Below are 43663 nucleotides of genomic sequence, written 5' to 3'. Positions count from 1 at the left end.
CGCGGACCTTGACGGCGAGGTCGCGGAAGTCGGAGTAGCAGCGGCGGACGGCGGTCTGGGTGCCGCCGAGGGCTCCGTCGCCGGCGCGCAGCTCGAACATGGGCTTGCGGGCGTCGTGGGCCAGCGGGATCAGGTTGGCGTAGTGGCGCAGGGTCGCGATCTCGAAGGAGCGATCGTGCGGGCCGGGGTTGCCGCTGGTGAGCACCGAGGTCGCGAAGACCTCGGGGATGCGGTCGAGCCAGCGGTCGTGGGCCTTCGCCGGGCGGTCTGCGCGGGCGGGCGGCTGCATGACGATGTAGCCGATCGGCATCATCAGGCCGCGGGGCGCGGGGATCCGGTCGGGCACCTTCGGCAGCACGGTGCCCTGCCAGGTCGAACGCCACTCCCGCAGTGTCGGGCCGAGGTTGCGCAGGCCGCGCAGCGAGAACAGGTCGGCGGCCAACGGCATGAGCACCGTGTCGGCGGACAGCAGCGGCGCCCGGTTGATCGCGCCGAGATTCGGGCCGACATCGATGAGGACGATCTCGGCGCCGACGGTGCGGGCACCGTGGTCGATGACCCGGTGCAGCGCCGTCGTCGTCCGCAGCGCGGCGATGTCCTTGCCGAGGAAGCTGTTCGGCCAGGCGGCGGACAGCCGATCCTCGAAGACGCTCAGCTCGACGTCCCCGGGCAGCAGCCACAGGCCGTCCTCGATCATCACCGGGTCGGGCAGCTCGACGTCCCCGACGCCCTCCATGATCGGCGCGATGGCGGTCGCCATCGTTCCCGTGCCGGGGAAGACCCGCGTGGGGCGCACGTCGAACTCGACGGGCTTCGGCGCCGACGACGCGGTGTCCTCCGGCTCCGCCCACAGCCGGGTCAACTCGTCCTCGTCGAGGAACTGCGCGGTCAGGTTCGCCTGCGGGTCGAGGTCGACGGCGAGCACCCGGTGGCCCATCCGCTGGAGCATGTGGGCGAGATGATAGGCCAGCGTCGTCTTACCGACGCCGCCCTTGTTGTTGAACAGCGCCATCGTGATCATTCGCGGATCCGATCGCGCCCGCGGTCGCGCTGCCCGCCGTGTGTGACCTCACCCCGGTTGTCCCTGTTGTCCGACACGCCAGGCATTCTCTCGCCTGCCCGATTCACCGGCGTGGGCGGGAGCGCCAGTCACCACCAGGGGCCGAGCGCGGGCCAGTCAGGACGGCCCGGGTCACGGCCGATCAGCCAGGCCAGCGCGGGGATGGTCGGCGCGTCGACGACGACCAGCTCCTTCCCCCGCCCCACCGCGGTCGACGGCCGGTCGCCCGGCGCGAGCAGGACGGTGACCTCCGCCGGCAGCCGCGACGGCAGGCCGCGCACGGTCCAGGCCCATTCGACCTCGACGTAGGCGGGGCTCAGGTCCGCCAGACCGGGACCGCCGAGGTCGGTGAGGGCGAGATCGACGAGGTGGATCTCGGTCTCCCGCCAGCGCAGGAACACCAGATCCGCGAGCGTCGTCACGCCGTACGTGCTGACCCGGCCGAAGCCAGTGCGCCAGACGTCGACGTGCACGGCGTCCCAGGCCCGCTCCAGCCGGGCGACGGCGGCGGCGACCTCGGCCCGCACGGTGGCGGCGGCCAGGTCACGGCCGGCGGCGATGTCGCGGTCGCGCTGGTCCTGGCCGCCCGGGTACTGGTCGCGGACGTCGCCGCCGCTTGCGGCCTCGACCATCCCGCTGTGGCCCTCGGCATTGCGGGCCAAGTGGGTGAACAGGTGGGCGACCGTCCACCCGGGCAGGCCGGACGGGCGGCGCAGCACGCCGTCGTCCACCCGCTCGACCAGCTCCAGCAGCCGCCGATGGGCGGCGGCGCAGCCGGCCATGCGGTCATGCGGCACCACCGAGGGCCGGTAGTCGGCGCCAGCGGACCAGGCCCCCGGCGACGCCGACGGCTCGAGGGCGGTTTCCTGCGCGGGACCAAGGTCCGGGCCGCCGAAAGCCGCGGCGGACTCACGGTCGGCGGATGCGTCGGCGTCGGCGTCGGGCACGCCGAGGACGGATGGTCGGGGAGAGGGCGGGGCAGCCATACTCCCACCGTGCCCCCTGCGGGCGGCGGTACGCCAGGCGAAACGCCATACCGGTGACGAAGTTCCGTACACCGCAGGAAAGGCCTGCCACACACCAAGATCACAATTGAATCAGTAGTGACACAGGATTTTTACCGACCTATCCCTTGCTGCCGCGCACCGCTGCTGGGAGGGTCGAACCCGACTGGACAACGCCGTCAGGTCGTTGCGGTGTCGGGGTTGAGCGACAGACGGAGGCCGAGGGCGGATGCGAGCTGAGCGGTGCCGGCTGTCGGCCGCGTCGGTCTCACCGGCATCGCCTACGACCCGGCGAATACGACCAGTCCTACATCGACGCCCTGGCGGGCGGGGACCTGTGCTGCTCGCGCTCGGCAATGCACTCCTGCTGCGCCGCCGCCGCCGTGCCTGATCCCCGGCTGGGTGCCCTCTCCTGCTTGTCCGCAGCGGCCTTAACATGACAGAAACTCGGTCGAGTAAAAATCCGCAGGACACCAGATGCGCCGACAGCCTGCGCGTGGATGCCCGACGGGCGGAGGAGCGGATGTTCACCACGCCTCGCTTCCTGCAGGGAATCGTCCCGTTCGAGGGCAAGGGCCTGGACGCGCCGTTCCCGCTCAGCCCGGCGTTCAGCTACGTGGTCCCGGCCGGCGTCACCGCCCAGCCGCTGTACTTTCGCGGCGGCAACTCGACCGACGAGTTGATCTGCCTGATCCTGCAGCGCGACGGGGCGCCGATGCGCTTCTTCCCGATCGGCGCCCGCGGCTCCGTGCACGTCCCGCTGCGCGTGGTCGAGGATCTGGCCCCCGCGACCCGCATCAAGCTGCACCTTGCCGCGCCCGCGGGCCTGCTCGGCATGCTCGTCGCCGACGTCGGCATCGTCGAACTCTAGTGGGACGTACCGGGTCGCTGACCGTGTGCCCGGCCTGGCAGCCCGCGACGGGCTCAGTCCTCGGGGGGCCGGCGGTGCCGTTTCGTCGCGGACCGCTGCTTCTTCGCCTGCAGGCGCCGCTCGACAGCGCCGCGCGAGGGCCGCGTCGGCCGCCGCGATCGCGGTGGCGGGGCAGTCGCGACCCGAAGAACTTCCACCAGCCGGTCGAGCGCGGCCTCCCGGTTGCGCAGCTGCGAGCACTGCTCTCTTGCGGCGATGGTAAGCACACCGTCGGTGAGCCGGTCGCCCAGACGTGCCAGCGCGCGCTGACGCATCAGCGGCGACAGCGCCGGTGAACCGGCGACATCGAATGAGAGCTCCACGCGCGAATCAGAGGTGTTCACCGACTGGCCGCCCGGCCCGGATGAACGCGAATACCGCCAGCGCAGGTCGGCCGATGGCAGCACGAGACCCGGGCGAACCGGGATCTCACGGGGCAGCATGGCTCCCATGGTGCCCGACCGCGGACCCGACGTCAGGCGAGTTCCACGCCGACGCGCCGCTGCGGGCGCAACACTTCAGCGCGCAGCCGCGCAGGTTGTCAGCGCCCGCCGGCCGGGGACCCGGTGGTGGACGTCGCCTCCCGCCAGAGGTCGATCTCCTCCTTGCCCCGGGACCGCCGCCGAGCGGCAGAGAAAGCGGCCCCCGCGCCAGCCATCAGCGCCAGCACGGTCATCTTGCGCGCCATGTCGACTCCTTCGTCGGCGTCCTCGGCCGGGGGTGGCTCAGTCGTTCCACGGTATCCCGACCATGGCCGGCCTGTCCGCGGCGGGACCCGCCGATGGATCTCGAGCCCGAGACCGGACGGCGCCGCCAGACCGGACAGCGCCGCCAGACCGGGTCAGCGACGCAGCAGGCCGCGCAGCCGGGAGCGGGCGGGCCAGGACGGCGGCGGCCCGGACACCTCGTAGGCGGGGAAGGCCCGCTCGGCCACGTCGACCAACATCGCGACGTCGATGGGCCGCAGCACCACCCCGGCGGACAGCACGTATTCGGCCACGCCGGCGGCGGGCAGCAGCAGCACTCCCTCGACGAGGGCGAGCCCGGCCGGAACCTCGGCACGCGCGAACGCCACGACCGGTTGAACCTCCAGCTGCCAGCCGTCCGGCAGCTCGCCGAGCAGCTGGGCGGTGGCCTCCTCGCCCATCCACGCCACCAGGCCGAGCATCGCCCGCAGCGGCACCTTGCCGGCCCAGACGCCGGCCGCGTTCTGCCGAATGGGCCCCTGATGAGCGTCGGTCTCGATGACCCAGGCCCCGGACGGCCCGATGACGAGGTGGTCGATGTTGCCGGCCGAGTCCGCCAGGGACCGGTCGTGCAGGACGGTGTAACCGGCCCGGACCAGCCGGTCGAGCGCGCGGGCGGTGCTGCGCTCGGCCTCCGCGTCCTCGCGCCACGCCTCGATCTCCGGCGGGGTGCGCAGAAAGCGCACCGCCCCGACGACGCCGACCGCGAACGCCGCGAGCACCGCGAGCTGGGCAGTCACGACGCCGGGCAGCCCGGCGAAGGCGCACAGCATGGCGATGGCCAGGGCCGTGCCCACCGCAAGGGCACCGCCGACGGCCAACGCCCGATTTTGGTAATCTCCACGTTCGGCGGAATACAATTGTTTGCGCCGCAGGTACTCGGCCATGGCCGAACGTCCTGCCGATTGTCGATCGGACACGGCCGCGGTCACCACCTCCCGGCGCCGTCATGACGCCGTCGCGCTCGGCGCTGTCTCCGGGTCCAGGAACGGATCGGGCGCCAGTCCGTCACGGCGCGCTACCGGCTTTCTGGTCCATCCCGGTCACCATTCCATCGAATACACAACAGCGACAGGGTCAAGGACGTGGAATATGCGAGAGAGAGCCACGTTGGACCCACATCTATACCACTCATCGGCGAACTGGCCGAGACGACACCACAGGCAGCGGTCGGGTAGGGAGCGGGCCGTCCAGGGGAGAACCCCGGGGAACGCCCCGACCGGGCGCCGCGCCCACCGGTGGCAGCACCGAGAAGGAGCCGCAGGATGCCACGTCACGTGACACTCCGGGGATCCGGGGACGATGCGCCGCCATCGCCCCACCGCTTGTCGGCCACGCCGTCGCCAGGCCGACAGTCGCCCATCGGACAACCCTCCGCTCCAAGTCCCCCGGAGTCGGCTCACCCGGACCAGCCGATCGGCCTCGACGCGGTGCGGGCCTTCGCCACCGCCTGCGTCACCCCGGCCGAGAACCCCGCGGATACGTCCGAGATGCCGGTGGGGATCGGGAGGTCGGTGGGGATCGGGACGTCGGTGGGGATCGAGACGGAGTGGTTCGTCGTGGACAGCCGGGCGGTGCACCGAGCGGTCTCGCCCGCACGGACCCGCCGGGCGCTCGACCAGATCGTCGGCCTGGGCACCGGCGCCGCCGTGCCGGTCCTGCCAGGGGGAAGCCGGCTCACCTTCGAGCCCGGTGGCCAGCTGGAGCTGTCGGGCCCGCCGGCCAGGCTGGCGGTCGCCGTCCAGTCCACCGCCGCGGACCTGCGCCTGGTGCGGGCGGCGCTGGCCGAGGACGGCCTCGCCGTCGTCGGTATGGGGGTGGATCCGCTGCGCGCCGGGGTGCGCCAGACCACCGCGTCCCGGTACGCCGCCATGGAGGAACACTTCCGGACCGGTGGGGGGACCTCCGGCGGGGTGATGATGTGCTCCACCGCGTCCGTCCAGGTCAATCTGGACCTCGGCGCAACGCCCGCGCAGGCGGTCGAGCGGTTCCGGCTGACCCACGAGATCGGGCCCGTGCTGACCGCGATGTTCGCCGCCTCGCCGGCGCTCGCCGGCCGGCGTACCGGCTGGCGCTCGACCCGCCAGGCGGTCTGGTCGGGTATCGATGCGAGCCGCACCCGCTCCGTGCTGGACCTGCCCGCGCCGCCGGCGGCAACCGGCGACGCGGGACCCGCAACGGCGGCGCGGCCCGGCGATCTCGTCGAGCGTTGGGTGAGGTACCTGCTGGACGCGAAGCTGATGATGATCGCCGACCCGGTGAGGGACCTCGGGCCCGGCGAGGACCGCCACTTCGTCCCGGTGACCGGCGGGCACACGTTCGGGGACTGGGTCGCCGGGCGGGGCCCGGTCGAGCGGGCCCCGACCCTCGACGATCTGTCGTATCACGCGACGACGGTGTTCCCGCCCGTCCGCCCGCGGGGCTGGTGGGAGCTGCGCTACCTCGACGCCCAGCCCGGGGACGGCTGGCGGGTGGCGGTGGCGGTGGCGGCCGCCCTGCTCGACGATCCGATCGCCGCCCGGGGGGCGGCCGAGGCGTGCGCACCGGTGGCGCGGCGCTGGCCGACGGCGGCGATGCTGGGCATGGCCGACGAGCCGCTGCGGCTGGCCGCGGTGCGCTGCCTGGAGCTCGCCGCCGCCGCGCTGCGCCGCGCCGGCTGCGTCGACCTCGCCGAGGCGGTCGACATGTTCGCCGAACGTTATCCGCAACGAGGCCGGTGCCCGGCCGACGAACTGTCCGAGCGGTTCGCCCTGATCGGCCCGACCGGCCTGCTGCGCGAGGAGGCACAACTGTGCGTTTCGGTCGCCTGACCCAGGACCCGGTCACCGCGCAGGCTGTGGCCAGCGCGCTCGACCGCGCGCGGACGCGCTCGTTGGCCTACACCGACATCGACGCCGACGAGCTCCTCCGCCAGCACTCGCCGCTGATGTCGCCGCTGGTCTGGGATCTCGCCCACATCGGCAACTACGAGGATCTCTGGCTGGTGCGCACGCTCGGCGACGCCGTCGAGACCCGGCCGGGCCTCGACGACATCTACGACGCCTTCCGGCACAGCCGGGCCAGCCGAATCCGCCTCACGCTGCTCGACCCGGCCGAGGCCCGCGCCTACCTGCGCGAGGTCCGCGGCCGAACTCTCGACACCCTCGACCGGCTCGCGCCGCTGTCCGCCGACGCCGAGGAACTGCTTGCCGGCGGCTTCGTCTACGGCATGGTCATCCAGCACGAGCACCAGCACGACGAGACGATGCTCGCCACCCATCAGCTGCGCGCCGGACCGCCGCTACTCGCCCCGGGGCAGGCGCCGCCGCCCGGACGGCCCGTGCCGCGCGCCGAGGTGCTGGTGCCGGCCGGGCCGTGCACGCTGGGCACGAGCACCGAGCCCTGGGCCTACGACAACGAGCGGCCCGCGCACCGGGTGGACCTGCCCGCGTTCTGGATCGACACCCTGCCGGTGTCCAACCGGGCGCACATCGCCTTCATCGACGCCGGCGGCTACGACGACGAGCGCCTGTGGTCGGCCGCGGGCTGGCAGTGGCGCCGGCAGGAGAACCTGACCGCGCCGGCGTTCTGGTCGCGCGACGGCGAGCAGTGGCTGCGTCGGCGCTTCGGCCGGCTCGAGCCGGTGCCGCTCGACGAGCCGGTCCAGCACGTCTGCTGGTACGAGGCCGAGGCACACGCCCGCTGGGCCGGCCGCCGGCTGCCCACCGAGGCGGAGTGGGAGAAGGCCGCCGCTCACGACCCGGCCACCGGACGTTCACGGCGCTATCCGTGGGGGGATACCGATCCGATGCCGGAGCATGCCAACCTGGGCCATCGCACGGATGGCCCGGCCCCGCTGGGGGCCTATCCCGCGGGCGCGAGTCCCTGTGGGGCCGAGCAGATGATCGGGGACGTATGGGAATGGACCGCGAGTGGTTTCACTCCGTACCCGGGTTTCCGGTCCCATCCATACCGCGAGTACAGCGAGGTCTTCTTCCCGAGGCCGGGGGCGGATCCGGCGTTCCGGGTCCTGCGCGGCGGCAGTTGGGCGACGGATCGGTCAGCCACGCGCACCACCTTCCGCAACTGGGACTACCCGATTCGCCGTCAGATCTTCGCGGGCTTCCGGCTGACCCGCGACGGCGGCTGAGCCGATGTGCCGCCATCTCGCCTGGCTCGGCGCGCCGCGCACCCTGGCCCGGCTGACCATGGACGCACCGTACAGCCTGCTGCGCCAGTCCTGGGCGCCGCGCCGGATGCGGCACGGCACGATCAACGCCGACGGCTTCGGGGTCGGCTGGTACGCCCCGGCGCTGCGCCCACAGCCCGCCCGGTTGCGTCGCGCGGTGCCGATGTGGACGGACGCCTCCTACGCGTCGATGGCCGGCGCACTCGCGTCCGGCTGCGTGCTGGCCGCGGTGCGCAGCGCCAGCATGGGCATGCCGGTGGAGGAATCCTCGACGGCTCCGTTCACCGACGGAAACCGGCTGCTCAGCCACAACGGGCGCGTCGACCCCGCGGCCGTGCGGGCGCTGCTGGGCGAGCGGCTCGACGCTCCCCCGCCCGACTCCGCCTGCGACTCGGCTCTGCTGGCCGTGCTGGTCTGGGAGCGGGCCGCCCAGCTGCCCCTGGCCGACGCCGTTGCCGAGGTCGTACTGTCGCTGAGTGGCGCGAGGATGGCGGACCGGCGGGCGGGTGGCATCGTGCCGTGGGCCGGTGACTGGGCGTCCGAGCCGCCACCAGAACCGCTGGAACCGGCGGCGATCGGCGACGACGCGGCCCGGCTGAACCTGCTGGTGACAGACGGTACCCAGCTCGTGGCGACCACCTGGCGCGACAGCTTGTCCTACCGAGTGGAACCGGACGGCGTACTCGTCGCGAGTGAGCCGGACGATGATGAATCCGACTGGATCGACGTTCCGGACCATCATCTCCTAGTGGTCGACACACACAAAGTCACTCTTCGTAGTTTGATCTCCTAGATCGATTACTGTGGGTTGCACCACATCGATGGAGGGCGCCACGATGACACCGAGGACTCCGGTCACCACCCCCGCGGGTGCCCCAGACACCGCCGACACGGACGACGCGGATAGCACCGACGGCACGGTCAGCACCGACGGGACCGGCACGGTCGCTGAGGCGACGACGTTTGTGGGACTGACCCTGGACCGGCACGTGCACGCGTCGGATCGCGCCGTCAATCTGGCCCGCGACGTGCTCAGCGGGCTCGCCGCGAACCCCCGGGAACTACCGCCGAAGTGGTTCTACGACGCCACCGGCGGCATGCTGTTCGACGAGATCACCAGACTGCCGGAGTACTACTCCACCCGACGTGAACGGGCAATCCTCGACGACCACGCGAGCGATATCGCGGCCGCTTGCCCGGCCGACACCCTCGTCGAACTGGGCTCGGGCACGTCCGAGAAGACCCGGTTGCTGCTCGACGCCCTGCGCGCCGCCGGCGGACTGCGCACGTTCGTCGCGTTCGACGTCGACGAGTCCACTCTGGCGCAGGCTGGTCGCAGCCTCATCGCCGCCTATCCGAACCTGGCCGTGCATGCTGTCGTCGGCGACTTCGAGCAGCACCTGTCGCACCTGCCCAGCGGTGGTCGGCGTCTGATCGCCTTTCTCGGCGGCACGATCGGCAACATGCGACCCGCGAAGCGCGGCGAGTTCCTGCGCGCGCTGCGCGAGCAGTGCGGTTCCACCGACGCCCTGCTGCTCGGCACGGATCTGGTCAAGGACCCGGACCGGCTGGTCGCCGCCTACGACGACGGGGCCGGGGTGACCGCCGCGTTCAACCGCAACATACTGACCGTGATCAACCGGGAGCTGGGCGCGGACTTCAACATCCGCGGCTTCGCGCACGTCGCCCAGTGGAACGCGGCGGACTCCTGGATCGAGATGCGGCTGCGCGCGGTCCGCGACCAGCGGGTGACCATCGATTCCCTGGCGCTGGCCGTCGATTTCCAGCGCGGGGATGACCTGCTGACCGAGATCAGCGCGAAGTTCACCCGGGGCGGGATCACCGCGGAGCTGGCGGACGCCGGCTGGGCGGTGGCCCAGCAGTGGACCGACCCCGAGAGCGACTTCGCCGTGACCCTCGCGACGCCCTCGACCGCGCCCACGGCGGCCCCGATCTGAGCCCTGGCCGACCGCCTACGGGCACGCCCACGGGCGGGCCGACGGCCGCCTCCGACGTCAGCCGCCGAGAAGGCCGACGTCTCGGGCAGCCCCGGTCGACGCCGAGGTCGCCATCGCCGCGTAGGCGCGCAGCGCCGCCGAGACGGGGCGTTCCCGGTCCGCCGGCCGGTAGCCGCCGGCCGCCTCCAGCTCGGTTCGCCGCCGCGCCAGCTCCTCCTCGGAGACGAGCAGTTCCAGCCGGCGCGTCGGAATGTCGATGTCGATAATGTCGCCGTCACGGACGAGGGCGATCGTGCCGCCGTGCGCGGCCTCCGGCGAGACATGGCCGATCGACAGGCCCGAGCTCCCACCGGAGAACCGGCCATCGGTGATCAGCGCGCACTTGGGCCCGAGACCACGCCCCTTGAGGAAGGCGGTCGGGTAGAGCATCTCCTGCATGCCGGGGCCGCCACGAGGACCCTCGTACCGGACGATGATCACATCTCCGGGCTGGACCCGCTTGTTCAGGATGGCGTCGACCGCGTCCTCCTGGCTTTCGACGACGAGCGCCGGGCCGCGGAAGGACCATTGGCTTTCGTCCACCCCGGCGGTCTTGACGACCGCGCCGTCGGTGGCGAGGTTACCGAACAGCACGGCGAGGCCGCCCTCGGCGGAGTAGGCGTGCTCGACGGAGCGGATGCAGCCGTTCTCCGCGTCGGTGTCGAGGGAATCCCAGCGGTTGGTGGTGCTGAACGGCTCGATCGTGCGCACCCCGCCAGGCGCCGCGTGGAACAGCTCGACCGCGTCCGGCGAGGGGTCCGCGCCGCGGATGTCCCAGCGGTCGAGGAACTCCCGCAGGCTAGCCGCGTACACCGAGTGGGTGTCCTGGTCGAGCAGGCCGGCCCGGTCGAGCTCGCCGAGGATCGCCGGGATCCCGCCGGCCCGGTGCACGTCCTCCATGTAGTAGTGGGCGGAGCTGGGCGCGACCTTGCACAGGCAGGGCACGGTGCGCGAGATCTGGTCGATGTCGGCGAGCGTCACGTCGACGCCGGCCTCGACGGCTGCGGCGAGCAGGTGCAGCACGGTGTTCGTCGAGCCGCCCATCGCCACGTCCACGGCGAAGGCGTTGCGGAACGCCGCGGCCGTCGCGATCGAGCGGGGCAGGACGGCGGCGTCGTCCTTCTCGTAGTAGCGCCGGGCCAGGTCGACGACGAGCCGGCCGGCCTCGACGAACAGCTCGCGGCGGGCGGCGGCGGTGGCCAGCGTCGAACCGTTGCCGGGCAGGGACAGCCCCATCGCCTCGGTCAGACAGTTCATCGAGTTCGCGGTGAACATGCCGGAACAGGAGCCACAGGTGGGGCAGGCCGACCGCTCGATCGTCGACAGGTCACCGTCGGAGACCTCGGGGTTCACCGCCGCGGACATCGCCGTGATGAGGTCGAGCTTGGACCGGGCCGTGCCGCCGGAGATCACCGCGTTTCCGGACTCCATCGCCCCGCCGGAGACGAACACGGTCGGGATGTTGAGCCGCAGCACCGCAAGCAGCATGCCGGGGGTGATCTTGTCACAGTTGGAGATGCAGACCAGTGCGTCGGCGCAGTGCGCGTTGACCATGTACTCGACGCTGTCGGCGATGATCTCCCGCGACGGCAACGAGTACAACATCCCGCCGTGCCCCATCGCGATGCCGTCGTCGACCGCGATCGTGTTGAACTCCCGGCCCACTCCTCCGGACTCCGCAACCGCCTCCGCGACCAGGGCGCCGAGGTTACGCAGATGCACGTGGCCCGGCACGAACTGGGTGAAGCTGTTCGCAATGGCGATGATCGGCTTGCCAAAGTCGTCATCGGTCATGCCGGTCGCGCGCCACAGGGCGCGGGCCCCGGCCATGTTTCGGCCATGCGTGGTGGTTCGGGAGCGGAGTGCGGGCATCTCGACCTCGGACGTCACGTCGGCTACGCCCCGACGGGGACCACCGGCAGCGGACTGGCGATGCCACGACGGTACGCCACATCACGGGCACTGCCCTGCGCGACGACCCTCACCGGTCGGTCGGACGCCCGGGTCGGTCGGACGCCCAGGTCGGTCAGGAGTCCGGGTCGGGCTCGCCGGGTGCGGTTCGCGGTGGCCGTGGGGAGTCACCCGGACGTCGCCCCGGCGGCGGGACCGCCCAGGGGTAGCCGGCGATCCGCCGCCCGCCGCTCCGGCCACCCGCCGGGTCGGGCGGTGCACCAGCGCCGGTTGCCGACCCACCGTTCGGTTCGCTCGGACCTGCCGGAGGGATCGGACCGGTCGGACCTGCCGGACCGGTCGTGCGATCGGTATCGGCGGGATCGTGCTCGCCGCCCCCACCGGGCGCGAGACCCGCCTGCTCGTCGAAGTCCGGCGGGTAGTCCGGGATAGGCGGGATCGGCGGAAAATCGGGGATCGGGGGAAAGTCCGGGATGGGGGGTAGGTCGGCGCCCGGCGCAGACCCGCCCAGCGGCGGGTAGTCCGGAATCGGCGGGAAGCCGAGGATGGGCGGACCGTCCTCGTCTCTCGGCGGGCGGGCCCCGGGCTTCGCGGGAGGAGTTCCGCCGCGGCCGCCTGCCGCCGGCACGCCCGGCCACCCGGGCGGCGCGCCTCCCGGCTGGGCAGCGGGCCGGGGACCCTGGTAACCGGGCTGACCTGGTTGAGGAGGTTGAGCTGGATGGCCAGGGTGCACCGGCTGTGCCGGATAGCCCGGGACGCCGGGGTAGCCAGGCTGACCCGAGTAGCCGGGCTGGCCGGGATAGCCGGCATAGCCGGGTTGGCCGATCGGCTGACCGGGGTATCCCACCTGCTGCGGACCGGCGGATCCCGGCTGTCCGGGCTGCGGTGGCCCGCCGCGGCGAGCTACCTTCCGGCTGGCCGGGGGCTTACGCCGCAGCCACTGGTCCCGGATCAGCCAGACGAGTCCCAGTGAGACGACGGTGCCGGCGATCGGCCCCACCCAGGATCGAGCGATGAGCAGGTAGAGGGTTAGCACGATCGTGAAGACGTAGCCGGTGACGAAGAACGCGAACGGTCGGACCTGGATCGTGCCGATCCGCTCGCGGAGCAGGATCGCCGGTATCAGCCAGATGAGGAAGCCGAAGAAGCCGGCCGTCAGCGGCGCGACGAACAGATAGCCGAAGAACGCTTCCATGGTCAGGGGTCCAAGCGATCGCGGGGTAGGTCAGACCTGATCGGGACCGGCCGGGACGTCCACGCCGTGGGCTACGGACGGTGGGCTGACGAAGTACGGTCCGAGCGCCGCACGCCAGCGGACGAAACGGTCGGACTCCCGGAAGTTCTTCAGGTGGCTGTCCAGCGTCGCCCACTCGACGAGCAGCACGAAGTTCGACGGCGACTCGATGCCCCGGGTCAGCCGCGCGGACCGGAAGCCGGGCGTGCCGACCAGCTCCTGGCGCACCTCCTGGTAGGCGGCCACGAACTTCTCCTCGGCGCCAGGCTGGACGTCGAACTGGGCGATCTCCAGGACACCCGGCCCCGCGAGCCCGCCGTTCCCGTCGTCACTCACCGGACGTCTCCTCGCCATGCTGTACGCAGCCCATGGTCCGCATCTTCCCCGCGGTCCGCATCATCCCGGTGGTCATAGTGCCCAGTGTGTCACCGCCCGGGAACAGTGGTCCGCCGACCGGTGCAGGTGGGCACCGGTCGGACCCAGTGCCCAGAACCGGGCCCGGACGGGTCAGTTCGCCATGTCGACGAATCGCGAGTAGTGCCCCTGGAAGGCGACGGTCACGGTGCCGGTCGGCCCGTTGCGGTGCTTGGCGATGATGAGATCCGCCTCCCCTGCGCGCGCCGACTCCTTCTCGACCGTGTCCTCCCGGTAGAGCAGGATGACCGCGTCGGCGTCCTGTTCGAGGCTGCCGGACTCACGCAGATCGGAGACCTGGGGGCGCTTGTCGGCCCGTTGCTCGGAGGCGCGGTTGAGCTGGGAGATCGCGACGACGGGCACGTCGAGCTCCTTGGCCAGCAGCTTCAGTGACCGCGAGATCTCGCTGACCTCCTGCTGGCGGCTCTCCACCTTCTTCGGCGACGACATCAGCTGCAGGTAGTCGAGGATGACCAGGCGCAGGTCGTTACGCTGCTTGAGTCGGCGGGCCTTGGCTCGGATCTCCATCATCGTCAGGTGCGGGCTGTCGTCGATGAACAGCGGCGCCTCGGCCACCTCGCCCATCCGACGAGCCAACCTGGCCCAGTCGTCGTCGGTGAGCCGGCCGGTGCGGATATTCTGCAGCGACACCCGCGCCTCGGCCGACAGCAGCCGCATGGTGATCTCCATGCGGCTCATTTCCAGTGAGAAGATGACCGATGCCAACCCGTTCTTGATGGACGCCGCCCGGGCAAAGTCCAGCCCCAGCGTCGAGTTGTGAGTCGGGATGCAGGTCTCGCCCGCGAGGTAGAGATGATCGGGGCTGTCGACCTCCACGCACCGCACCGGGACCGACGCGATCGATCGGACATCGGTGATGTACCGCACCGCCGCCGTGGGGGGCCCGGTCAGCCGTAGTCGGGCAGCCTTGCGCGCGAGCCGGAAAACCTGCTCCTGGGGAGTGAAGTCCACCGCGATGCAGGTCGACGTTTCGGCCGAACTCCCCTGCACCCGCATCGTCGTGACGGTCGCCTGGTAGCCCAGCGAAAGAATGAGCTCACGCACGTCTCGGACCAGCCTCGAGCCGGCGGCGGCGAACTGGACGGTTGACCCGTTGTTCGCCACGGTGCCGCCGGTGTCCAGCAGGCCTGCCAGGAGGTCACGGCGCTGCTGCTCACTTGCCCGCAGATAGCGTGCCGGGATGTGCTTGTCGCCTGGCCCGCCGAGGGTGCATGGCGAGGCGGACGGCTCCGCGAGCAAACGCGACTTGCCCCCGCAGGACCGGCCACAGGTGCGGACTCCGGGCATCGAGTTGGCGAACGGCCGCCCACATGCCATGCAGGCCTGCTCGGTCGCCACGGGCCGCGGCAGCCCTTGTCGAAAGCGATACCTCGCGCCGACGCGGCCCACCACGTCGTCGCCTCGACGCCGGATCTCCGCGGGAATCTCTGGACCGGCCGCGGCCGGGCTTGCGCATGCTGACGTTTCGGCACCGAGCCAGGCGCCGAGCGCGTAGGGGTCGACCGGCAGCTCGGCCGCCGGCAGCTGGAATGGACCCGCGTTGCGCACGGCATGGTTGCAGCCACGACCGGCAGAGCGATCGTGCAGGGTCCGGGCGATCTCCTCCGTGGTAACCGGCCTGGCGCACACGGCAGTGCGGGAACCCGAACGAACCGCGACACCTCGACCACGCTCCGCGAAGGTCTCCGTGATCCACTGATGCTGACCGTCTGCCATGATCACGGATCCGTCGGAAAACTCGATCTCGTAACACGGCCGGCCGTGCATGACATCGGTGACGGCGACGACTCGCGTCGGCCGCCCGTCGGCACCGATGAGCATGTCGCCGACGCGGACACGGCCCATCGTGGTCCAGCCGGCCGGCGTGGGCAGCGCCGTGTCGAGGGCCAGCGCCTTACCGACGGCGGGCCGAGCCGCGACGATCCACAGCTGGCCGCCGTGCAGGCCGTTGGTCAGCTCGTCGAGGTCGACAAAGCCGGTCGGCACGCCGGTCAGTGCGCCCTCCCCGCGCCCCTGGATCGACTCGATCTCCTCCAGGGCCGGGTTGAGCAGCTCTCCCAGTGGCAGATAGTCGTCGTTCGATCGCCGCTCGGTCACCTCGTACACGGCGGCCTGTGCGCGGTCCACTACATCGCTGACATCGGGGGCAGCACCGAAGGCGAGCTGGACGATGCGGGTGCCGGCCTCGGCGAGGCGACGCAGAACCGCCTTCTCGGCGACGATGCGTGCGTAGTACCCGGCGTTCGCCGCGGTGGGCACGCTCGAGATCAGGGTGTGCATGTAGCCCGGGCCACCGACCCGTTCCAGCATGTCGCGGCGGCTCAGCTCGGCCGCGACGCTGATGACGTCGGCGGGCTCGCCGCGGCCGTACAGGTCGCCGATGACCTCGTAGACGAGCCCGTGGGCCGGGCGGTAGAAGTCCGCCGTCCGCAGGACCTCGACGACGTCGGCGATGGCGTCCTTCGACAGCAGCATGCCGCCGAGCACGCTCTGCTCGGCGGGGAGGTCGTGCGGCGGGACCCGCTCGAACTCCGCGCCTCCGCCGGCGCCGCCGCGCGAGATCTCAGTGACGCTCACAACGCGCCCTCCCCGCTCTCCCGCAAATCCAGATTCGAACACATGTTCGTACATGCCAGAGCTGCGGTCAACAGACCCCGTCGCCGTGCCGGACAGATCTCGGCCACCCGTCGACCCCCGTCACGCCGCACCCGGTCCGCCGACCCTCCGACCATCGGCCGACCGAGCGCGGACTGCCTGCCCACCGGCGTCCCTGCCCGGCGATCCGGCCACGCCGCGGCGCCCACCCGCCGACCAGCCGCGGACGGAACACGGCCCGTGCACCTGATGAACGGCCCTCCAAGCTGGCCAGGCGAGTCCGGCGGACCCAGTCTGAAGGGTCCGACCCTACGGTTCGACGAGCACCCCCACCAAAAAGTTATCCACAGACCCTTGTGGAAAAGCTGTGGGTAACCTGCCGGAACCTGGGGAAGAGCTCGGGACAGCGACGCAGACTATGTGGAAAACCAGGACCACAAGGGCATGGGACCGCTGGTACTGCAGGTGCCTCCGGCCCACCTCCTGTGGATAAGGCAGGGTGGAAGAAAGTTCGTCACGGGCTTGGTCCCGCAACGACAAACTCCCCCGGACCGAGGACCACCACTGGGGTGGGTCGGCCGGGGGAGTTCGCATCAGTCCGGGGGAGCCGCGCCTCGCCGGTGAGACGGCATGCCGTCTCGCGAGGGGCGTGCCGCCGGTCCTATGCCTTCTTGACCTGGAGCTTCACCGATGCGGTCACCTCGGGGTGGAGGTGCACGGCAACCGTGTACGCCCCGAGAGACTTGATCGGCGTAGTCAGCTCGACGCGCCGTCGGTCCAGCTCCGGACCGCCCGCCGCGGTGACGGCTTCGACCACGTCTGCCGCCGTCACCGAGCCGAACAACCGGCCTTCCTTGCCGGCCCTGCCGATCAGCTCGACCTTGAGGCCGCCGAGCTGGCCGGCGATCTCCTGGGCGTGGCCGAGGTCGCGGACCGCCCGGGCCGAGCGGGCCCGCTTGATCTGCTCGACCTGGCGCTCCGCGCCCTTCGTCGCGATGATCGCGTACTTGCGCGGCACCAGGTAGTTGCGCCCGTAGCCGTTCGCGACTTCGACGATGTCGCCCGGGCTGCCGAGGCCGGGGACCTCCTGGGTCAGGATGAGCTTCACCCCGCCACCCCCTAGCGGGCCGTGGCGGTGTAGGGCAGCAGCGCCATCTCGCGGCTGTTCTTCACCGCCGTCGCCACGTCGCGCTGGTGCTGGCTGCAGTTCCCGCTCACCCGGCGGGCGCGAATCTTGCCCCGGTCCGAGATGTACTTACGCAGCAGCGAGGTGTCCTTGAAGTCGATGTACTCGACCTTGTCCTTGCAGAAGACGCAAACCTTCTTCTTGGGCTTGCGCACGGCCGCCTTGGCCATGGACGTGCTCCTACCCCGTTGTGTCGACCGCGAGGACGACGAACGGCCGCTCAAAACGGAGGCTCGTCTGAGAAGCCACCGGCCGGCTGCTGCGACCAGGGATCATCATTAGGAACTCCACCGGCCGGAGCACCGGAGGGGACACTGGCGGGCGCGCCGAAGCCACCGCCGCCACCACCGCTGTAGCCGCCACCGCCGTAACCGGCGCCGCCGCCGGCACCGCCACCACGGGCGGCGCGGACGACCTTTGCGGTCGCATAACGCAGACTTGGGCCGACCTCGTCGACCTCGAGCTCAATCACAGTGCGCTTCTCACCCTCACGGGTCTCAAACGAGCGCTGCTTGAGCCGACCCGTGACAATGACCCGGGCGCCTTTCTGCAGCGACTCGGCGACGTGTTCGGCGGCCTGCCGCCAAATGGAACAGCGCAGGAACAGCGCCTCGCCGTCTTTCCAATCATTGGTCTGGCGGTCCAGCGTGCGCGGCGTGGAGGCGATGGTGAAGCTCGCCACCGCGGCGCCGTTCGACGTGAACCGTAGCTCGGGGTCGCTGGTCAGGTTGCCAACGACGGTGATGATCGTCTCACCGGCCATGGGCGCCCTCCCGGATGTCGGCGGTCCACAACAACGGCGGGACAGCCGTCGTCGCGGACCGGATCATGCCGCCACCCGGCGGCTCTGACGAGGCTTCTTCGGCTCGGGAAGCCGGATGACCTTCGTGCGGATGACCGACTCGTTCAGCACGAGCTGGCGGTCGAGCTCGGCGACCACATCCGGATCCGCGTGCAGGTCGATGACCGCGTAGATGCCTTCGTGGCTCTTCGCGATCTCGTAGGCGAGCCGGCGCCGGCCCCAGATGTCGACCTTCTCGACCACGCCGCCGCCCTGTCGGACGACACCGAGGTACTGGTCAAGGGACGGCGCAACGGTGCGTTCCTCGAGATCGGCAACGAGGATCACCATGAGCTCGTAATGACGTGCCAAGGTTGAACCCACCTCCTGTGGACTCGGGCGGCCACGGATTCTCCGTGGCAGGAGGAGCCGTGCTCCGGATCTGCGCCGCCGCGGACGCGCTCGGCGCCGACATCCCAGAAGGGACTGCCCGCCGGCACATCCGGACGATCTTCAGTGCACGGCGGCCGCCCCGGCAGCCGGCCGATCCAAGCGAGGGATCGGAAGCTGACCAGCAACGGACGCGTGCGCCGACACACGGCGTGTCCCGCCGAGCTTACTCGATCCGTTTCGAGGCGCTGGGCGCGCCGACCGCCAGGACCACTCGCAGCCAGGCTGTTCCCGCGCCGGCCAGGCAGACGAGATCGACCGTGATGAGCAGCCCACGCAGATGACGCGACGGCGTGGGGTCGGCGAGCGCCAGCCCGAGCACCGCGAGCGCGGCCAGGCCCGCAATACCGCCCAGCAGTCGGGCGACGGAGCGTGGCTCGATCCGCGCCGGCAGGTCCCCCCGGCCGCTGCCGCGCATGGCGCCGCCGGCCGGGCCGCCGCGCACACCGCCAGCCGGTTCACCGCTCACTACGACCCCGTCCGTTCCGGCCCGGGAGCCGCGGTCTGCGGCCCCGACTCCGACGTCAGCTCGACCTGCCCAGGAGTCCCCGGTGTCCAATGCATCGCTCTCCGTTCCTCACCCACGTCAGCGCCATCGTTGCGCATCACCCGTGCGGGGATCGCCGCGCCGCACCAGGGATCAGTCGACCCACTGCCCCTGAGTGAAGGCGACCACCAGCACCGCCATCACCGGCGCGCACAGGCACAGGTAGCCGGTTGCGAACCTCGGGTGACGCGCGGCGGTCCGCGCGAGCAGGAGGTAGAGCGGGAAGGCCACCAGGATCCCGCGGATTCCGGAGGCGTAGTAGTTCGTACAGGCCATGATCGCAGTCATCACACCGACGAAGGTCGCCTCCCCCCACCGCCGGCCTACCAACAGCACGATCGTCAGCAGCACGCCGACGACCACCGCGAGCAGCTCCCCGCGCCAGAACCACACGAAGGTCGAGGCGCCGTTGCCGTCGGTGGCAGACGACCACGTGGTCGCCCATCCCGACCAGGGCCAGTCGAGGCCGCGATGCCAGCCGTCGCGCATCGCATCGGTATAGGAGCCCCAGCCGCCGGTGCGCGCGCGCAGGTAGCCCAGGTAGGCGAGGACCGGTACCGGCGGGAGGGCCAGTGACAGCGCGGGCCACGCGAACACCGGCCGTCCCGCCGCGCGCCGGCCGACGACGTACTGCACGGCGAGGGCAACGCCGAAGGCGACCCCGCTGATGCGCGCCGACGCCGCGCCGGCGCCGAGCAGCCCCGCGAGCCACCAGTGCTGGCGGCGGGCGGCGAGCCACGACGCCGTCGCGAACGCGAGGAACAGCCCTTCGGAGTAGGCGGCGAACAGGAACACCGCGTAGGGGAAACAGATCAGGCTGAGAACTGCGAACCTGGCGGCCGGCGCCGCGACCTCGTCCGCGGCGAGCCGCCACAGCGCGGCCGCGGTGACCGCGCCGGCCAGCAGGGAAACGACGAGGCCGGCGGCGATCCAGTCCGGCACGATCACGTGGACGAGCCGGATGGCGAGGGGTAGTCCGGGGAAGTCGACCTCCGTCCGGTCCGCGTAGGCGGGGGAGAGATAGCCGTACCGGGCGACCTTGGTGAACAGGCCGACATCCCAGCGGTCCCACAGGGTGCGTAGGCCGGGGGCGTTGCGCGCCGGCGCCGAGCTCAGCGCTCGCGCCGCGGCCAGGGAGAGCAGGGCGACGGCAACCCGGCTGGCGAGCCAGAGCGGGACGGCGGCCCGGGCCGACTCCGGCAGGCGGGCCCAGCCCGAGCAGGCGATGCCGGTCAGATCGCGGGCGCTGACGAGCTCGTCCACCTCAGCCACCGGGGGGACCGGTCCCATCGTCGGCGTCCGGGGCGGCGTCCGGGGCGGCGTCCGGGCGGTTCTGCCGTGGCCGGAACAGGGCACCCGGCTCCAGCGGCTCGAATTCCGGACGCGCCGCCGGCTCGCCCGCGGCGCCGGCATCCGTCCCGGCACCGGCCTGCACCCCGGCGCCTGCCGTGGTCCCGGCGCCGGCGCTCACTCGGGCCTCGGCGGAGGCGCCACCATCGCGTCCGTCCGCGTCGCCGGTCACCGTGGGGAGCTCGCGGGCGCGGTCACGCGGCGACCTTGTCGGCCGTCCGTGCCAGCCGCCCCGCACGTCGGGCGCATGGTCCAGCACCCCCCCGGCCGGGTCATCCACCGCGCCGAGGTCCAGCGCCGCAGGCCGGTCCGTGGCGAGCCGGTCGGCCGGCTGCGCCCAGCCGCCGGTGCGGACGATGTCGGCCCACGGATGCAGGATCTCCCGGATGACGAAGCCCGCCATGATGAGCAGCACCAGGTCGCGCAGCGCCACCGCACCGACGAACCAGCCCCGGTCGATGCCGCGCCGACCCTGGGTGTCGTTGTAGATGAAGTGCATGAACCGGGTGAACAGCACCCACGCCTCGCAGGCCTGCCAGAGCAGAAACAGCCGCCACCGCGGCCGCGCGAGCGCCACGAGGGGCAGCAGCCAGATCGTGTACTGGGGGGAGAAGACCTTGTTGCTCAGCAGAAACGCGACGACGAGCAGGAACAGCACCTGCGGCAGCCGCGGCCGGCGCGGCGCGAACCAGGTGAGCAGCCCGATCGCGATCACGGCGACGACCAGCGTCGCGGCGGTGATGGTGTTCAGGGTGCCGATGGGCAGGCCGTGCTCCCGGATGCCCTGCAGGACGAGCGGGACGGCGACGGAGACCGTGATCCAGGTGGCCACCGCCGAGGCGACGACGAGGCGCCGGGTGTCGGGGCGGTGCACGATCAGCGCCGCCGCCACTGCGAGGACGACAGCGGCGGTCACGACGCAGACCAGCAGGTGCATCGGCGCGAACCAGGCCGGGTCGTGGCGGTCGGCGAGCCAGGTCGCGCCGAAGGCCACCGAATCCCAGTCGGCGCCCCGGTCGGAGTTCAGATCGACGAACCGCGCGAGGCCGTTGCGTGCCCCGTCCGGGCCCCCACCGAGCAGAGGCACCCAGTCGCCGCCGTGCCAGAACGTCGTCCAGATACTGTCGCCGACCTTGTTGTTCTGCTTGTCGAAGTAGCCGGCCACCAGCCACAGCGGCACGACCACGACGACCACCGTCACGATCGCCGTGGTGACGGTCTTCGCCAGCTCGCGCAGCTTCCCGGCGCGTAGGCAGACGAAGAACAGGCCGAGCAGGAACAGCACCGGGTAGAGCTTGGTGAGGATGCCCAGGCCGAGCAGCAGGCCGGCCAGCCGCGGGGCCCGTCTGGACCAGGCGAGCAGGCCGCCGGCGGCGAACGCCACCGCGAGGATGTCCCAGTTCGTCAGCAGATGCAGGATGAGCGCGGGGGCCAACGCGAACAGCGCCGCGTCCCAGACCCGCCGGGATCCGGCCGTCAGTGCGGTACAGGCCACCGCCACACCCGCGGCGACCATGAACAGCAGCGCGGTGAGGTCGTAGAAGACGGCCGAGCGGCGATCCATCGTGTAGTGGTCGAACACCCGCCGGCCGCCGTCGTCGTCGCGGTAGACCACCCGCGGCCCGGACGCGTGGCTCGCGGGCCAGGAGATGAGCTGCATCGCCGCGCCGATCAGCGGCGGGTACTCCGTCGGGTAGTCCAGGTAGGGGATCTTCTTGTCGACCAGGCCCTCCTGACTGTAGAGGGCGACGACGTCGGAATAGCACAGCGAGCTGTACTGGTGCTCATGCGTCCAGCTCCGGGTGTCGCGGCAGCCGATCTTCTGCGTGTAGCCGAGCACGCTGGCCACGATGGCCAGGGCCATCAGCACGCGCAGCGGAGTCAGCCAGGTCCGCCGGTCCGGGACGACCGCATGTTCGCCGGGCGGGCCGCCGATGAGCTGACTTGCCTCCGCCACGACCGGGTCCTCCCGGGCCGGGCTGACGCGGGCGGGAGGCGCCGGTGTCATGGCCATGCGGGCCATTCTCACCCAACGCACCGACGCTTCAACTCACCTGCTTCCGGAACGGCGCCCGCGCGGGCGGACGGTGACCGGGCTCGATCACCTGGGAGTGGGAGCGGTGGACGGACCGCCATCCGTCGCCGCGGGATCGGGGCTGCGGGGGCGCATCGTGACCACGCCTCCCCGACCGCCCGATCCCGTCGGCGTGGTCGGCCCACCGGTCACTTGAAAGGGTCGACGAAGATTCCCGTCGGGCGGGGGGACCTGTTTGGGTTCGGGCGGTTCGCTGCGGGCTGCTGGGGCTGCTGTCCGTTGCCGTCGCCGCCGTTGTTACCACCGCCGAACAGGTCACCCAGGTTGAGATCGACGCCACCGGTGGAAGGCGCGGTGCTCGGCGTCATCGTCGGTGTCGGTGCCGGCTCATTGTCCTGGACGAGTCCGCCGAAGGCCGGCGGGTCGAACTTGGATTTCGGCACCCCCTGCAGGGCGGCGTCCATGAAGGCCTTCCAGACCTTCGCCGGGAAGGTACCACCGTACACCCCGTCCGCGGCGCCGGGGATGCCCTTGAGCTGGTCCGTGTTCAGACCCTTGCCTCGAAACATGTCGACGCAGGAGGCGATCTCCTTGGTGTACCCGCAGAACCAGGCAGACCGGAAGTCGGTCGAGGTACCGGTCTTCCCGGCGGCCTCACGGCCGCCCGCAAGCGCGGCCCGGTGCCCGGTACCGGTCGGATCGGTGATCACACTCTGCAAGGCATAGGTCGCGTCTCGGGCGATCGAGGCGGGGATGGCCTGCTTGACGTTCTGGTCGGCGCCTGAATAGATCACCTGGCCGCTGCCGTCCTGCACCTTGTCCACCATGTGGGGTTTGGCCTGCACCCCGTTGCTCGCGAGAACCGAATAGACCGTCGTCATGTCAATGGGGTAGACGTTGTCCTTGCCCAGGGTGATACCGGCAACCGGCTCCAACCCGGTGGACCCCCGAATGCCGAGGAGGCGGGCGGTGGAAATGATGTTGTTGACACCGATGCTCTGGCCGAGCGGGACGAACACGGTGTTGATCGAGGCGGCGGTCGCCTGGATGAGGTTCCGGTAGCCGAGGTCACCACCCTCGCTCTCGTCGTTCTCGACCTCATAGCCGGGGAGAAACGCCTTGGCGGGTGCCGCGAACGTCGATTTCAGGTTGATGTTCTTCTGGAGCGCGGCCACCAGGGTGATCGTCTTGAAGGTCGATGCGGACTGCACCTGCGCCGTGGCGACGTTGTCCTCGTACTGCTCGCGGCCCTGCGCATCCTTGCCGTAGAGCGAACCTCCATACCAGGCGAGTATCCGACCGGTCCCGGGTTCCACCGCTGACAGGCCGGTCCGTAGATCCGGCACCGCCGCGTACGCCGTGCTCAGCACGCTGTTGACCGCATTGAAAGCGGCCATCTGGCGACCCTTGTCGATCGTGGTGGTGATGCGCAGGCCACCGCGTTTTATCTGATCCTCGGTGATCCCGTTCGCCATCAGCTCACGTTTCACCTCGTCGCGTATGTACGCGACCTGAGCGGAGGAGGTGGTGGGGTCGTCCGCCTTGAGGATGACCGGCTGGGGTTGCTCGCTGGTGATCGAAGGCGGCGCCCAGCCCTCGGCGGCCATCGTCGCGACCACGTCATGCCAGCGACTGGCCGCCGGCCCGGGATTCTTTGTCGGGTCAAGATAGTTCGGTGATCGAATCAGGCCCGCGATGACCGCGCCCTGCTGCGCCGTGAGATTCGCGGCCGTCGTGTTGAAGTACGCCTTCGCCGCGGCCTCGATGCCGTAGGCACCGCGCCCGAAGTAGATCGTATTCAGATAGAACCCCAGGATCTGATCCTTGGAGTACTTCTGGTCCAGCTTGACCGCGAGCACGATCTCCCGCATCTTGCGGGTGAACGTCCGCTCCTGGGTCAGATAGGCGTTCTTCGCGTATTGCTGCGTGATGGTCGAACCACCCTGGAACTCCCCGCCGCTCACGTTGACGTAGACCGCCCGCGCGATGCCCTTCGGCGAAATCCCGGGCTCGTGATAGAAGTTTTTGTCCTCGGCTGCGAGCACCGCATGCTGCATTTCCTTGGACACCTGGGCCAGCGGCACGTCGGTGCGGTTCACCGTTCCGATACGGACGAGCTCGTCGCCGGTTCCCTGGTTCGACCCGGCCGGCGGCCCGTAGAAGATGATCGAGGTCTGGTCGGTCTTCACCTCACCGGGCAGCGGCACTCGGGTCGCCGCGTAGACGACCGCGATACCCGCGACGAACAGCAGGATCGAAGAGAACATGCCGGCCAGCACCAGCCGGCGCAGCCAGCGCGGCCGCCGACGCCACCACATCGGACCACGTCGGCCCTGGCCCGGGCGGGGGATGCGCCCGCCACGGCCCGGCCCGCTCGGCCCGCCGGGGCCGTCTGGTCCGCCCGGGCCTCCCATCGCCGCCCGCGAGGTGCGCTCGGGTCCGGCGCGGCCCGGTGCGGTGCGCCCGGGGGACGGACGCCGAGTCCCTGACCGGCCCGGCCCGCTGCGCCCCTCGGCGGCCTCCCGCTTGCCGACTCGCAGCGCCATCCGCTCGGTCGCCTGGGTGGGGCGATCACGTCGCCGCCCGGCGACCCGGCGCACCGGCGTCACCTCCGTCATTCCCGCGCGATCCGCGCCCTCGCGCCCGGCCGGCTCCGGCGCCACCTTGTGGTAGACGGTCGCGTCGGCAGTGCGTTCCCGGACGTCGACGCGGCGCAGCGCCGCCTGGTCGACGGTGTCATAAAGCGTGTTGACCCCCGCCGGGCCCCGGGGGGCGCCCGCGGCCCGGTCCGGCCCGGTCGGCCGCGGGGGGCGGTCCGGATGGTCCGGGCCGGAGCCACGCCTGGCGCCGACGGCGCCGGCCCGGTCTCGGCCCCGCCCGCCGCCGACGACGGGTTCCTCGGCGGCCGCCCAGTCGCCACGACGGCACGGATCGGTACCGGCCCCGCCGGCGGATGCCTGGTCGGTTCGGGAACCGGGGCCCGGATCCACGACGGGGACGAAGGGCCCGCCCGCGACCGCGCGGGTGGAGCCCGGGTCCCGGGCCGGGCCCGGATCGCGGCTCGCCCGAGGATCGCCGGCGGCACCGGCCCCGCGGGGCATGCCGGCCCGGGCGACGGACCCCTCGGACGCACCACCGGGCAGCGGGCTCTCCCCAGCCGGGTCTGGTCCCCCGCGCTGCGGCTCCCGCCGGGGGGCTCTGGCCCGCTCGGGGGAGGCGCCGCGGGTGGAGGACGGACGGCTGCCCCAGCCGTCGTCAGCCGCGGCGACACCAGGCGGCGCGGCGCGCTCACCGGGCCGATCGATCGAGCCGCGGTCCGGCACCCAGCCGGCGGTGGGAATCGCCGCCGCATCGGCACCATCCGGCCGCCGCGCGGGCCCCGCGGCATCAGCGGAAGGAACGGGCACCGCCCCGCACGGAGGCGGTCCGGCCGCTGCGGCGGGCGGAACCAGCGCGGCGCGTTCGCCCCGTCCATCGGCCGGCCGGCCGGCCGGGGGCACCAGGGCGGCACAGGCGCCGCCGCCGGAACCGCTGCCAGCACCGTCCGGCCCCGGCGGGCCACCCCGACCCGCCGAGGCAGGCGGGACAGGTCGACCCGGTGGGCCGACTCGGTCTGTTCGATCGTGCCTAGTCCGATCGGGAGGCGCACCCTGAACCGGGCCGGGGTCGGACCTCGTCGGGTCCGACCCAGGACCGCCCCGATAGGCGCCCTGATCGTAGGGAGAGCTCACCAGCCGCTCCATCCGTCGCTCTGGGACTCCCCGGTCACCGGGCCGCCGCAGGGGACGGGCCGGCACCCCCAACCGCTACCGAAGGTCCGATCCCCGCCGCCCCGGCCCCGCTGGACCCCGGCCGGCGTGGACATCGGCGGCCGCAGACCCCGAGTGGGACCCGGCCGACCACGCAGGATCGGGCCACCCGCCGGGCTCACCCCGAAAGGGGCACGACATGGCCCCACCCGTGGCTGGTGCCACGCCTGGACCCGCCGCGAAACCCACATGGCAGACCAGGATCTCACGCCAGATTCCGCCCGCACGCGCAGGGCGCCCGCCGACCGTCACCGGCGCCACGGGCGACCGCGCGGACTGCGGCGCTGTGCTGGGCCGACGAGTTCAGGTGTCGACTGCGCTACGGCGGTGGTGGCGCTTGGCCCTCGGCTCGCCGGTGCCGATCACATAGGAGGTGATCAGGTGGTTCCACCCGCACGGGCGGGCGGCACACCTCGACGACGTAGACCCGCAGCTCGCCGTACCTCGCCGCGAGCGCCGGAAGGTCCTTTGTCGCCCGCGCGCGGCCGGAGCTTTCGCCGAGCTCGTCACCGTAGGTGTACGTGACGTGGATGAGCGGATCGCCGCCGCGGCAGACCGGGCAACGCTTGCTGGTCGGCTCGCCGTGGTACTTGGCCGCCCGCAGCAGGTACGGATGCGCGTCGCAGACGTCAAGCTGACGACACGCGACCCGCGTGGAGATCCGCAAGCACCCCCCGGCGGGCGAGCGCGTAGTCGATTACCGACCGCGGACGCATGCCTCAACGTTACGCCGCGCGGGTGTTCCAGGCAGATGGTCCGGACGGATGCCCACCGGACCGACTCCGCCCGGACGGCACCGCCACGCATCCCCCGGAACCGGGCCCCGCGCTCACTGTGAGCCGGATGACACTGTGATGCCGCCCCTACCCGTGGCCAGGTCACCGGGTGGGCACCGTCGACCTTGACCCGATCCCGCGGACGGGTGCTCCGCCGCCGGATCGAACCCCGATCTTCCCTGCGAGCAGGCAGTTTCCAGGCCCGCCAGCGGCTGCGGCGTGACCGTAGCCGACCGATCGGCACCGATCCGGCACGGCCACCCGGCGGGGCCGCGCCGCGACCGCGCCCGGAGGTGGAAGTGTCGTTCTGTCATCTTCTGGTCGCCGGATAGCCATTCCTGGTTGCGGCGCTCGTCCCGAGACGTCTATCCTCGATGTATCGCTTCGATATGTCGGAGCGACAGATATGCGCTCGACACAGAGATATGCACTCGACACCGCCGGGAGCGCCGCACCACGACGCGACGGACCGTGGGGTGATCACGCCCGCCATCGCGGGCACGGCCGAGGAGGGTGGGTCATGCTGGAACTGGCGGTTCTCGCCCTACTCTCCGAGAGCCCGATGCACGGTTACGAACTGCGCAAGCGGCTCGCCGCGCTCCTCGGCGCCTTCCACCGGTTCAGCTATGGCTCGCTCTACCCCTGCCTGCGCCGTCTCGCGGACGGCGGATACGTCACCGCGGACGACGTCAGCGCGACGACCCGGCTCGGTGGGCGCAGTCGGGTCGTCTACACACTGACCGGCGAGGGCAAGGAGAAGCTCGCTGACCTGCTCGGCGAGGGTGGCCCGTCCTCGTGGGAGGACGAGATGTTCGGCGTGCGGTTCGCCTTCTTCGCGAAGACGGACGCCGCCGTGCGCCTGCGCATCCTGGAGGGACGCCGCGGCCGGCTCGAGGAGCGCAGGGAGAAGGTCCGTTCGGCCCTGACCCGGACCGTCGAGCGGTTCGACTCCTACACGCTCGAGCTCCAGCGCCACGGGCTCGAGTCGGTGGAACGCGAGGTCCGGTGGCTCAACGAGCTGATCGAGACGGAGCGGGCCAGCGCCCCGGCCAGCCTCACGGAACCACAGTTGTCCACAGCATCCACAGAGTTGTCCACAGCTCCATCCACAGGATCGGAGCCATCCACAGGATCGGAGCCTGGCACGCTTCCTTCTCCCGCTCGTGGCGGCGGGACGGGGCGCCGTGCGGGCAGGACAGCCCGGCGGGACGGACGCGGCAGCTACCTCGACGGCACGCACGGCGGCAACGACGGCGACGCGCGCAACCGGAACAGGAACGCACAGGCCGAGGCTGGCCATGACCCCGGCGGTGAGGTTTCAGCCGGCCGGTGAGTGGCCCCGCGTAGCGGCGCCCGCACCCGGCCGGTCGGCTGGGCGGGTGGCACCGTGGCGGAGCCGTTCGCCCGAAATTTCCACTTCCATAGAAATCGCAGCTAAGGAGCAGACCGTCATGGGTTCGGTACGTGTCGCCATTGTCGGCGTGGGTAATTGCGCCGCCTCGCTGGTCCAGGGGGTCGAGTACTACCGCGGCGCCGACCCATCGGCGCAGGTCCCCGGGCTGATGCACGTAACGCTTGGCGATTACCACGTCTCCGACCTGACGTTCGTCGCCGCGTTCGACGTGGATGCCAAGAAGGTCGGTCGCGATCTCTCCGAGGCCATCGTCGCCAGCGAGAACAACACCATCAAGATCGCCGACGTGCCGCCACTCGGCGTCACCGTCTCCCGCGGCCACACCCTCGACGGCCTCGGCCGCTACTACCGGGAGACCATCGAGGAGTCGGACGAGGAGCCGATCGACGTCGTCGCCACCCTGCGGGAGTCCCGGGCCGACGTGCTCGTCTGCTACCTGCCGGTGGGCTCTGAGGACGCCGCGAAGTTCTACGCCGAGTGCGCCATCGACGCCGGGGTCGCCTTCATCAACTGCCTGCCGGTGTTCATCGCCGGCGTCCCCGAGTGGGCCGAGAAGTTCCGGGCCGCGGGCGTGCCGATCGTCGGCGACGACATCAAGTCGCAGGTCGGCGCCACCATCACCCACCGGGTGATGGCGAAGCTCTTCGAGGACCGCGGCGTGGTCCTCGACCGCACGATGCAGCTCAACGTCGGCGGCAACATGGACTTCAAGAACATGCTCGAGCGCGACCGGCTGGAGTCGAAGAAGATCTCCAAAACCCAGGCCGTGACCTCCCAGATCTCCCACGACCTCGGCAAGGACAACGTGCACATCGGGCCGTCGGACTATGTGGCCTGGCTCGACGACCGCAAGTGGGCCTACGTCCGGCTGGAGGGCCGCGCGTTCGGCGACGTACCGCTGAACCTGGAGTACAAGCTCGAGGTCTGGGACTCCCCCAACAGCGCCGGCGTGGTCATCGACGCGGTGCGCTGCGCCAAGATTGCTCTGGACCGGGGCGTCGGCGGGCCGATCCTGTCCGCCTCGTCGTACTTCATGAAGTCCCCGCCGGAGCAGTACCGCGACAACGAGGCCCGCGACAAGGTCGAGGCGTTCATCCGCAACGAGGGCTGAACGAGGCCGCTGACCCGGACGGCGCGCCGATGCCCGCATCCCCGGGTAGGGGATGCGGGCATCGGGTTCGGTCGTCCGGAGGGGGCGACCGAACCCGATGAGGCCCCGGCCACGCGGCGCATGGGCCCACATGAGCCCACCGGTGATCCGAGGCGGGCCGGAGGGCCCTACGCTGGCAGGCGTGGCATGGTCCGCTAACCTCCACGAGCTGCTCAGCGGCCGCGGGTTCCGGATGCTGTACGCGGCCCGGCTCACCTCCCAGGCCGCCGACGGCGTCTTCCAGGCGAGCCTCGTCAGCTACGTACTGTTCTCCCCCGAGCGCGCGACGTCCGCGGGGGCGCTGGCCTCGTCGCTGGCGATCGTGGTGTTGCCGTTCAGCGTGATCGGCCCGTTCGCGGGCATCGTGCTCGACCGGGTGTCCCGCCAGCGGGTGCTGGTGGTCAGCTCGCTCGTGCGGATGGTGCTCATGGCCATCCTGGTGGTGCTCATCGCCGCCGGGCGCACCGGCGCCGACTTCTACGCGGTGGCGCTCGCGTCAGTGAGCGTGAACCGTTTCGTCCTGGCAGCGCTGTCCGCCGGGCTGCCCGTCGTCGTCGACGTCGACCGCCTCGTCACCGCAAACGCCCTGTCGGTCACCTCCGGCACCGTCGCGACCCTGCTCGGCGCCGGCCTCGGCAGCGGCGTGCGGGGCCTCGTCGGCGGCGACGACCGTACGGTGGCCCTCGTCGCGGGCCTGGCGGCCCTTGCCTACCTGCTGGCGATGGTGACGGCGACGCGCTCCGGCCGGGCCGACTTCGGCCCCGTGGTCGCCGTGCCCTGGCAGGGAGCCTGGCGGCAGGCCACCGGGGTCGTCGCCGACATGGTTGACGGCGCCCGTTACCTCGCCGGCCACGGCCCGGCCCGCCGGGCGCTCATCGCGCTGACCACGTCCCGGGCCGCCTACGGGCTGGTCCTCGTGATGACGGTGCTGCTGTACCGCAACTACTTCACCGGCAGCGAGGGCGGCCTGACAGGCCTCGCCGCGGTCGTGACCGCCAGCGGGGTCGGCACCATCACCGCCGCCGTCGTCACTCCACGCGTCACCCAGCGGATGCCGAAGTCGAGCTGGATCACGGTGGTCCTGGTCTTCGGGGGCGTCGTCGAGGTGGTGCTGGGGCTGCCCTTCGCCTCTCCCCTGTTCATCGTCGCCGGCGCGCTGCTGGGCTTCTCCGCCCAGGCCAGCAAGATCTGCGTGGACACCATCGTCCAGGAGCAGACCGACGACGCCTACCGCGGCCGCGCCTTCTCGCTCTACGACCTGCTGTTCAACGTCGCCTTCGTGTCGGCGGCGGCGATCGCCGCCCTGATCCTCCCCGACGACGCCCGCTCGGCCGCGGTGGTCATCATCGCCGGCGTGGGCTACGCGCTGGCCGGGCTGGGATACTACCGGGCCGCCCGCCGCCATCCCGAGGACCGGGTGATCCGCGGCGTGGGCGACGGGCCACCGCAGCAGCACGGGACCGTTCCCCCGCCCAGCAGCCCGGCCGACCCGGCCGACCGGATCAACCCGATCATCTCGGCGGGGCCGGCCGGGACCCGCGGCTGACCCGCCGCGGCCGGCCGGGTCACTCGCCGGGGATCGGCACCTCGTGCTCGCGGGCCCACCGGAACAGCTCGGCCTCGGCCTCCTCCCGCCCGACGATGCCACGCTCGAAGCGGAGCTCCATCATGTGCGCGCGGGCCTGGCCCACCAGGCGAGACGGGGCGAGCCCGAGCAGCGCCATGATGTCGTCGCCGGACAGCTCCGGCCGGATCGACGCGATCTCCTCACGCGCGGCGAGGTCGGCGATCCGCTCCTCCAGCGAGTCGTAGGTACGCGACAGCGCCGCCGCCTTGCGCCGGTTGCGGGTGGTGCAGTCGGAGCGGACGAGCTTGTTGAGCCGGGTCAGCTGGGGCCCGGCGTCGTGCACATAGCGACGCACGGCCGCGTCCGTCCACTCCCCGTCGCCGTAGCCGTGGAAGCGCAGGTGCAGGTAGACGAGCTGGCAGATGGCTTCCGTGACGTCCTTGGGGAAGTGCAGCGCGGCCAGCCGGCGCCGTGCCATGTCCCGGCCGACGACCTCGTGGTGGTGGAACGAGACCCGCCCGCCCGGGACGTGCCGCCGGGTGCGCGGCTTGCCGATGTCGTGCAGCAGCGCCGCCCAGCGCAGCACCTCGTCGGGCGCGCCCGGCTCCTCCAGTGCCATCGCCTGGCGCAGCACGGTCATGGTGTGCGCGTAGACGTCCTTGTGCTGGTGGTGCTCGTCGATCTCCATCCGCATCGCCGCCACCTCGGGCAGCACCATCTCGGCGACGCCGATCTCGACGAGCCGCTCGAGGCCCGCCACCGGGTCGGGGGCGCCGATGAGCTTGCGCAGCTCGTCCCGGATGCGCTCGGGGGAGACGATCGCGAGCCGCTCGGCCCGCGAGCGCATCGCCTCGACCAGCTCGGGCACCGGGGTCAGCCCCAGGGCCGCCTCGAACCGGGCGGCGCGCAGGATGCGCAGCGGGTCGTCGTCGAAGGACGCCTCCGGCCTCGCCGGAGTACGCAGCACGCCACGGGCGAGATCGGCCATCCCGCCGAACAGGTCGACGAAGTCGTGGCCCGGGACGGACACCGCCATCGCGTTGACGGTGAAGTCCCGGCGGGACAGGTCCGCCTCCAGGCTGTCGCCGTAGGTGACCGCGGGGTTGCGGGACTGCCGGTCGTACGCCTCGCTACGGTACGTGGTGATCTCGAAGCGCAGGCCGCGCCGGGCGAGCCCGATCGTGCCGAAGGCGATCCCCGCCTCCCAGGTGGCCTCCGCCCAGCCCCGAGTGATCTCCAGGACCCGCTCGGGCCGGGCGTCCGTGGCGAAGTCGAGGTCGGCCGGGGCACCGGTGGCGGGCCGGCCGAGCAGGGCGTCGCGGACCGAGCCACCGACGAGGTGGAGCAGGTGACCGTGTGCGGCGAAGACGCGACCGAGCTCGTCCGCGGCCGGCGGCACCCTGAGCAGCTCACTCACCACCCGTTCGGCCGAGTCGCGCGGGTTGTCCAGACTGATCACTGACACACCTTCAGGTTACGGGGTTCGGCGCGGTGAACCGGCACCCGGACGGGCCGGGGGCGATCACATCGCGGCCGCGGCGGTGCGGATCTCGCCGCCGGGATCGACAGGCACAACCGGGGCGTTCCAGCCACGCGGGCCGGCCAGAGGACCCGAGCCTCGTACGATCAATCCATGCCGCCGTCGACCTCCTCCGCCGGGCGCGCGCTGCTGCCCCGGGTGGAGGAGACCTCGGCGGGCGGCCTCATTCTCGACCAGTGCTCCACGGATGCCTCCGCCGTGCTCATCGCCCGCCGGGATCGCCATGGGAGGCTGTTGTGGCTGCTGCCCAAGGGGCACGTCGAGGCCGGTGAGACCACCGAGCAGGCCGCTGTGCGTGAGGTCGGTGAGGAGACCGGGCTGACCGGTTCCGTCCTGGGCCGGTTGGGCACCATCGACTTCTGGTTCGTCGCCGGGGGGGCACGCATCCACAAGACGGTGCACCACTTCCTGCTGCTACGCAGCGTCGGCTCGCTGTCGGACGCCGACCTCGAGGTCGATGCCGTGGCCTGGGTCCCGCTGGCCGAGGTCGCCGCGCGCCTCGCCTACGCCGACGAGCAGCGCCTGCTCGACGAGGTGCCCGTCGTGCTGGCCGCGAGCGCATGAGGGCGCCGCACCGGCATGGGCGGCTGCGCGGGGGGTCCGGCGGCCGCCGTTGGCCGGTCCGACTCGCCACCGTGATGCTGCTCGCCCTCGTCATCCCGGTGGCCGGCGGCTCCGCGGCGGGCGCGACGATCCGCGGCGGTCTGGTGGAACGGAGCGCCCGACCAGATTCATCCACAGGAACACCACGGTCTTCCACAGCTTCATCCACAGACGAACCGGGCAATCCACTATTTTCTTCGCCGGTAACGGTGGCGTCGTCCACCAGCTCGGGTAACCCGGTGGCCGTCTCGCTGACCGAGGTGCAGGCGCCGGCAGCCGGCTCGTCCGTCGTGTCCGTGCAGGGGACGCTGTCCACCTCGGTGCCCCAGCCCCTCACCGACCTGCGGATAAGTCTGGAGATCGGCTCCACGCCGGTGGGCTCCCGCAAGGAGCTCGAGAACCTGGCCAAGGACATCGCCACAGCCCGTAACCGGCCTTACCACAACCTCTCCCGCACCGGCGGCGGGGGAGAGCAGCCGCTGGCCAATCCGCCGATCCGGGGCGCGGCCCCGGTCCCCTTCCTGATCGAGGGGGATCTCGGTACGTCGGCGCCACCGGCGAGGGGCGGCGTCTTTCCCCTACGGGTCCGGGTCTACGGCTCCGTCGGCGGGCAGCCGAAGGACGCCGCGATCGGCGCGGCGTACACCTTCCTGGTCCGTTCGTCCGGCCAGCAGCAGCAGACCCCGGTGGCGGTGGTCCTGCCCCTCGCCGACCAGCCCCGCCTGCGCTCGGACAGCCTGCTGACCGACAACGAGCTCGCCAAGGAGGTGAAGCCCGGCGGAAGGCTGTACCGGCTGCTCGACACGGCCCGGTCGACCGTCACCGCCGACGAGGGCCGGCCCACGGTCACCCTCGCTGTCGACCCGACGCTGGTGCAGGCGCTGCTACGCATGACGCAACAGGGCGGCTACCGGTACGCCAGTCCCGGCGGCGGTGTGGACGGGGTGAAGGAACCGGTGAACCCCGATGCCGCCCAGTTCCTGAGCGGCATCATGCACTTCGCCGACGCGGGCGGCGCGGTCATCGCCCTGCCCTACGGCGACGCCGACCTGGCCGCCCTGGTCCACGCCCAGAAGCTGGACACGGTGAGCTACGCCGTCAACACTGGGCTGGTCGTGCTGCACGACCTGTTGAAACGAGACCCGCAGCAGACGGGCACCATCGCCTACCCCGTCGACGGGCTTGCCGACACCGCCACCGTGGACGTGCTGCGTCAATTGAAGGTCCAGACCGTGCTGCTCGACGACCGGCTGCTCCCCCCGTCGCGCGCCGTCACCTACACCCCGTCGGCGGCCGTCGACCTGCCGACGTCGGCCGGCCCGATCCGGGCCCTGCGGGCCGACCACCGCCTCGCCGAGATCGCCACCTCCTACCGCCAGGCCGCGAACGGCCCCGGCGCCGGGACGGTCCTGTCGCGTTTCCGGGCCGAACTCGCCATGATCGCCGCGGAACTGCCCGATCAGCCGCGGGCCCAGGTCCTCGCGCTGCCGCGGGACTGGGACCCGCCGATCGGCTGGGCCGAGCAGGTGCTCGGCGCGGTCGACAGCGACTACTCCACCTCCGCCCCGCTCGGCGAGCTCACCAGCCAGTACCTGCCCACCGCCCCGCGCGGCACGCTCGTCTACCCCGCCGACGCCCAGGCGCGGGAGCTGCCCAGCAGCTACCTCGACGCGGTCACGGGCGTCCGCGACGAGGCGCTGGCACTGGGACCGGTGCTCTGCCCGCCGCCGAAGGCCACCCCCACCTGCCGGGTCGTCGACCCGATGTACAACGCACTTGTCACAGCGACCTCCGTCGCCTGGCGCGGAGAACGCATGGTCGACGGTGTGTCGTTGAGCCAGCAGGTGGATGGGGGCGTGTCCGCGATCCGCAACGGCATTCAGGTGGTGGCCTCCCGCAGCGTCAACCTGACGAGCAAGCACGGGCTGGTGCCGATCACGCTCGAGAACAACACGGACTTCGAGGTCACCGTCGTGCTCGCCTTCTCGTCGACCAGCCACTCCCGCCTGCGCTCACCGGTCCGTCAGACCCGCATCCTCCCGCCGGGGCAGAAAGCCCAGATCGAGATAGAGGTGGACGCCGAGGGCGCGGGGACCTTCCCGCTGGAGATCCGCCGGCTCAACCTCAGCGGCCAGGCGCTCTCGACCGATCCCCCGACCCGGGTGCTCGTGCGGTCCACCGTCTACGGCGCCATCGCCACCGCCATCACCATCGGCGCCGTCAGCGTGCTGCTGCTGGCCGTCGTGGTGCGCCTCGCTCGCCGGCTGCGGCCGGGCGCACGGCGGACCGCCAACGCCACCAGCGGCGCCCCCGAGCCGAGTGGCGGCGGTGCAGCCACGGTCAGCGGTGCGGCGCTGCCGGGTCACCTGGGGAGCTTGGCCGACGCCGACCCGCCGGCCGTCTGGCGGGCGCCCGCCGCAGTTTCCTCCGGGTGGTCGACGGGCGCCCCGACCGCCGACCTCTCGTACGTCGCGCGTCGCGGGAAGGGCGTCCCGCCCGCCGCCCACGGCCTGGACCCCGGGCCCAGCCTGGACCTCGGCCAACACCGGGACCCGGACCCGCGGCAGGACCCCGGCCAGGGCACGGCGCAAGACGCCGACCCGGGGCGGGAGGCGGCCACCGATCAGGTACCGACCCGCCGGCGACGGAGCGGCCCGTGACCCCCGTCGAGGGGGAGGGCGGCTCGGGCCCCCGGCACCGCCGAGGCGGCACCGGGCCCCGAGGAGGACGTGGCGATCATGGTCACGATCCGCGGCGAGACGCCGCCGGCGACCCGGACCGCCTGGCCGACGAGTGGCCCGGCGATCCCAACCGGCCGGGGGCAGATCCCGATCGGCCCCACGCTTCCGATCAGCCCCACGCGGACTGGTCATACCCCGCCCAGGACCAGCCGCGGTACCGGGATTCCGGCCGGCCGTACGCGGAACCCGACCATTCCTATCCGGATGGGGACCGTTCCTATCCGAATCCCGCCGAGCGGCATCTCGACGAGCGGTACCTGAACCACGACCAGCGGTATTTCGCTCCGGACGATCGGTATCCCGGTCCCGGCGGTCAGCCCGGGAATCCGGACGATGAGTTCGGGGGCCGCGACGACGGTTACCGCCATCGGGGCGATCCGTACGCGGATGTGGATGGGCAGCATGCGGAGCAAGCCCGGCGGGCGGCCTACCCCGAGCACCGGTTCGCCGACCACGACCAGGCCGGGCCGTACGGCACGCCCCAGACCAGCGACGACCGATGGGCCGACCCACGCGACGGCGCCGCACCGCGCTCGATCCCGCCACCCGGCGCACCGCGGGGCCCGGCTCCGGAGGCGACCCGGAAGCTGCCGGCGTCGTCGCGGACCCCCCCGCCGCCGCCCAACGTGCCGCCGCCGTCCGAGGGCAGTCCCGGCTCCGCAGCCCGTGGCCGGGCTCAGCCCGCGCCGCCGAACGACGGGGCACGCACCACCAGGCTGCCCAAGCCGCCCAGCCCGCCAAGGTCGGTAGACCCGACGTCCGGGCCACGGCCGCAGGACAGACCCGGCTGGCCCACTGGTCCGGGTGCCACCGGTCCGGGTGCCGTCGGTCCGGACTCCGGCGGGCACGGGGCACGGGACCAGCAGCCGGATACCGCCGACCGCCCCCGGCGCCTCGCCGGCGAGCGGCGTCGGCCGTCTCTCGGCGAGTCCCGGCCGACGGTGGCGCTTCCACGCAGCAACGTCCGGCGCATCCCCCCGGAGTCACGACAGTCTTCGCGCGGACGGGACACCACTCTGCCCCCCGACGCCCGCGGTGACCGTCGCTACGGCGCTGGCCGCGGCGGCGCCGCCAGCGGTTGGCGAGACGATGCGGAAGCCGACCCGCGAGCAGTCAGCGATGTCGGAGACGGCCGGGACCGGGGGGACGGCAGCGGCTTGCGGGACGGCAGCGGCCTCAGAGACGTTCGCGCCGCCAGACCTCGGCAGCCGGCCCCCCGCGAGACGGGCGGACGGACGGGCCAGCGCGCCTCGGCGACTCGACGGGCCCCACGCCCCGACGACGCGGCGGCCACCACCGCGCTCGCGAAGCCGGCAGCCGCGAAGCCCACGACCGCCCGTCGAGGGAAGGCGGGGGCGGCGAAGGCCGGCCCAAGCCTCGGGCAGGCCAGCGGGATCATGGCGATCGGCACGATCGTTTCCCGGGCGTCCGGCTTCCTGCGCACGGTCGCGATCGCCGCCGCGATCGGAACCGGCACGGTCGGCGACGCCTACAACGTCGCCAACACCACCCCCAACATCCTCTACGACCTGCTCCTCGGAGGGATCCTGACCAGCGTTGTCGTGCCGGTCATGGTGCGCGCCGCGAAGGAGGACCCGGACGGCGGGGACGGCTTCGCCTCCTCCCTGCTGACCATCATGATCCTCGGGCTCGGCGTGGCGGTGGCGGTCGGCATGCTGGTCGCCCCCTGGATCATCAACGCCTACCTGGATGCGGGGCCGGCGGAGCAGGCCCTGGGCACCGAGATGCTGCGCTGGTTCCTCCCGCAGATCATCTTCTACGGGGTGGGCGCGACGATCGGCGCGATCCTGAACGTCAGACAGTCCTTCGCCGCGCCCATGTTCGCGCCGATCCTGAACAATCTGCTGGTCATCGCCACCTGCGTGGCCTTCGTCTACATCGTGTCGGGACCGCACCCACCCGGGGTGGACGGGCCGAAGGCCATCACCGATACGCAGATCACCGTGCTCGCCGGTGGGACGACGCTGGGCGTCGTGGTCATGACGCTCGCCCTGCTGCCATCGCTGCGCAAAGTCGGCTTCCGGTACCGCCCGCGGCTGGACCTGCGCCATCCGGAACTGCGCTCGGCGGCCCGGCTGGCCGGCTGGACGCTGCTGTTCGTCATCGTCAGCCAGGCCGGCTATCTGGTGATCGTCAACCTGTCGACGGCGACGACCGCGTACACGATCTACACTTACGGCTACCAGATCTTCCAGCTCCCTTACGCGATCATCGGCGTCTCGGTGATCACGGCGCTGCTGCCGAGGATGAGCGGGCACGCCGCCCAGGGCCGCCGGGACCTGGTCCGGGCCGACATCTCCACGGCGACCCGGGTCGCCGTGACGGCGATCGTGCCGGCCGCGTTGTTCCTGCTCGCCCTGGGACGGCCGATCGCCGTCGCGGTTTTCCACCACGGTGCGGTCGACTACCACGACGCGGTGGTCATCGGCGACACGCTCAGCGCCTTCGCGCTGGCCCTGGTGCCGTTCTCGCTGTTCCAGGTGCAGTTGCGGGCGTTCTACGCCTACCAGGACAGCCGGACGCCGGCGCTGACCAACATGGGCGTCGTCGCGGTGAACGTGCTGGGCGCGGCGGTGCTCACCGTGCTGGTACCCGAGCAGCATCGCGCGCCGGCGCTGGCGCTCGCCTTCGCCTTCGCCTACCTGGTCGGGCTCGCGGTCACGACGATCCTGCTGCGCCGGCGGCTGGGCGGCGTCGACGGCAACCGCACCGCCCGGGTGATCACTCAGGTCGCGGTCGCCGCGGGCTTCGGCGCCGTCATCGCGTCCCTGCTGGCCCGGGGAATCCGGTCGGTGATCGGGACGGGCTGGCTCAGCTCCGGGGTCGCGGTGGTCATCGCGGCCGTCGTGGGCGGCGCGCTGTTCATCGCGGTCGCCAAACGGATGAGCATTTACGAGGTCAACGCTCTGATCAAGGTGGTCAACAGCCGCCTCGGTGGTCGCCTGCGCCGCCGGCGCGGCCGGGGTAAGCCCGGCGGCCCGGCCTCATCGCCGGCACCGACCGGGCGGACCCGGCAGACCGGGCGCACGGCCCGCCGGGAACCGTCGTCGCGGACGGCCCGCGCCGCCACACCGCCGCGGCGGGAAGGTCCGGACGACCGGTCGGGACCCGCGGCCGGGACGCGCCGGACAGGCCGACCACCGCGGCGACGCTGAACCGCCCCCGCCGAAATCCGCGTGCGGCGTGTTCTCGTGATGTGGGGTGTACGCGCGGTGTACGTGGGGTCGAGAGGGCCTGTCGAGCCATCCGTCGCTACAACACGGTGTAGTTGAGGAACACCGAAAGGATCACTCTACTAATACGTAGCGATACGCCGAGGGTTCATCGCAGCTCGGCGGGCCACATCACCTGCTTCGCTGCCCAGCCGAGCGGACCATCATGACTGACGAAAACGCCCTTCTCGTCCTTGCAGCGGGCGCAGCCGGGTACGGCCGGGCGCGGTCGGGAGGTGGTCGAACCGAGGGCCCCGGAGGTTGGTCGGAGACGACCAGTCGGGCGTCGTCACAGCCGGTACACAAGGGCGGGTTGTCCCAAGACATTCGCGAGATCCTCCGCGCCTCCTCGTACACTGGACACGCTGTGCGCGGGCCCCGCCCAACGTCGCCGGTGAACCAGGCGCAGCCTCCGCTCGTCACGTTGTTCACCGTGGCGACAAGTTCCGGGCGACGAAGGATTCCGGGGTCTCCGCCCACGGTCACGGCACACTGGGCGGACCCCTGCCCGGGTGAGATAGGCAAGCCCGACGGCGGATCGTCCACGTCGGGCCCGTGGACGACGGAGGCGCTGTGGTCGACGGAAGCAACCGACCGCAGGCTGAGGACGTCGACAACGACGTGACACCGACCGCCTCCGCAGCCCGGAACCCGTCGACCCCCGCCGGCACCGCAGCGCTCGCCGAAACCGTCCTCGATCGCCGTTACCGCCTGCTTTCCGCGCTCACCAGCCGCGGGCCGGTCACCCTCTGGCGCGGCGACGACAAGGTGCTCGCCCGGCCGGTCGCGGTGCGCATCGTCGAACACGGCCCGGTGAACCCGGGCGACAACGGCGCCCCCGCCGCGGACCCGAACCAGGAACAGGCCGCCCGGCGTCTGCTCGCCGCGGCCATCAACTCCGGCCGGCTCGTGCATCCGGGTGCCGCCTCCACCTACGACGCCACGACGACGACGGCCGGTTCGCGGCGCATCTCCTACGTCGTCTCCGAGTGGGTCGACGGCAAGACCCTGCGCCAACTCGCGGCGCAGGGGGCGCTGCGCCCCGAGCAGGCCGGCGCCGTGGTCCTCGCCGCGGCCCGGGTCATCGCCGCGGCCCACGAGCGGGGCATCCATCATGGCGACCTGAACCCCGGCGACGTCATCGTCTCCGGCCACGGCACCGTGAAGATCATTGATCTGGAGATCGGCGGCGTGCTCGCCGAGCTGGAGCGCTCCGGGACACCAGGGGAACTCGCCGGCTCCGCCGGCGCCGAGACGGGCGAGGATGCCGAGGCCACGAAGGTGGTGGGCGACGAGGACGGTACCGCCGCCGACCTGCGGGCACTCGGCGGCCTGCTGTACGCGGGGCTCACCGGCCACTGGCCGCTCGACGGGGACCGCGGGCTACCCACCGCGCCGACCTCCGGCGGGCGGCTGCGCAGCCCCCGGCAGGTCACCTCGTCCGTGCCCCGCGACCTGGACGCCATCACCATGGCTACCCTCGGCGACGAGCGGGCCGGCGCGCCCATCACCACCGCGGCCGAGCTCGTCGAGGAGCTGGAGTCGATCAGCCCCGTCGACGCCGTGCTCGACACCGGCCTGATGAGCCTCGGCGAGGCCCCGCCCAACACCGAGGCGATGGAGGTGGACGGTTTCGCCTCCTCCGACTACCCCGAGCAGGGCCGCTACACGGACACCGCCGGCTATCCCGGCCCCGCTCCCGCCGGCCGCGACGACCGCTACGACACCCGCGTCGACCGAGCCAGCGGGCCGCGCGGCGGCGACACCGGATACGGCCGCGGCGGATTCGACACGCGCGGCGGGTACGACGCCCGGAGCCGCGACGATCGGCGGGACGGCCAGGGCCGGGACGACCGGGGCTACCCCGCCGGTGCCGGCGGCTATCCGCCGGCGGACCGCTATCGCGACGCCCCAGGGCGTGGGCGCGGCGGGTCCGGCCCGTCGCTCGGCCGGGTGCTGCCGTGGATCGCGCTTGTCGTGGTCGTCATCGTCGTCGCGGTCGTGGCCGTGTTCGCGCTGCGCGGCTCCGGGGACGACGACAACGCCAAGCCCTCCCCGGCGGCCACCAACCAGGTCAACCCGTCCGGGAACGTGCTGAAGCCCACGGGCATCGACTCCTTCGATCCCTACGACCGCGACGACCCCGCCAAGACGGAGAAGCCGGCCGATGTCGGCAAGGCAATCGACGGCAACCCGGCCACGGAATGGACCACCGAGAGCTACCGCAGCGCCCGTTTCGGCAGCCTCAAGACCGGCCTCGGCCTGCGACTGAACTTCGGCCAGCCGATCACTCCCACCTCGGTGACCGTGCAGATCGGGAGCAAGGCTCCGGTCTCCTTCGAGCTGCGCAGCGGGGCTTCACCGGCCAGCACGATCGACGGTTACCCGGTTGTCGTGCCGAAGCCCGATGCCCAGGGGCAGGTGACCATTCCCATGCCCTCCGACCTGACCCCGGCCCAGTACTGGGTGGTATGGCTGACCTCCCTGCCGCTCGACGACGACGGGCAGTACCGCGGCTCGATCGCGGAGATCACCTTCCGGTCCTGATGTTCCGCACGGCCGTGGTGCTGGCCGACGTCCCCGGACCGCCCCTCGCGGACAGTGCGCGGCTGGTCGATATGCCTGCCGGCACGGGGAAAAGACGCTGTTCGCGGGAACGGACGAACCTCGCCATGGTCTTCGGTCACCCATCGCCTGGGAACCCCTGAGCGCCGCCCACCGTCTCAGAAGTAGGACACCACGATGCGGTGGCCACCGGACGCCCGCAGTCGGTCCGCCGGTCGCGGTCCCCGCCAAGCGGCCCCAGGGTGCCCGAACCTGCCGGAGGAGGTGATCAGCAATGGCGACTGACCCGACAGGCGAACGTCACCGACCCACGGACACGCGTTCCGCGTTCCCGCTCGGCCGCCGGTCCCGCGGGCACGACCAGCATCCCGACGTGGAGCAGCTCGACGCCGTCGCCGGTGGCGAGCCAGTTACCCGCTCGACCCGCGACCACGTTGAGACCTGCCCGGTGTGCCGCGAGTCGGTCGCCGCGCTTCGCAGGGTCCGCGCCGACCTGTCCCGGCTGGCCGCGATGACGATGCCGGGCGATGTGGCCGAGCGCATCCAGGCGGCGCTGGCTGCCAGCATTCCGCCGCGCCCCCGCCCGGAGCACGATCCCACCGCCCGGCCCGGCTCCGATGCGACCGCCACCGACGCTCCCGCACAATCCCCGGTCCCCGACGCGGGCCGATCCCCCGTCGTCCCGGCGGCCCCGCCGTCCGCCGACGCTCATCAGACCGGCGCTCATCAGACCGAGACCGACCACGGCGGCGCCCAGGACGGCGCCGGCCTTGGCGGCCGCGGCGGTCGGCGGCCTCCCTGCGACGCTCGCGGTCGGGGGATTCGCCCCGTCCGGGGCCCGGTCCGGCCCGGCCCGGCCCGGCGGCCCGGGGCCCGCGGCGAGCAGCGGTTGGCGTCGGGCGCGTCATCGGCCCCGCGATGGGACTGGGTGTCGATCGCGGCGGTCTGCGCGGCGTTCCTCGCCTTCGGCGCTGCCGTCCTCGCCTTCTACGGCCTGCGGGTGGTGGACGCCGACCATCCGGTCGCGACGGCGAGCGTCGCGCTGGGCCGGGATTCGGCCGGCGCCGCCGCGACCTCGCAGGCCGGGCCGACCAGGCTGACGATGATGGCGGACTCGCGGGCGAACCTCGACCCTGCCGACGTCGGCCAGCACAGCAGGGAGCTGCTCACGGGCCAGATCGCGGGTTCGGTCACGCTGCCCCTACAGCTGACCGGACCGGCGGGGACCATCGCGGAGCGGGGGGCCGTGGTGTCGGCGACGTCGGCGGATGGCCCGCCGTTCCAGGCGGTCGCTCCGGCCGCCGCGCGCCAGCCTGGGTTCGTCGTGACGGCACCGCAGGCCGCGGCGGGTCAACGGCTGCGTGCGCTGCTGGACAACCCCGATCTGCGCACCTGCTACCAGAGCCTGATCGCCCAGTCAGGCGGGGACATCCTCGCGGTTGATCGCGTCCGGTATGACAGCCAGCCGGCGTTGCTGGTCGTGTTGTCCATCCCCGTGCAGCCGACGGCCGCGCGGGTGCTCATCGTCGACGCGCACTGCGGCATCATCAGCGCCTCCGCAGCATTGTGGTACAGCGCGACCACCCTACGCGGGTAGCGTGACATCGACATCGATGATCTGCGGTTGCCCAGCACCGGCGAGCACGGGATGGAATCAGACGCCCTCGAGGACCGTTGTCGCTCTCGGACAGCGTCTTCACGGAACACCAAGACCCACGAGCAGGGATCCCGACGCGACACCGGGGCCGAAAGGCACCGGCCGGGTCCACCCCGGCTGACGGGGAATCGCGCAGCGCGAAAGGAGCGGGTGTGACAGCCCAGCAGCAGGTCCAGGACGTCACCGGTCACGGCGGCGG

At 71.9% G+C, this 43663-nt stretch carries 31 protein-coding genes and 1 pseudogene; 13 read left to right on the top strand and 19 right to left on the bottom strand.

All coding sequences use genetic code 11. The features are described from left to right. Together G6R25_RS03735 and G6R25_RS03730 are read right to left on the bottom strand one after the other, a co-directional pair. A partial coding sequence (locus G6R25_RS03735; protein ID WP_163551802.1) for a ParA family protein occupies window positions 1-1021 on the bottom strand: 1021 nt, incomplete at its 3' end. Between the two features lie 128 nt (window positions 1022-1149). Beyond that, window positions 1150-2046: a maleylpyruvate isomerase N-terminal domain-containing protein gene (locus G6R25_RS03730; RefSeq protein ID WP_163551800.1), complete on the bottom strand. Its 897-nt coding sequence runs from the start codon at window positions 2044-2046 to the stop codon at window positions 1150-1152. Between the two features lie 541 nt (window positions 2047-2587). On the opposite strand from G6R25_RS03730, the gene G6R25_RS03725 reads away from it, so the two are divergent. Next, a complete protein-coding gene (locus G6R25_RS03725) occupies window positions 2588-2935 on the top strand; it encodes a molybdopterin oxidoreductase (RefSeq protein ID WP_163551798.1) in 348 nt (115 codons plus the stop codon). A 53-nt stretch (window positions 2936-2988) separates the two neighbouring features. On the opposite strand, the gene arfB is transcribed toward G6R25_RS03725, so the two are convergent. From arfB to G6R25_RS03710, 3 genes are all read right to left on the bottom strand, one after another. After that, a complete protein-coding gene (gene arfB / locus G6R25_RS03720) occupies window positions 2989-3417 on the bottom strand; it encodes an alternative ribosome rescue aminoacyl-tRNA hydrolase ArfB (RefSeq protein WP_163551796.1) in 429 nt (142 codons plus the stop codon). Between the two features lie 98 nt (window positions 3418-3515). Further along, on the bottom strand, window positions 3516-3662 hold the full coding sequence (locus tag G6R25_RS03715; protein ID WP_163551794.1) for a DLW-39 family protein: 147 nt from the start codon (window positions 3660-3662) through the stop codon (window positions 3516-3518). Between the two features lie 153 nt (window positions 3663-3815). Next, window positions 3816-4607, bottom strand: coding sequence for a nuclease-related domain-containing protein (locus tag G6R25_RS03710; RefSeq protein WP_163551792.1), 792 nt, complete (start codon window positions 4605-4607; stop codon window positions 3816-3818). Window positions 4608-4985: 378 nt separating this feature from the next. On the opposite strand from G6R25_RS03710, the gene egtA reads away from it, so the two are divergent. Genes egtA through egtD form a run of 4 tightly spaced genes read left to right on the top strand, consistent with a single transcriptional unit; the run spans window position 4986 to window position 9846 of the window. After that, window positions 4986-6530 (top strand): ergothioneine biosynthesis glutamate--cysteine ligase EgtA, encoded by a 1545-nt coding sequence (egtA, locus tag G6R25_RS03705; protein WP_163551790.1) that lies wholly within the window; start codon window positions 4986-4988, stop codon window positions 6528-6530. Then, window positions 6512-7849 carry an ergothioneine biosynthesis protein EgtB gene (egtB, locus tag G6R25_RS03700; protein WP_163551788.1) on the top strand — a complete coding sequence of 446 codons (1338 nt, stop codon included), beginning with the start codon at window positions 6512-6514 and terminating at the stop codon, window positions 7847-7849. Before egtA ends, egtB begins: the two co-directional genes overlap by 19 nt. Window positions 7850-7853: 4 nt before the next feature. Further along, entirely contained in the window at window positions 7854-8681 is an 828-nt protein-coding gene (locus tag G6R25_RS03695; protein WP_163551786.1) for an ergothioneine biosynthesis protein EgtC, read from the top strand. 43 nt (window positions 8682-8724) lie between these two features. Continuing rightward, a complete protein-coding gene (gene egtD, locus G6R25_RS03690; RefSeq protein WP_163551784.1) occupies window positions 8725-9846 on the top strand; it encodes an L-histidine N(alpha)-methyltransferase in 1122 nt (373 codons plus the stop codon). 57 nt (window positions 9847-9903) lie between these two features. Here egtD and ilvD read toward each other — a convergent pair whose 3' ends face one another. The 13 genes and pseudogenes from ilvD to G6R25_RS03625 form a co-directional block, all read right to left on the bottom strand. Continuing rightward, window positions 9904-11757, bottom strand: a complete 1854-nt coding sequence (gene ilvD / locus G6R25_RS03685) for a dihydroxy-acid dehydratase (RefSeq protein WP_163551809.1) — start codon at window positions 11755-11757, stop codon at window positions 9904-9906. Between the two features lie 154 nt (window positions 11758-11911). Continuing rightward, a complete protein-coding gene (locus G6R25_RS03680) occupies window positions 11912-12991 on the bottom strand; it encodes a hypothetical protein (RefSeq protein WP_163551782.1) in 1080 nt (359 codons plus the stop codon). 30 nt (window positions 12992-13021) lie between these two features. Then, window positions 13022-13366, bottom strand: a complete 345-nt coding sequence (locus G6R25_RS03675; protein ID WP_163551780.1) for an antibiotic biosynthesis monooxygenase family protein — start codon at window positions 13364-13366, stop codon at window positions 13022-13024. Between the two features lie 171 nt (window positions 13367-13537). Further along, a complete protein-coding gene (dnaB, locus tag G6R25_RS03670; RefSeq protein ID WP_473246875.1) occupies window positions 13538-16042 on the bottom strand; it encodes a replicative DNA helicase in 2505 nt (834 codons plus the stop codon). A gap of 679 nt (window positions 16043-16721) precedes the next feature. After that, window positions 16722-17168, bottom strand: a complete 447-nt coding sequence (gene rplI / locus G6R25_RS03665; protein WP_136446383.1) for a 50S ribosomal protein L9 — start codon at window positions 17166-17168, stop codon at window positions 16722-16724. Between the two features lie 11 nt (window positions 17169-17179). Beyond that, a complete protein-coding gene (gene rpsR / locus G6R25_RS03660) occupies window positions 17180-17416 on the bottom strand; it encodes a 30S ribosomal protein S18 (protein ID WP_136446382.1) in 237 nt (78 codons plus the stop codon). A gap of 50 nt (window positions 17417-17466) precedes the next feature. Continuing rightward, window positions 17467-18009, bottom strand: coding sequence for a single-stranded DNA-binding protein (locus tag G6R25_RS03655; protein ID WP_163551776.1), 543 nt, complete (start codon window positions 18007-18009; stop codon window positions 17467-17469). Window positions 18010-18072: 63 nt separating this feature from the next. Next, window positions 18073-18399, bottom strand: coding sequence for a 30S ribosomal protein S6 (gene rpsF, locus G6R25_RS03650; RefSeq protein WP_261555175.1), 327 nt, complete (start codon window positions 18397-18399; stop codon window positions 18073-18075). Between the two features lie 244 nt (window positions 18400-18643). Then, window positions 18644-18946, bottom strand: coding sequence for a hypothetical protein (locus G6R25_RS03645; RefSeq protein ID WP_235825526.1), 303 nt, complete (start codon window positions 18944-18946; stop codon window positions 18644-18646). Between the two features lie 171 nt (window positions 18947-19117). Then, the gene (locus G6R25_RS03640; RefSeq protein WP_163551774.1) at window positions 19118-20314 is read right to left on the bottom strand and encodes a hypothetical protein; all 1197 of its coding nucleotides are present in this window, start codon (window positions 20312-20314) and stop codon (window positions 19118-19120) included. Continuing rightward, window positions 20289-22397, bottom strand: a complete 2109-nt coding sequence (locus G6R25_RS03635; protein ID WP_163551807.1) for a glycosyltransferase family 87 protein — start codon at window positions 22395-22397, stop codon at window positions 20289-20291. Before G6R25_RS03635 ends, G6R25_RS03640 begins: the two co-directional genes overlap by 26 nt. 200 nt (window positions 22398-22597) lie before the next feature. Then, entirely contained in the window at window positions 22598-25816 is a 3219-nt protein-coding gene (locus tag G6R25_RS03630) for a transglycosylase domain-containing protein (protein ID WP_235947350.1), read from the bottom strand. A gap of 705 nt (window positions 25817-26521) precedes the next feature. Then, window positions 26522-26934: pseudogene (locus tag G6R25_RS03625) on the bottom strand (DUF5318 family protein). Window positions 26935-27514: 580 nt separating this feature from the next. Between G6R25_RS03625 and G6R25_RS03620 the strand changes: the two are divergent. From G6R25_RS03620 to G6R25_RS03610, 3 genes are all read left to right on the top strand, one after another. Further along, entirely contained in the window at window positions 27515-28327 is an 813-nt protein-coding gene (locus G6R25_RS03620; RefSeq protein WP_163551770.1) for a PadR family transcriptional regulator, read from the top strand. Window positions 28328-28445: 118 nt separating this feature from the next. Beyond that, window positions 28446-29519, top strand: coding sequence for an inositol-3-phosphate synthase (locus G6R25_RS03615; RefSeq protein ID WP_136446964.1), 1074 nt, complete (start codon window positions 28446-28448; stop codon window positions 29517-29519). Window positions 29520-29700: 181 nt separating this feature from the next. Beyond that, window positions 29701-31104 (top strand): MFS transporter, encoded by a 1404-nt coding sequence (locus G6R25_RS03610; RefSeq protein WP_163551768.1) that lies wholly within the window; start codon window positions 29701-29703, stop codon window positions 31102-31104. Window positions 31105-31123: 19 nt separating this feature from the next. On the opposite strand, the gene G6R25_RS03605 is transcribed toward G6R25_RS03610, so the two are convergent. Beyond that, window positions 31124-32584: a CCA tRNA nucleotidyltransferase gene (locus G6R25_RS03605; RefSeq protein ID WP_163551766.1), complete on the bottom strand. Its 1461-nt coding sequence runs from the start codon at window positions 32582-32584 to the stop codon at window positions 31124-31126. Window positions 32585-32758: 174 nt separating this feature from the next. On the opposite strand from G6R25_RS03605, the gene G6R25_RS03600 reads away from it, so the two are divergent. The 5 genes from G6R25_RS03600 to G6R25_RS03580 all read left to right on the top strand — a co-directional run bounded on the left by G6R25_RS03600 (window position 32759) and on the right by G6R25_RS03580 (window position 43404). Further along, window positions 32759-33229 carry an NUDIX hydrolase gene (locus G6R25_RS03600; RefSeq protein WP_205446837.1) on the top strand — a complete coding sequence of 157 codons (471 nt, stop codon included), beginning with the start codon at window positions 32759-32761 and terminating at the stop codon, window positions 33227-33229. Then, complete coding sequence (locus G6R25_RS03595; RefSeq protein ID WP_163551764.1) at window positions 33226-35928, top strand: DUF6049 family protein; 2703 nt, start codon at window positions 33226-33228, stop codon at window positions 35926-35928. The genes G6R25_RS03600 and G6R25_RS03595 overlap by 4 nt, the downstream gene beginning before the upstream one ends. Beyond that, window positions 35925-39185 carry a murein biosynthesis integral membrane protein MurJ gene (murJ, locus tag G6R25_RS03590; protein WP_235947354.1) on the top strand — a complete coding sequence of 1087 codons (3261 nt, stop codon included), beginning with the start codon at window positions 35925-35927 and terminating at the stop codon, window positions 39183-39185. Before G6R25_RS03595 ends, murJ begins: the two co-directional genes overlap by 4 nt. Window positions 39186-39815: 630 nt before the next feature. Next, on the top strand, window positions 39816-41789 hold the full coding sequence (locus G6R25_RS03585; RefSeq protein ID WP_163551762.1) for a protein kinase family protein: 1974 nt from the start codon (window positions 39816-39818) through the stop codon (window positions 41787-41789). A gap of 292 nt (window positions 41790-42081) precedes the next feature. Continuing rightward, on the top strand, window positions 42082-43404 hold the full coding sequence (locus G6R25_RS03580) for an anti-sigma factor (protein WP_163551760.1): 1323 nt from the start codon (window positions 42082-42084) through the stop codon (window positions 43402-43404). Window positions 43405-43663: the final 259 nt, after the last annotated feature.

Origin of the sequence: Candidatus Frankia alpina, assembly GCF_902806485.1 — a bacterium.
Classification (GTDB): domain Bacteria; phylum Actinomycetota; class Actinomycetes; order Frankiales; family Frankiaceae; genus Frankia; species Frankia alpina.
This window is presented reverse-complemented; position numbering and strand designations above follow the sequence as displayed.

Coding starts and splice junctions, on each gene's coding strand:
- G6R25_RS03730 (WP_163551800.1), bottom strand. CDS start 2,046: ATGGCTGCCCCGCCCTCTCCCCGACCATCCGTCCTCGGCGTGCCCGAC.
- G6R25_RS03725 (WP_163551798.1), top strand. CDS start 2,588: ATGTTCACCACGCCTCGCTTCCTGCAGGGAATCGTCCCGTTCGAGGGC.
- arfB (WP_163551796.1), bottom strand. CDS start 3,417: ATGCTGCCCCGTGAGATCCCGGTTCGCCCGGGTCTCGTGCTGCCATCG.
- G6R25_RS03715 (WP_163551794.1), bottom strand. CDS start 3,662: ATGGCGCGCAAGATGACCGTGCTGGCGCTGATGGCTGGCGCGGGGGCC.
- G6R25_RS03710 (WP_163551792.1), bottom strand. CDS start 4,607: ATGGCCGAGTACCTGCGGCGCAAACAATTGTATTCCGCCGAACGTGGA.
- egtA (WP_163551790.1), top strand. CDS start 4,986: ATGCCACGTCACGTGACACTCCGGGGATCCGGGGACGATGCGCCGCCA.
- G6R25_RS03695 (WP_163551786.1), top strand. CDS start 7,854: ATGTGCCGCCATCTCGCCTGGCTCGGCGCGCCGCGCACCCTGGCCCGG.
- egtD (WP_163551784.1), top strand. CDS start 8,725: ATGACACCGAGGACTCCGGTCACCACCCCCGCGGGTGCCCCAGACACC.
- ilvD (WP_163551809.1), bottom strand. CDS start 11,757: ATGCCCGCACTCCGCTCCCGAACCACCACGCATGGCCGAAACATGGCC.
- G6R25_RS03680 (WP_163551782.1), bottom strand. CDS start 12,991: ATGGAAGCGTTCTTCGGCTATCTGTTCGTCGCGCCGCTGACGGCCGGC.
- rpsR (WP_136446382.1), bottom strand. CDS start 17,416: ATGGCCAAGGCGGCCGTGCGCAAGCCCAAGAAGAAGGTTTGCGTCTTC.
- G6R25_RS03655 (WP_163551776.1), bottom strand. CDS start 18,009: ATGGCCGGTGAGACGATCATCACCGTCGTTGGCAACCTGACCAGCGAC.
- G6R25_RS03640 (WP_163551774.1), bottom strand. CDS start 20,314: ATGGGACCGGTCCCCCCGGTGGCTGAGGTGGACGAGCTCGTCAGCGCC.
- G6R25_RS03635 (WP_163551807.1), bottom strand. CDS start 22,397: ATGGCCCGCATGGCCATGACACCGGCGCCTCCCGCCCGCGTCAGCCCG.
- G6R25_RS03620 (WP_163551770.1), top strand. CDS start 27,515: ATGCTGGAACTGGCGGTTCTCGCCCTACTCTCCGAGAGCCCGATGCAC.
- G6R25_RS03615 (WP_136446964.1), top strand. CDS start 28,446: ATGGGTTCGGTACGTGTCGCCATTGTCGGCGTGGGTAATTGCGCCGCC.
- G6R25_RS03600 (WP_205446837.1), top strand. CDS start 32,759: ATGCCGCCGTCGACCTCCTCCGCCGGGCGCGCGCTGCTGCCCCGGGTG.
- G6R25_RS03595 (WP_163551764.1), top strand. CDS start 33,226: ATGAGGGCGCCGCACCGGCATGGGCGGCTGCGCGGGGGGTCCGGCGGC.
- G6R25_RS03580 (WP_163551760.1), top strand. CDS start 42,082: ATGGCGACTGACCCGACAGGCGAACGTCACCGACCCACGGACACGCGT.